This is a genomic window from Butyrivibrio sp. AE2005, assembly GCF_000686965.1.
GTDB classification, from domain to species: domain Bacteria; phylum Bacillota; class Clostridia; order Lachnospirales; family Lachnospiraceae; genus Butyrivibrio; species Butyrivibrio hungatei_A.
The window spans coordinates 1-54826 of the sequence record NZ_JMMD01000007.1; the positions used below are offsets into that span (position 1 = coordinate 1).

Genomic DNA, 54826 nt, shown 5'->3' on the forward strand with positions numbered 1-54826 from the left:
GGTAATGGTTACCTCTTTCAAGGCATATCGCAACAGATCTCCCTAGGTACCACACGTTTCTTCCTCTCCATCTATCTGCCTCATTTATCATGCATGATTCCGTGTAGTTATTGGGCTTCGACTTGTGGAGCAGCCTCACCCTCATGCATAACCTTATATGAGATTTCTGTTCGTCAGACCAGAGATTTGCCCATGAGTTAGTATGTTCCTCATATCCAGCTTCCTTCAGATTCCATCTCACGATGGACACCCTTGCCTTCGGCTATATCCTTCCCACTACCAGGTGGATTCGGGACTTTAACCCGTTAGAAACGTGCGCCGCTAGGCGCACTTCAATAAAAAACACCCCAGGACAATTGCCCTGAGGTGTAATAAGTCGTATTTGATTGTACAAAGACGTAATACGTTGTGAAACGATTATCTCTTTGAGAACTTTTTCAATGTCCTAAGTGCTGTGTTTGTGGCATTTCTAGGACGAGTTGCTGTTTACCTGCTGCGTACGGTAGAAAGCTCAGGGCTACTGTATGCGGCTGGTGGCAACTTTAATAACCACGATCAAAAATAATACTCTGATTTTACTTTCTGCTCATTAAATCTTTATCTGTTGTAAGATTATCTTCCGATATATCTTTCTTAGCGGAGCACACGGGACTTAAACCAAAGGTTCACAATGTACCCACAGCTCTAATTAATCCGTTATTTCTCCTCCAGCCTCTCTAAGATCAAACAATGAAACGATCTTAAACTCTTTCTTTTCAGTATCCACATCCCTAAACCAGATGCTTCCACTATTGATACATGCGCCCTGCCAGTTCGCCCATAGATCTGATATGTCCCATGATGCAAGTGCGGTCATCTCTTCCTCATTAAATGCTTTTTTAAGAATAGGTATGCTTATCGTTATTCATTTTACTAAAATGTTTATGCCACCGGTAGGATTTCCTCACATATTGCACGGATCTCTTCACTGAAAACAGTATCTTTTGGCCAGATGAAGGTAAAATCATGTTTTACCCTAAAGTCGTCAAGGGGGATTGTTTTCAGATATCCGGACTGCAGTCCGGATGCAACCGCTGCTTTATATAAAAAGGTGATGCCACAGTCTTTTTCAATAAGGCTTATTATGGCATGCATGTTCTCCACCTGGATAAAATTCCTAAAATCACTTGTAGAGTAATTGTTCAAGGCAAGAGCTCTTTCTAATATATTGCGCGTTCCTGAACCGGGTTCTCTTATAAGAATTCGCTCGGGAAAGAGATCTTTTATCACGCGCGGTTTCTGAGTGAAAGAGTGCTTTGCCGAACAGACAGAAACAAACTCTTCTTTGCTAAAAAGCAGCGTTTCATAATCATTTTCAGGAAAATATCCTTCTACAAGTGCAAAATCTATAACCCCCTCGGAGAGTTTTTTAAGAAGCTCCGATGTGTTGCCAAATGTAATCTTAAGATTAGTATCCGGGTGATTTTTTATGTAATCACTGATCGGATCAGCAATTATGTATTCTCCTATGGTCATGGTGACACCAAAAGAGATGTCTTTTAAGCCATGGTTATTCTGTGAAAGTATTTCTTTGAGACTTTCATCATCATTTTTTATCTGATTCATTTTTTTATACAGGAGTTTTCCGTTGTCAGTTAGAAAAAGTTTTTTTCCATCCTGAGTAAACAGCTTTGTCCCGTATTCATTTTCAAGATGATGTATGTGTTGAGAAACAGCGGGCTGAGTAATATTCAGCTCCTTAGCCGCCTTGGTGAAATTGAGGTGTCTGCAAACGCAGAGGAAAGTATCTATTCTGAAATCCAGCATAATCAGTCCTCCCTAACGATAAGAAATGTTTATGGATATATAATAATATATAATTTTATCTTTTTCAAAAGGCAGAATATAATAAGACCTACGAAAGAACAGATTAAAAAGAGAGAGGTCTTGAGATGGATTTTTTGAAAAAGAATTACATGGGAGTAATAGTATGCTTCACTATTGCAGTTCCTTCATGGCTCCTGGGAAAGCGCTTCCCTGTCGTTGGCGGAGCGGTGATTGCAATCATTCTGGGCATGATAATAGCCCTGTTCTGGAATGACAAGGGGAAGGCGGCTGATGGAATAAAGTTCACATCAAAGATAATTCTGCAGGAGGCTGTTGTCCTCCTTGGATTTGGTATGAATCTTTCGGTCGTTCTTCAGACCGGGAAACAGTCACTTCCTATAATTATCTGCACGATTTCAACATCGCTTATCCTATCATGGATTCTTCATAAGGTTATGAATATCAAAGGAAACACAGCTACTCTTATCGGAGTTGGCTCATCAATATGCGGCGGCTCAGCAATAGCAGCTACGGCTCCTGTCATTGATGCGGATGATGATGAAGTGGCACAGGCAATTTCTGTGATATTTTTCTTTAACGTGCTGGCAGCACTTCTTTTTCCTTCGCTGGGAAAGCTTATAGGTTTTGATATCACAACAGGAGAGACTTTCGGTATTTTTGCGGGAACTGCAGTTAATGATACTTCTTCCGTCACCGCAGCTGCATCAACCTGGGATAGTATGTGGAACCTAGGGAATCAGACTCTTGATAAGGCAGTTACGGTCAAGCTTACAAGAACACTGGCTATCATACCTATTACACTGGTACTTGCGTATCTGAGGGCAAGGGAAGCAAAAAAGGATGGAAGTTCGACAAATGGCTTTAGCTTTAGAAGAGCATTTCCGATGTTCATAGTCTTCTTTGTGATTGCTTCAATTATCACAACTATTTGCTTGAGAGCAGGTGTCCCTTCTTATGTTTTTAAGCCACTTAAGGAACTTAGCAAGTTCTTTATAATAATGGCCATGGCTGCTATTGGCTTGAACAGTAACATAATCAAACTAATTAAATCAGGTGGGAAGCCGATTTTGCTTGGCGGCTGTTGCTGGATCGGAATAACAGTTGTCTGCCTTTTGATGCAGCATGTAATGGGAATATGGTAAAGACCTGAGTCTGAATAAAGTTCCACATTACGGTTCTCCCTTACAGCACTTGCCGGTGGTTTCATTACAGAGAGTTTTTATAAAACCACAGAATTCCTTCATGATGTCCGTGTTTATTGAATAGTAGTGCCACTTACCTTCTTTCCTGTCTTTAACCAAGCCCGAATCCACAAGTATCTTCATGTGATGAGAGAGAGTCGGCTGTGTAATATCAAACTTTTCAAGAAGCTTACATCCGCATTTCTCCTGATCAGAAAGCATCTTAACTATTTCCATTCTGTTGGGATCTCCAAGAGCCTTACATATCAGCACTTCGTCTAATTTGGCCATAATCTTCTCCTTATATAGATGTTTATCTATGTGTTGATAAAGCATATACATAGATATTCGTCAATGTATTATTTCAAAAAGGAGACAGAGCTTTTAAAACTCTGTCTCCTCCGTGGCAATTTATCTTCCGATATAATAGACGATACGCTTTTTTCTGTGCCTCATAAAAAGAGCCTATTTTACCTGAAAAAGCGAATAAATATTCAACGTAGTTCCTTTTTCAGTTTTCGAATAACATACTTTTCGCCTGTTCTCGGATCAGTCTTTTCTTCCGTATCGAAATCATACTTGAATCCACATGATTCAAACATCTTGGCTGACGCAATGTTTTTCATCCTATGACCGCCTCTAAACTCTTTTGCTCCACATCTGGAAGCTTCGTCACATAAAGCATTTAGAATCTGCTTCCCAATCACCATATTCAGCTTTCTTTAAGATAAGATCATGTGTTTCCAATCTCACTTTTTTCACGTTAAAGGCTCCTTCAAAGCGATTTAATAAACTCCAAATCCTTTTTGAGAACCGCCTCAACTGGCATATCAAGCCAGTTCTTACCAGATTTTGAAACAGAATCTACATAAGCCTTATTGCTAAAAACTCTTTCCACACGCTTAACAACATCGTCCATTGTTGCTACGTTTCTAAGTGTTTCATCAGAAAAGATATACTTATCAATACAATCTCTAAGTTGCGCCTTGTCCACCTCATCGCTTAGATAGCAGATATCAAATACATCCTTATATCTCGTTGATCTACTTGCAAATCGCACAAGTGATTTCAGTTTTTCTGTAATCATCTGCGCTTTGGAATTAATCAAAAGACTAACTGCATCTTCCTGAAATCCTATATCAAAAGCATAATCTTCCTGCTCCAATGATAAATCAGCATGAACACCTATATCCATTTTTAGTGATAAAACTGTATCATTTGAATCCGTTATAGTTATAGTAATCCTTTTTCCTTTGTAGTCTTGATGGTTAAGTTCAGTTATCTTACCATCTATAGCAATAGACAGTCCATCAATACAATCAAGACGTTTAACAAACTGCCTTATGGATTCATCAGATATCGAATATCTGATAAAATCAAGATCTATATCCTGCGTAGCGCGTCTGGCATTCTTAGAAAGACTTCTCATTACAACTCCGCCCTTGATGGTTGCATTCCTCGCCATTCCGCTTTCTGCAATTGCCTTGAGTACTATATCCTGACAGAGCTTAGATTCTGCATTTGCTTCGCTATACCCCTCTGTTTTTATCTTTTCTACTTCATCCCTTAAATTCATGAAATCAAAGAACCTCCATCTGTATCTGATTCATAAGTGTATTACCATTTCGGAACATGTAGGCATAATCCTCAACAAGTCCAAAATCCATTTCCTCTACTATGCGCCTATAGTTTTGTATTATCTCCTTGTACAAATCAAATGGTATGCCTTTTCTAAAGCGCATAAGTTCTATGAGCATCCTCTCCCTGTCATATATCCTAATACTCGAATTATTATACTTCATCTCAATTATGCCCGGCTCAAAAATATCATCTTTGAGAAAAGACTGTATTACTCTTTGATCCTTAATCCTTGAATCCTCTCGCCGAGTTGCAAGATGAAAATGATCTGGTATCACATCAGTAAGAGAATGGTAATAAAACGCACTTTTTCCGGTAAACACTGCCCTCGGAAATTTGCTAGTTATTATATCAAGATCCGAAACATTTCTTACAGTAGAATATACTCCCTTTTCTTTCATAAAGAGCTCTCCCTTGCTCAGCTCTTTCTTGATCTTATAATCCGATCCATATTTTTCAATACATTCGTTATAGGTTAGAACCATGTTGTGCCTCCTTTGCTGAAGGTTTAGCATTTTAAAGCAATCATACACATGTAATCATACAAGTGTGTATTTTTACTTTAATAGTACAACATCACACAGGATAAATCAATTACATATTCAAGTATATATACACGCTTTTACTCTTTGTGTGTATTTTTACTGTAATATTTTATTAAAAAATAATGGAAATGCCATTGCTTCAGCCCAAGCATTCCCATTTTATGCAAGAAATATACAGATTGTTAAAGAATTTGTAAGCACGTTTTAACTGAAAGTTAATCTATTCAGAAATACTTAAATTTTTTCTTTGTAGCAACTGTTTATAATTATACCTATATCTACCATCCTGTTCAATATTATGTGCATAAAACAAGAGCGTTTTCACGCCCCTGCCTATTGCACTATCAGTTATTCATCTCTCAGGTCTTAGATTATTCCTATTAAGATTTGGACTTTGCTGCTCCTTCCTCTGATCAACTATCATCTGGCTTTCTCTTAGCTTTTGCAAAATGCTTGTTTTAGCCTTTTCAGCTACCTCAGGCTTCTTGGTCTTATCCCACCATTCCTTGAATGTTCTGAAGGCTTTCGAGACTAGTTTTCCCAGTGTGGTCTTAGGATTTTCGAGTGTTGCGTATCTCATGAATTCCTTTTTCATTTCTGTATTTACCACTGAGTCCACATATTGGTTAACTGTGCTTTCAATGTCCTCCTTCATTTCTTTAGCCGTTCCGTCCAGAGCTTCAATCTGTGTCTCCTTCTCCTGGCACTTATCTTCCAGCTTTTCATATTCTTGCTGCTTTAGCCTTAAGTAGAATTCTTTTGAGAAGTCGCTATTCCTTCCTTTTTCCTTTGGCTTTAAGGTTTCATCTCCAAAGATCTCCGGGTGGTCTATCATCTGATGCTCTACAAAATCGTGCATTAGATCTTGTATTTTTTCTAGTCTCTCCTGATCAAACACTTTTGTTTTTGCCACCTGTTTGCTTAGTCCTCGTTTGTATCCTGTTGCTACCGGAACTCCTACTACGTGCATATGAGGTGAATCCTCATCCAAGTGTGTTACCGCCGATGCGATTTTGAATTCCGGAACTATCTCTTTTACATATTCAAGCTGATCTCTCAAGAGTGGCTTCATTGCATTCCACTGCTCTCTCGTCTTATCTGCCCAGAATTCCTTATCCCCTACTTGGAGAATTACCTCCGTAGCCACATCATTCTTTTTACTTTCGGATACATACTCCAGATAGTCAGGAATCTGTCTGTCACTTCTTTTACCTTTGTTGTATTCCGCAAGTGCCTCAGAGAATTCCCTTTCATAAATCTCTTTTACATCATCGAGAACATTTACTTCACTCCCGACTTCCACTTCGATCATTTCTTCGTTATACTCTTCGCTTTGAAATAATCGAAGATTGTGTTTGCTCACCGAAACCACATCTCGCGTTTTAGTGAGCGAATGCTTCTTACATGAAATGTGAAATGTCACTGTTATCATAAACAAACTCCTTTCGTAATATTTTTTTGCCGCCGGCAGGCCCCTCGGAGAGCCCCCGGATAATGATGTGTAATGTCATTATCCATAGGGGGTTACCCATAACGACACGTTATGGGGAAGCTCGCTCCGCTCGCCTGCCAAGCCATTCATTCCTTGGCTGATTATTACCGGAGCGTGTCACGCTCCCGTTCAATCCATCAAGGGAAATCACCATCTAAAATCCCTGTGCATTCCCACCATATCGAGGTAGTCCTGACGAGCTTTTTTCTTCTCCTCTTCTGTGGGTGCTGTCTTGAACTTTGAATAGATTTCATGCCTCACTAGTTTTTCCATCTTGTCTTCAAGTTCTTTTTTGATCAGATCAGTATCTTCATCAAACTCAAAGACCAGTAATCGTACCAGCCTTATAAATAATTCCTGTGATATCTGTACGTTTTTCATTCGTCCCTTTCTTCTAGTCCGCAACAATGCAGTGTCTTTATCTTTTTACAACCTTGCAATCTTAAGAGTGTAACTTCAGATACCTTACATTGTTGCGGTCTTGATTATCATTCGTTCTCTTTCAATATCCAGTACCAGGTATTGTTGATTCTCCTGGCTTTTATCCCAAGTTCATTTTTGGCTATCTCCAGAGTTCTTTTTGATATATCCTCTTCTTTAGCCAGTTCTACTGCCTCGTTACTTGGGAGCATATTATGGTCTTCAGCCAATTCTCTCAGAAGAGCTATCGCCTTTTCCTGCTTATTCGCTTTCGGTGCAATTCCTCCGAGAACTTCGTCTGCGGTTATTTCATAATCTCCAATCCACTCGAATCCCTTTTCTGATAATCTGAAGGCCTTTGAATGTCCAAATGCTGCTAAGTTGTTCTTTATTTGGACTATTGCCCTTAGTTCCGGTTCTCCTTCTATCCTTCCTACCAGCAGGACACTTCTTGCTACTGCGTAGAAGTCAATTGATCCCATCCCTCTATAGGCTGCCTTGTTTCCGGAAGCCTTGTTCATGTGTCCGATTAGGATGATTGCACATTTGTACTTCTCCGCCAGAGCTCCCAGCTTCTTAGTCATATCTCTTGCTTCGTTAGCTCTATTCATATCCATTCCGCCTCCGAGATATGCCTGTAGTGGATCCAGAATCAAGAGTTTTGCTCCAGTCCTTATGATTGCCTGTTCAACTCTCTCATCTACCATTGATAGCGATTTATCACTCTCATCTATCACATGGATTTTGGAGCAGTCAGCCCCGGCACCTTCAAGTCTTGGCTTTACTGTATCAGCCAGTCCGTCTTCTGCTGTCTGATATATGATGTTTATTGGTTCCTCACTCTGCAGACCTGTATCTAACGAAATTCCTTTTGATAACTTCGCTGCTGCATTTAGTACAAAAGTTGTTTTTCCATCTCCGGGATCTCCCTGAATGATGGTAAGCTTTCCATATGGTATAAACGGATACCATAGCCAGGAAACTTCTTCAGCTTCTACATCTGACATCTGGATAAGCTTTAATTCTGGTTTGCTTGTTTCCATTTTGATTCCTCCAATCTTACTTTTTTGTTGAACTTGGCCGGAACCCTTGCTATACTTTATTTAATCGAATTTACAAAAGCTCCGGCTTTTCATTCACTCTCTTGTTACCAGCAAGAGAGTTTTTTCATTTTAGACTGCTTCTGGACTAAAGTATCCAATCTCTTCCCATACCTTTCTGTCTGGACAATAGTAGTTGTATTCACTGGAATTCTCTTTCTTCATGGCATATCCAAATTTGAATATCCCCTGCTGGATTCCAATTCTTACGAACTGTGCATCCTTGTGCATTGCCTCGGCAACCTCAGTTATAGGAACATTTCTACCGGTAAATCTTGGTAGTTCTACATATAACTTTTTGTCTTCCATACTTTTCACCTCCCTTCTTTCAAAATACGAATTATCAGTTCGTATTTTGATAATACGTCTTAGTAATTCATTTGTCAACACAAAATATGTATTTATAATTCGTATTACGTTCTTGCAATTCGTATTTCTACATGTTACAATTCACACAAGGAGGTCAGTATGATGAATAATAGATCTGATATTGGAAATAGAATTAAGCAGGCCCGCAAAGCTCAGCACCTCAGTCAGACTGAACTGGCTAACAGGCTAGGCAAAACTATGCGTACCGTACAGAAATATGAAAGCGGTGAAATAGAACCTTCAATAGGTATACTGAATGAGATCGCAAATATTCTTAATATCTCCCCAGCAGAACTAATTGGATATCAGAAGAAGAACATCACTTTAGATACTCTCTCAGATGTCCTCTATGTTCTAAACGAATTAAATAAAAAAGCAGGTCTTCACTTCAATATAGACGTAAATCGCCCACCAAAAACTGAAGAGTGGAGCTGTAGCCTTAAATTCATGGGAAACGATGAGATAGCAGAAAACAACGCAGATCTCTGCCTTTTTCTGGAAAGATACGCAGATGAACGAGAAAGCCTTGAACAAGGCCTATCAAATGAAGATAGATTTAATCACTGGTTTGAAACAGAACTTGCATACTACGCAAATGTAGCATTGCCCGATAAGAAAGGTGATTAAGGGACTATCCCCTTTTTCATAAATTACCTGAGCATCAAAGGAGGTCGATAATACTTGAAATTACCAAACGGATATGGAAGTGTTATGAAAATGTCCGGGAAACGCAGAAAGCCCTATATGGTAAGAGTAACCACCGGATGGACCATTGATCCGGAAAAAGGTACCAAAAAGCAGACGTACAATGTCATAGGATATGCTGAAACCAAGCAGGAAGGATTGCAAATGCTATCAGATTATCATCAGAATCCATTTGATACAAAAGCAGCCAAAATGACATTCACAGACGTATATAATGCCTGGTCTGAAGCAAAGTATCCTACCATCTCTAAATCCAATGTGCATGGGTATACAGCCTCATATAACGTATGTGGCACCCTTTACAACAAAACTTTTAGAGATATAAGGCTGGCAGAGCTTCAGAATGTCATTGATACCTGCGGAAAAAATTATCCTACACTCCGTAAGATCAAAGTCCTTTTCAATCAGCTTTACGATTACGCTCTTAAGAACGATATCTGTAACAAGGACTATTCCGAATTTGTAGATATCCTCAAGTATAAGGATAAAAATCCAAACAAGGTTGAGAGAGATATCTTTTCAAAAGCTGAGATTGACAGGTTATGGGAACTCAAGGATGATCCGTTCTACCAGACAGTACTGATGCTGATTTACAACGGCTGTAGAATATCTGAACTACTGGATTTGGAAAAGAAAAATGTTCATCTTGAAGAACAGTATTTCGATGTGATACTAAGTAAGACTGAAAATGGTATCAGAAAGGTTCCTATAGCAGATAAGGTTCTACCATTCTACAAAGCCTGGTATGAATCCTCTGACTGTGAATACCTTCTTCACACAGATGACAACAAAAAATTCACCTACAGGAACTATAAAGACAGCTACTGGACACCGCTAATAGAAAACCTTGGTATGGAGCACAATCCTCATGATACTAGACACACCTGCATATCAATGCTGGCGGAAGCTCATGTGGATCCTACAATGATCAAGAAAATCGTAGGACACTCCGGAGCAATGTCTCTGACAGAGAAAGTGTACACACACCTTGATATCCAGTCTCTGGTAGAAGCAATAAATAAAATCTAAGGCTTGAGAATTTTGCTGTCTGCCTGCTGTTTACTCGCTGTTTACGGTACAAAATTTTCTGCGTTTCACCACAACTGAATACAATTATAGATAAAAGAAAAACCCCAGAAACACTGAGTTCCTGAGGTTTGTAAATTCTTTTTGAATCTCGAAATCTTATCTCTTTGAGAACTGAGGAGCACGACGAGCTTTCTTCAAACCGTACTTCTTTCTTTCCTTCATACGAGGGTCTCTTGTAAGGTATCCGGCCTTCTTAAGTACAGGTCTGTACTCATCTGAGTCAGCCTGAAGAAGTGCTCTTGCGATACCGTGTCTGATAGCACCGGCCTGGCCTGTTGTGCCGCCGCCTCTAACTGTTACTACAACGTCGAACTTCTCAGTTGTCTCTGTAGCAACAAGGGGCTGTCTAACGATAACCTTGAGTGTCTCAAGTCCGAAATACTCATCGATAGGTCTCTTGTTGATTGTTATATTTCCATTTCCGGATACAAGGTATACTCTAGCGATTGATTTCTTTCTTCTACCTGTTCCGTAATAATTAGATGACTTTGCCATTTTTACTATTCTCCTCTCCGATTAAAATGTTAATACTTCAGGCTTCTGAGCTGCGTGTGGATGCTCTGCACCTGCGTATACATGGAGCTTTGTGTACATTTCTCTTCCAAGAGATCCCTTAGGAAGCATTCCCTTAACGGCATGCTCGATAACTCTTTCAGGCTTGTCCTGGATCATCTGACGGAGTGAGAACTCCTTGTGGTGTCCAACATACTCTGTGTGATGCCAATACATCTTCTGATCAAGCTTCTTACCTGAAACCTTGATCTTCTCAGCATTGATTACGATCACATAATCGCCTGTATCAATGTTAGGAGTATAGATGGGCTTGTTCTTACCTCTAAGTACGTTTGCTACGTTTGAAGCAAGACGTCCAAGTGTCATATCGGTAGCATCAACTACATACCACTTCTTCTCAACTGTAGTTGCACTAGGCATATAAGTTTTCATTGTATTTCCTCCAGTAAATAATTACTTGATTGGTTACTTATGTGAAAACCCTTCACCTGATTCTCACATTATATATGATGTACATATTGAAGCTTACCGGGACAACAATATGACATTTTCACCTAATAGTGGACATGACGTCACACAGTAAGATATTATATATCGCATTTAGTCTTATTGTCAACACTATTTCCAACGATCGGAACGCCATCCGTGAACTTATATTTTATAAGGAATAACCCCTCCGGCGGTGCTGTCGGACCCGCTGCTTTGCGATCCTTGCTATCAAGCATTTTCTTAACTTCCGAAGGCTCTTTTTTCCCTCTTCCTACAAGTATGAGCGTACCCGCGATTATGCGGACCATATTATATAGAAAGCCGTTGCCCGTAACGCTGATTATCACTTCATCGCCGTGTCTTTCCACCGTAATGTCCCTGATTGTGCGCACATGACTTGCCGCCTGCGATTCAACATTGCAAAAGCTTGTAAAATCATGCTCTCCCACGAGATACTTCGCTGCTTCCTGCATCTTTTCCGCATCCAACGGCATGCTGAAATGATATGTATACAGTCGCCTTACGGGAACAGGCATCTTGGTGTTCAAAACCCTGTATTCATAGGTTTTCTCTGTATCACAATGACGCGGATGAAACTCCGGTGCGACTTCCATCGACTCAACAATTCGCACATCCTCAGGAAGTATATGATTCAGGGCAAAAGAGAATCTGTCTCCCGGAATCGTCGAGCAGGTATCAAAAACAGCGACATTTCCGTAGGCATGAACGCCTGCATCCGTCCTGCTTGCGCCTATTACCGCAACTTCCTCTCCGGTCAGACCATGAATTGCCCTGTTCAGCACACCTTCAACGGTATTAGGGGTTGAACTCTGAAGCGCCCATCCGCTGTAATTTGTGCCATCATATGAAACTATCAGCATTATTCTGCGCTTTTTTGCCATTTCTTTATTATCTCTCAGAATTTCATTCTTCCAATCACAACACATATTATAAGGAAAAGAACAAGCACAATATATGCAATCCTGTCTCTTTTCTGATAAATTAGCGGCTTCATCTTGGTCCTGCCCTCGCCGCCGCGGTAGCACCTTGCTTCCATTGCCATCGCAAGATCCATAGCTCTTCTAAATGCCGATATAAAAAGCGGCACTAAAAGCGGTACCATGTTTTTTGCCCTTTTAATGATCGAGCCGGTCTCAAAATCCGCGCATCTTGCCATCTGAGCCTTCATGATCTTATCGGTCTCCTCGAGCAAAATAGGGATAAATCTAAGCGCGATCGACATCATCATTGATATTTCATGCACCGGAACATGCACAAGCTTAAGCGGATTAAGTAAACTCTCAAGTCCGTCAGTCAAGTTGTTTGGCGTTGTCGTAAGCGTCATAAGCGATGAACCTGTAATAAGGAACACCAGTCTTATCGCCATCTTTACGGCAAGTTTAAGGCCCTCATCCGTGATCTTTATCTTCCAAATTGTAATTATCGGATCTCCGGGAGTCAGAAACAAATTAAACAGCACCGATATCATCAGCAGGAAAAAAATAGATTTCATTCCCCTGAAGATAAATTTAACCGGCACATTCGACAGCTTGATGTTCATAGCAAGAAAAAGTCCCGCGATAACATATCCCAATGCGTTATTTACCATAAAAATGGCAATAAGGAAAACAAACGTGCCGACTATCTTAACTCTTGGATCCAGTCTGTGTATTATCGATTCAGTTCTGTAATATTGTCCTAATGTAATATCTCTAAGCATCTTTTTGCCTTACATATCTTTTATTTTGAAAAAGCTCTCAATATCTCGTTTTTTGCTTCGTCAAGTGTTGTGACATCTATGTCAACATCAAATCCGGCCGTCTTAAGCTCCTGCATAACATACGTAACCTGCGGAGCCGCAAGACCTATAGCCTCAAGTTCCTGTCTGTGTCTGAAAACTTCCTTGGGAACATCGTCAAATGCTACTCTTCCCTTATTCATAACTATTATTCTGTCCACATAATCCGCAACATCGTCCATGCTGTGACTTACAAGTATGATAGTTATGCCGACTTCATCATGAAGCTTCTTCACAAGATTGAGGATATCCTCTCTTCCCTTGGGATCAAGTCCCGCAGTAGGCTCGTCAAGGATAAGGATCTCAGGCTTCATTGCAAGAACGCCGGCTATTGCGACTCTTCTCTTTTGTCCGCCCGAAAGGTCAAACGGTGACTGGTAAAAATAGTCATCGTCAAAGCCAACCTGTTTAAGTGCCTCATAAGCTCTAAGTTCCACTTCCTTCTGAGACAAACCAAGGTTCCTTGGTCCAAAACAAACATCCTTAAAGCAATCCGTTTCAAAAAGCTGGTGCTCGGGATACTGGAAAACAAGTCCCACCTTGGCTCTGAGCGCTTTCCTATCAAACTCGGGATCGCTGATATCTTTTCCGTCAAAATATACCGTACCGCTCGTAGGCTTAACAAGACCGTTCATATGCTGGATCAGCGTTGATTTGCCCGAACCCGTATGCCCTATAAGCCCGATAAATTCGCCCGCATCAATCTTTATATTCACGTCCGTCAGCGCCGCATGCGCCATCGCGGTATCTTCATCATATATATAATTTACATGGTCGAGAATTATAGACATTTCCTTCTCCGTATCATCTCTTTAATTTCTTAAGTTCCTCGACAAACTCCTCTTTTGTGAGAATTCCGTCAGGAAGCGGCAAACCGCTCTTTTTAAGTTCGTGTGCCAAAAGAGTAACCTGCGGAACGCCGAGCCTTAGCTCTTTGAGCTTTTCAACCTGAGAAAAAATCTCTTTAGGCGTGCCCTGCATCTCAACATGCCCTTTATCCATGACAAACACCTTATCGGCGTAAATAACTTCTTCCATATAATGTGTTATGAGAATGACAGTTATTCCTTCAACGCTGTTAAGCGCCCTCGCTGCCCTGATGACATCTTTTCTTCCGTTTGGGTCGAGCATCGCCGTGGGTTCGTCCATGATAATGCACTTTGGATGCATAGCGATAACTCCGGCAATTGAAACTCTCTGTTTCTGGCCACCCGAAAGATGATTGGGTGATGATTTCCTGAATTCAAGCATATTCACCGCTCTAAGGCTCTCATCAACACGCTCCCAGATTTCTTCCGTGGGGACGCCCATATTCTCAGGGCCAAATCCGACATCCTCTTCGACAACCTGTCCGATTATCTGATTGTCGGGATTCTGAAAGATCATTCCGGCTTCCTGCCTGATTTCCCACAGTTTCTCGCCATTTCTCGTGTTCATCCCGTCAACGATAACTTCGCCCTCTGTCGGATACAAAAGAGCGTTGAAATGTTTGGCAAGTGTCGACTTGCCTGATCCGTTGTGTCCGAGAACCGCTATAAACTGTCCGGGTCTGACGTCAATATTGACATCATCGACAGCCCTTGTAATGCCTTCGACATTTCCCTCTTCGTCTCTTCTGATATATTCAAATACAAGTTTATCTGTACGTATCATCTCTTTTTACCTACCATTCGAAATATTATAGCATAAATGTGGTAATATTGATTTATAAAATTAACATCGGAGATTTCCAAATGAACAGTAAATATGTAAAAGATCTTATTCTTCTTTTGGCAATAATCGTTTTTTGTGCCCTCGCCGCAAGACATCTTGCAGGTCACGAAACTCTCGAAGATTACGCCAATTCCCATCTTTCTGTAGAATCACAGGAAAATATCACAGCTTCGGCCACGTTTGATTCAAATCTTGAACAAAGCTCATCAGTTGCCTCTTCCGAAAATACCTCCGGAGCATCGATCAGTGCATCAGAATTATCGACTGAAACGGTCAATTCGAGTGTCATGTCGAGCTCAAACTTACCCGACGATTCAGACGTATATGACACAAGAGTCACATTCGAAGAAGGCTTCTACTACGAGGAAATTCCGGATTCAATTGTATCAAAGATAACAGACGTATCATATCCTCATGATTGCAAAATATCACTTGATGAACTCAGATATTGTGTTGTCAGCTATGTCAATTTTGACGGTGAAGAAAAGGTCGGTGAAATGATCTGCAACAAGGTGATTGCTGACGATGTCATGGAAATTTTCCACGAATTGTATGAGAACGATTATCAAATTGAGAGCATCAGGCTTATCGATGAATTTAACGCTGATGACGAGGCTTCTATGGAAGCAAACAACACATCCTGCTTCAATTATCGTCCCATCGCAAAAGGCCATAAGCTCTCCAAACACTCTCAGGGACTCGCGATTGACTTAAATCCTTTATATAATCCACAGGTAAAGTACAAGAACGGCACAACTACCATAGCTCCCGCTGCCGGCAAGGACTATGCCGACAGGTCTGCCTCTTTTCCATATAAGATCGACAAGGACGATCTTGCCTATAAACTCTTTAGAGAACACGGTTTTACATGGGGAGGAAACTGGAATTCATCTAAAGACTATCAACATTTCGAAAAGAAAATTCGCTAAAAAGTGAAATTGTTCATAATATTCCATATAAAAAACAATCCAAACAGTGTACAATAACTATTAAGCTTCTATAATTTTATCTATTTTTATATCTTAAGGAGACTTATCTAAAATGAAAAAAGGAAAGAGACATACAAAGATCAAAAACAAGCTTTTATTGTTCTTGGTCCCTGCTGTAGTTGCCACTATTCTTATTTTGGTGCTCATTTCAGGATACCTGTCAGGTAAGAGTATGACACAGATGGCAACATCGGCACTTAATTCTTCCATTTCCAATCAGGCAGACAACATTGAGGCATGGCTCGACGAAAATCTCCAGAATTTCTCTACCGTTAAGCAAATGGTCGAAAAAACAAAGCCAACAGATGCACAATTATCTGCTATGATGAACGCTTGCTACGGTTTAAATATCTATTGCAAAAACGGTCCGTATATCGCATCACAAAGCGGTAAAGTCTACAAAGCATCAGAATCCACGAAAGAAACGGGTAATGTCACAGAACAGGAATGGTTCAAACAAGGTATGACCCGCGTAAACATGGTCTATGGTAATACATATAAGGATGCAAACGGCACAAGTGTCATAAGTGCATCAGGTATCATCGATGACGGCTCTTCAGACCTTAAGATTATGGCCGCCGATCTGTCACTTGACCAGATCAGTATTATCGTCAACTCCAAGGTTAAGATGGACCAGGCTGCTTCTTTTCTTGTTGATATAACAGATAACACTATTCTTGCCCATCGTGACAAGAACCGTGTATCAACCAAACTTGACACAAATGACAACGACAGACTTATGGCTGCAATAGCAGGCAAGATTGCCGAGAGAGACTACTCCACCGTTACTCTTGCCAACAATGTAGTTGCATTTAAGCAGATTGCCGGAACCGACTGGGTTCTTATCTCATATATAAGCAAATCGATTGTCATGAAGGACGTGACAAGACTTGTTACCACTCTTATCGTGACAGGAATACTTGCAATTATAGTTATCGTTGTACTTATCAACCTCATGGTTACCAAAGTCATTGCTCCTCTCGGCGGAATCACCAAGAACATTACAGATATGTCAGCCGGTGACTTCACTATCAACGTTAAACACGGAAGAAGTAATGATGAGATTGGTCTCATGGGCGATGAAGTAAATGAATTTGTTCATTCCATGAGGAATATGCTCACTGCTATCAATGCCGAGTCAAAGAGACTCAGAGAGCAGTCCGACAATTCCGATATTGTATCAAAGAGCATGTACGAAGCATCTCAATCGCAGTCAGAAGCTATGAAGAACCTCAATTCAACTGTCGATCAGCTCGCTGTTGCAGTTAACGAGATTGCCCAGAATGCCACAACTCTTGCAATGGTAGTTGCTGACACAAGAGACAATTCAAATCAGGCTAATGAGAGCATGAAAGAAACTGTTGCGATCAGTAAGAAGGGCCGCGACAACATGGAACAGCTTGCCGATGCTATGCAGTACATTAAGAGCAGCAATGACGAGCTTGTTACTTCTATTGACGCTGTAGGAAAAGCTTCCGAAGAGATCACCAATATTGTCGGTCTTATCGCTGAAATTGCCGAGCAGACCAATCTCCTTTCACTTAATGCTTCTATTGAAGCCGCACGTGCCGGTGATTCCGGAAAGGGATTTGCCGTTGTTGCTACCGAGATTGGTAAACTTGCGAAGAACTCTGCAACAAGTGCCGATAACATTGCAAAACTTATCGATGAAGTCAGAAAAGCCATCGACAACGTTGTCGTTCAGGCTCAGACAAGTGCAAAGAATATTGAAAACAACAGCGATCTTATTGATACAGCAGTACAGACATTCGATCAGATCTATCAGAACATTGAAAAATCAAATTCTCTTATCGACCTCATGATCAAAGACGTGCAGAAGGTTGATGATGTTGCAAGCAATGTTGCTGCTATCTCCGAAGAACAGGCTGCAAGCACGGATGAAATCCTCGAAACCAGTCGTAAGATGGTTGAACAGGCTAATAGCATTACTAAGAACAGTCAGGACGTTGCCGACAACTCACACGAGTTGGCAAATACTTCAGAAACGCTTACATCCTATGTTCAGAAGTTCAAGATTTGATAAGGAGATACATATTATGAAAAATCGAATTAAAAGATCAATGGCTTATCTACTATGCGTGATACTGCTATCTCTTTCAATTACAGCTTGTGGCAAGGCAGGCTCCGGATCGGTTTCCGGTAACGGTATAAAAATACTTATGACGCTTCACGCTGACGATGACTCATTCCTAAATACACTTGCCGATTCAATAGTTGCAAAGGGCCAAGAACTTGGCGCAACAATTGATGTCGTATACAGCCAGAAAGATACAGAAACACAGATGCAACAGATAGCAAACGCCGCTTCTGAAGGATATGATGCCATCATATGCAGATTATGTGATACAAGCACCACACTTCAGATGGAGAATGCAGCAGGCAATCTTCCAATTGTATTCATCAACAATGAGCCTGAGATTGACTATCTCAAAAGTGACAAATATGTCTATGTTGGCTCATACGAGCAGGATGCCGGAGAATTCCAGGCAGATTATATCTGGAGCGGTCTCGGAAAACCACCTGCACTTAATGTCATCATCATGGTTGGTGAAAAGATGCATGCAGCTGCTCCAAAGCGTACAAATGCAGTAAAATACTTCTTCCTTGACAATAAGGTCGATGTAAACTATGTATGGGTCGACAACGGTGATTGGGTTGAAGACGTAACATATGCCAAGCTCAATATATTCAAAAAGACAGGACAGTCATTTGATTGTATCATCTGCAATAACGACACTATGGCGATGGGCGCTATCAAATGGATGAAAGAAAACGGATATGATACACACAAGATACTTGTAGCCGGAATCGACGCTACAGACGAGGGATGTGAAGCTGTAAGAAGCGGAGACCTTTATATGACGGTTCTTCAGGATACCGCAGGACAGGGTGCTGCAGCCGTACAAAGTGCTGTTACACTTGCAAAAGGCGGATCGGTTTCATCTGTTTCAGGTGCATCAGATGACCACAAGTATATATGGGTTCCATTTGTTCCCATAACCCCCCAGAATGTGGATCAGTATAAATAAATGACCAATTTACACATCATTTGTTTAAATCGCAAATAAAGGCAATCGAGTAGGAGGAATTTCTCATAAATGAGAAATTCCGACCTCTCACACCACCGTGCGTACCGTTCGGTACACGGCGGTTCAATCAACTTAACAAGTAACACACCTTTCGGTGTAGTAATCTAACATTGAGACTAATCCAAATGAGGTTAGTCTCTTTGTACTTATAGCCTTTTGTACCCATCCATTGTGAGCGAGTCTTGCATATATGTCTCCGCAGTAGGCGATATTATACGCCGCCCATCTTGGTACGTCCAGCTTCATCAAATTCTTAGCTCTATTCTGTGGAGTTTTCCAATGCTTCCAAATACACATACGCAATCTAAAACGAATTCTTGAGTCCATTTCCTTGCAAAGTGTTTTCATACTACCTATCTTGAAGTAGTTTATCCAACCTCTGATGAGCTGATTGAGCTTTTCCACCTTGTAACTGTTGCTAACGCCCCAACTACGGCTAGTAAGTTCTTTCATTCTCTTATTAAACTTTGCTACTGATTTTGCATGCGGCTTTGCCTTAAACTGATGTGCCCTTGAGTCAAAGTAAAATCCAAATCCAAGATATTTAAGTCCTTGTGGTTTGTCCACTTTACTCTTGGTCATGTTGACCTTGAGACCTAGTTTTTCCTCAATGAATCGCGAGATATTTCTCATGACTCTATTAGCAGACATTTCACTTCCGACCATGATGATACAATCGTCTGCGTATCTTACAAAGTTAAGCCCTCGCTTTTCCATCTCCTTATCTAGTTCATTCAACATGATATTCGCCAGTAATGGCGAGAGATTTCCTCCTTGTGGTGTTCCCACAATGGAGTCCTCGTACTCATCATCAATCATGATTCCGCTGACTAGGTACTTTCTAACGATAGAAATAACATCTCCATCTTTTATGGTTCTACCTATGATAGTCATAAGTTTATCGTGATTAACTGTGTCGAAGAACTTTTCCAAATCAATATCTACAATCCAGTCATTACCATTATTCATCATATCGAGCGCTGTTAGGATTGCTTGCTGTGCACATCTATTAGGTCTGAATCCATAACTGTGGTCATGGAATTGTTCCTCATAGATTGGTGTTAATACCTGTGCTATGGCTTGTTGTATGAATCTGTCTGTTACTGTTGGTACTCCTAGGTTTCTGACACCGCCATCAGGCTTTGGTATCTCCACTCTTCGTACTGGCTGAGGTTTATATTTTCTTGTCCTCAACTGTTCCTTGATGATTTCGCCGTTCTTTGCAAGATGTTCCTTGAGTTCTGTGTACTTCATTCCGTCCACTCCCTCTGCACCTTTGTTTCGTACGACTTGCAGATATGCTCTGTTGAGATTATCGCTAGAAAGTATCTGCTCCATTAGACTACTTGTGTCCATGCGTTCTTTCCTTTCCGTCTCGCTTGATTTGACCACCTTTACCCCGATTAATTCGGCAGATGTTGTCATTTCTGCAATACGAGACATACTCAAACTTGTTGATTGTTCACCCCTTCACTCCATCTCCATTACAGAGACTTCTTCGCTACTATGGGTTCGGCTGACTTCTTACAGTTCGTTGTTACTAGGCTAATGAAACCCCTGTGAGACCTCCACGCTTAAGGCGCGCGCTCTTTCTCTCCATATATCCGCCACATTTACTCTGCTACTACAAAAGTGATAGTTATTAGACTTTGTTGCTTTAAGCCAACTTATCTCTCGTAGCCTAGCCTTATATGTGATTCCTGTCCGTCGGACCAGAGATTTGCTTACAGCTTCCTTCAGATTCCACCTCACGATGGACACCCTTGCTGTTCGGCTATACACTTCCCACTATCTGGGCGTGTTTGGGACTTGCACCCGTTAGAGCGCGCCCATGGCGCGCAAACTTAAAAAGAGGTTTCAGAGCATTTGCTCTGAAACCTCTATATTTATGGTTTAAATAATCAAAAGCTATTAAACAAGCTCAAGAACAACCATCATAGCTGCATCGCCTTTTCTCTGACCGATCTTGATGATTCTTGTGTAACCACCCTTACGATCTGCGTACTTAGGTCCGTACTCATCGAAAAGCTTTGCTACAAGGTCAACTTCCTTAGTGTTCTTCTTTCTTCCCTTGTTCTCCTGAGGAACATCAACTACAGGGTAAAGAGTCTTAAGAAGCTGTCTTCTTGCATGCATACGTGTAGGAAGATCCTTCTTGATTTCCTTAGTAACAGTTGTGAACTTAGTAACCTTCTTACCGTCAACAACTTCCTTTACTCTCTTTCCGTCCTTATCCTTCTCAGGAATCTTAACTTCAACGGAAACAGTCTCAAAATTGTCCTTTTCCTTAGCAGCAAGAGTGATCATAGGCTCTACGATCTTCTTGATTTCCTTAGCTCTTGCCTCAGTAGTAACAATCTTTCCATTGTAAAGAAGTGCTGTTACCTGGTTACGAAGAAGTGCTCTTCTGGGCTTTGTTGCTTTTCCAAGCTTTCTGTACATTGCCATGTTATTTTACATCCTTTCTCATTTGCGGAGTTCCCTCCGCTGTAGGTACATCATAAGATGCGCATCGGTCTTACTCTCACAATGCAGTTTTTTGATCCTATGAGAATCCGCTTCAGTACGCATCGGATTTACCTTCCGCGGACATTCATAATTAATAGTTAGTGATATTACTGTTCGCCATCTGACTTAAGTGAAAGTCCAAGCTCATCAAGCTTAGCAAGGACCTCCTCAAGTGACTTACGTCCAAGATTACGAACCTTCATCATATCATCAGAAGTCTTGCTTGCAAGCTCCTGAACGGTATTGATGCCTGCTCTCTTAAGGCAGTTGAATGAACGAACTGAAAGTTCAAGCTCATCAATTGACATTTCGAGAACTTTGCCCTTCTCATCGTCTTCCTTCTCGATCATAACTTCTGCTGTCTTAGCATTCTCAGAAAGGTCGATGAAGAGGCTCAAATGCTCACTGAGTACCTTTGCTGCAAGGCTTACAGCCTCGTCGGGAGCAAGTGTTCCATCAGTGTGAACATCTAATGTAAGCTTATCGAAATCAGTTACCTGACCTACACGAGTGTTCTCGATGGTTATATTTACTCTCTCTACAGGTGTGTAGATAGAATCGATTGCGATAACTCCGATTGGAAGATCGCCTGTCTTATTCTTGTCAGAGCTTACATAACCTCTTCCCTTTGTGATGGTGAGCTCCATGTAGAGCTTAGCATCCTTTCCGGAAAGTGTAGCGATAACCTGATCAGGATTCATGATCTCAATATCCTGGTCCACCTGAATATCTGATGCTCTTACTACTCCTTCGCCGTTGAACTCGATATAAGCTGTCTTAGGTTCGTTAGTATCAGAGGAATTCTTTATAGAAAGATTCTTGATATTCATAATGATCTCAGTTACGTCTTCCTTTACTCCGGGAATAGAACTGAATTCATGCAGCACGCCTTCAATCTTGACCTGACTTACTGCTGCACCAGGTAATGATGAGAGCATAATCCTACGAAGGGAATTGCCCAGTGTAATACCGTAACCTCTTTCAAGAGGCTCTACTACGAATTTACCATATTTCTTATCATCTGAGATTTCAGCAACTTCAATATTTGGTCTTTCAAAATCAAACACTGATATACCCTCCTTATGTGACTAGTTAACAAGTTTCTATTTAATAGATTACTTAGAATACAACTCGACGATAAGCATCTCATCAACAGGAACGTCGATTACTTCTCTTGAAGGAAGTTCCTTTATTGTACCCTTAAGTCCTTCCTTGTTAACGTCAAGCCACTCAGGAACAAGTCTGCTTGCAGTGATTTCTGAAATATCCTTAAATCTCTGAATGTTCTTAGCTGCCTCTTTAACTTCGATGACATCACCGGCCTTAATGAGGTATGAAGGAATGTTGATTACCTTACCATTTACAGTGATGAACTTGTGAAGAACAACCTGTCTAGCTTCTCTTCTTGTTCTTGCAAAGCCCATTCTGAAGATAACGTTATCAAGTCTTGTCTCAAGAATAGTCATAAGGTTGGAACCTGTCTGACCCTTCATTCTGTCTGCTCTGTCGTAGTAATTTCTAAAAGGCTTCTCAAGGACGCCATATATGAATTTAGCCTTCTGCTTCTCGCGGAGCTGAAGTCCATACTCACTCATTTTCTTACCAGCGTTAGCTGATGTTCTCTTAGACTTTTTGTCATATCCAAGAAATGTAGGATCCAGATCAAGTGATCTGCATCTTTTTAATACGGGAACTCTGTTTACTGCCATTTTAGGCTCCTTTCTTTTACTCAGACAACATTCTGTTATCTGATGTTGTTTACAGTGTCATGCACCTTCATCCAACGCGTTAAATACATATATATTTGCACATGTATTCTGCAATGAGAGTAACGCGATATAAAATCGATTATACTCTACGACGCTTGGGAGGTCTGCATCCGTTGTGCGGTACAGGTGTTACATCTGTGATAGATGTAACTGTGAGTCCACTTGCAGCAAGAGCTCTGATAGCAGCTTCTCTTCCTGATCCTGGTCCCTTAACGAATACATCAACAGTCTTAAGGCCGTGAATAAGTGCAGCCTTTGTTGCTGTCTCTGCAGCTACCTGTGCAGCATAAGGAGTAGATTTCCTTGAACCTTTAAATCCGAGACCGCCGGCACTTGCCCAGCTAAGAGCGTTTCCTGCTGCATCTGTCAAAGTAACGATAGTGTTATTGAAAGATGACTGGATGTGCGCCTGTCCGTGTTCAACGTTTTTCTTGACACGTTTCTTTGCAGCTGACTTTTTAGCTGCAGTTGATTTCTGATTTGCCATTTTAAACTAACCTACTTTCTTCCTAATAATTACTGGTTATAATGTTACATCACTGATCTGCCATGCTCAGACATCAAGAAAAATTATTTCTTCTTGTTAGCGATTGTTCTCTTAGGTCCTTTTCTAGTTCTTGCATTTGTCTTAGTTCTCTGACCACGGCAAGGAAGTCCTCTTCTATGACGCATGCCTCTGAAACATCCGATCTCTGTGAGTCTCTTGATGTTCATAGCGATTTCTCTTCTGAGGTCACCTTCTACATCGTAGTCGTTACCGATAATCTCGGCAATTCTCTTTACTTCTTCGTCTGTAAGATCACGAACACGTGTGTCCGGGCTTACTTTTGCTGCTTCAAGAATCTTGTTTGAGCTTGTTCTACCGATTCCGTAGATATATGTCAAACCGATCTCTACTCGCTTATCTCTAGGTAAATCTACACCTGCAATACGAGCCATTTTTTATTCCTCCATAACTTATAAATAATATTACTTGTTTGATTGGGGCCATGATTCACAGCCCAACCGGACAAAGAATGATCCGATCTTTCCAATACACATTGGTATCAAAAAGTAATCCACCTAAACGGCTCGGATTATCCCTGTCTCTGTTTGTGCTTAGGGTTGTCACAGATAACTCTGATAACGCCCTTTCTCTTAATAACCTTGCACTTTTCGCACATAGGCTTAACAGAAGACCTTACTTTCATTGTTACTCCTTTCCTGCATGGTAAACAGATAATGCTTAAAGAAGGGCATAATAACCCCTCTACCTAAAAAGACCATTTGATATCATAACATATCCAAAGTCAATAATCAAGCAGTTTTTTCAGCTTTTTCATAAGATTGTTACGACAATTTTGAATTTCTTTCTTTTTCTTCCTCATGAAGATTAAATGTGGCTTTTCCGCTCTCTTTTGCCTCATAAAGAGCTTCATCCGCCTTCTTATAAAGCTCACTGAAGCTTGCGCAGTCGTTGTCACTGACAATACCGATACTGCATGTAAGACCTGATACCTGATTGATACGTGCAGTCTTAAACTCGTGAAGAATACTTCTGCATCTCTTTTCCGCAAACCCTTCAGGCATCTCGCCCATAACGAGCACCATGAACTCATCGCCACCTATCCTTCCCATGATATCGTAGGGATGGAAATAGCTCTGAAGTATCTCAGAGAACTTCTTAAGCACGTTATCACCCGTCTGATGGCCGTATGTATCATTTACTTCCTTGAAATTATCAAGGTCAAAGATAAACAGAATGCATCTTGCACCGGGTTTTCTTTTCTTAAGGTATTCATTACATTTCTCTTCAAAAGAAAGCTTGTTGTAAATACCCGTAAGAAGATCTGTAGTACTCTTTCTTTCGAGGATACGTCTGTCTTCACCTTTATTTATCGCTAGATCGACTATCTCAAAATAGCTGAACAGCGACGCGATGATGGCAACGCCCGCAACAAACAAATCTCTTTTTACACCATAATGGGGACGGATCATAGAATCCATTATGCAATATATGATGGTAAGTACGATCTTGTACACCGTAGTGGCCAAAAAAGTATCCATATATACCGCAGTTATCACGATAATGGCACAAGGGAACACAATACACCTTGATGTCATGTTCATAATAATATCAGCATAGGAGTAAGCAAGAATCATCACTCCATAAAAAAAGAAGGAATACATTCTAGATAATTTGAAGCTCTCAGATATATTACTAAGAAAAACTTTCTGTACTAAATGTATTCCAACAAGAACAAACAATATTGCAATTAGAAAAAAACAAAAATAATAACTTCCCGAAAACAGTAAAATAAGAAATAGCAGGAACGCGCTAACACCGGATAAAAACATCACAGTGTCAGCAGTGTTTCGGATATTATCCTCCGCTATCTTATTCTTGTTATAATGTATGAACGAAATACTATCGAAATGCCTATCCAGAATTTTTTGTATCATAAATCCCTCACACACGTACCGTTATTAGATTATTATATTACTTGTCTCTCCAAATAATTCTTCCTTTTGTAAGATCATATGGTGATAACTCAAGTGTTACCTTATCACCGGGTAAAATTCTGATAAAGTTCTGGCGAAGCTTACCGCTTATATGTGCCAACACAACGTGTCCGTTTTCAAGTTCAACCTGGAACATTGTATTGGGAAGCTTCTCAATTACCTTTCCTTCAATTTCAATTACATCAGCCTTTGACATCTACATCTCCTCTTAATTTACAACTATATTAAAGTTAATATCTCCGGTTCACCATCCGTGATGGCTATTGTATTCTCATAATGTGCTGCAAGTGACCCGTCAAGTGTGACAACAGTCCAGTCATCCTCAAGCCAGCCTATCTTGCGGCTTCCCATTGTTATCATGGGCTCGACGCATATGGTCATACCTTTTTGAAGTTTCACACCTCTTGTCAGTTTCCTGAAGTTAGGCACCATGGGATCTTCATGTAAACTTGTTCCGATCCCGTGACCTGTAAGTTCCCTTACAATGCCGTAACCGTGTGGTCTGATATATTTATCGATAGCAGCGGAAATATCGTGAAGTCTGTTTCCCGCTTTAGCTTTCTTAATTCCTTCAAAAAAGCTTTCTCTGGTGACATCGATAAGTTTCTGCGCTTCATCGCTTATCTTACCGACGCCCCATGTTCTCGCCGCATCAGAATGAAAACCTTTATATATGAGTCCTGTGTCGAAAGAAACAATGTCTCCTTCCTGCAGGATTCGCTCACTGCTAGGTATTCCGTGAACTACTTCATTGTTCACCGAAATGCACACAGAAGCAGGAAATCCTTCGTAATCTTTGCAATTCGGAATCCCGCCCAGAGCACGGATAGTTCTCTCACCAATCTCATCAAGCTCAAGAGTTGATATACCGGGTCTGAGAGCAGCATGCAGTTCTTCATGAACCTTTGCCAATAGATGCCCTGACTGTCGCATAAGATTGATTTCTTCATCTGTTTTGATACTTATAGCCATTTTAACACACCAGATTATGCATTCAATATGCTAACAATATCACTGAAGACTTCCTGCATATCCTTTGTTCCGTCTACAGTCTTCAAAATACTCTTTTTCTCATAGTAATCAATAAGCGGCTGAGTCTGCTCATGATAAACCTTAAGTCTGTTCTGAACTGTCTCAGGCTTGTCATCATCTCTCTGAACAAGCTCGCTACCGCACTTATCACAGATTCCGTCTTTCTGTGGTTTAATATGTTCAATATGATAGGTTGCGCCACACTTCAGACAAGCTCTTCTGCCTGACATTCTGCGAACGATATTCTCATCGGGAACGTCAACATTGATAGCGTAATCAACCTTATCACCAAGCTTTGTAAGTTCTGAATCAAGAACATCAGCCTGGGGAATTGTGCGAGGAAAACCATCAAGTACGTATCCGTTCTTGCAGTCATCATTTGCTACTCTGTCAAGAAGAAGCTCAACTGTAAGCTCATCGGGAACAAGCTGTCCCTTATCCATGAATTCCTTGGCTTTCTTACCAAGTTCTGTTCCGTTCTTGATGTTGGCTCTGAAAATATCTCCTGTTGAGATATGCGGAATGTTGAACTTTTCCGCGATCATCTGAGCCTGTGTGCCTTTTCCCGCACCGGGTGCACCCAACATAATAATCTTCATACTCTAATCCCTTCCATAAAGTAGAAACAAGAGGTTGCAGGGCCCACTGCGAGAGTAGGTCCCTGTACCTCTTTCATTAATTTTTTAATCAGTCTTCCAAAAATCCCTTGTAATTACGTACAAGCATCTGTGACTCAATCTGTTTTATAGTTTCAAGTATAACACTTACCACGATGATAAGGCTAGTACCACCGAATGAAACACTTGCCTTGAACATACCACTGAAGAAGTAAGGAATTATTGCAATAAGAATAAGTCCGCATGCTCCGATAAAGATGATATAGTTCAAAATGCTTGTAAGATAATCGCTTGTAGGCTTTCCGGGTCTGATTCCCGGTATGAAACCGCCCTGCTTCTTCATATTATCTGCAATCTCAATAGGATTGAAGGTAATTGATGTATAGAAATACGCGAAGAAGATAAGCAATAATATGTATACTACAAGACCAATGGAATACTCCCAATGGTTTGGATCAAACCAATTGTCCTGTCTTAAATATTCCAATATCGTTGCCCAAACGCCCGGTCCCTTATAACCTGTGAAATAAGTTATAACGCTGGGAAACTGGAACAATGACATTGCAAAAATGATAGGCATAACGCCCGCTGTGCTGACCTTAAGCGGAATCTCCGAACGATTTCCACCATAAGTTCTTCTACCCTGAATCTTCTTTGCATACTGAACAGGGATTCTGCGCTCTGCGCCGTTAAGAACTACGATCAGTACTACCAATGCAATAATAACCGCTATAATTATTACAGCTGATACTACTCCCCTTGCAATAGGCTTCCCACTCACAAAACGCTCGAAAAGCGAATGAAGATCTGACGGAATTCTTGAAAGAATGTTGATCGTCAGAACTATAGAAATACCATTCCCAACACCGTTTTCCGTGATTCGTTCACCAATCCACATGAGGAATGCACTACCTGCTGTAAATGCAACTACAACCTGAATTGCCAAGAAGATTGATTTATCTGCAAGGGAATCGCCTTTGTAGAAATTAACAGCCATTGCAATGGACTCGATAAGTGCCAAAACTACAGTAATGTATCTTGTCATTGCTGTAAGTTTCTTTCTTCCATCTTCTCCATCCTTCTGCCACTCCTCAAACTTGGGAATAGCAATTGTAAGAAGCTGAACAATAATGGAAGATGTGATATAAGGTGTGATATTGAGAGCCAGGATTGAAGCATGCTCAAACGATCCACCTGTAAATCGATCCACAAAGCCAAACGCATCGTTACCGCTCTTTAAACTTTCAAACCAGCTCTTAAAACGCTGGACATCGATTCCGGGAACCGGAATTGTTGTTCCAAATCTGATAACAGCAAGCATTGCAAGAGTAAAGAGAAGTTTCAATCTGATTTCTTTGACTTTTAATGCATTCATTAGGGACTTAAACATTAGATCACCTCTGTTGTTCCACCAAGTGCCTCGATTTTCTCTTTTGCTGCTGCGCTGAACGCATTTGCTTTAACCGTAAGCTTCTTGGTAAATTCTCCGTTTCCAAGAATCTTTACACCATCAAGCTCTTTCTTGATGATTCCCTGATCCTTGAGTGCCTGAACATCTACAACTGCTCCGTTATCAAATACTTCAAGAGCGCTTACGTTAATTCCTACGATGTTTTTATGATTGATATTCTTGAAGCCTCTCTTAGGAAGTCTTCTGAAAAGTGGCATCTGTCCACCTTCGAAGCCAAGTCTGGGAGCACCTGAACGAGCCTTCTGACCCTTGTGTCCCTTACCTGCGGTCTTGCCGTTTCCTGAAGCATGACCACGGCCTCTTCTAAAATTATCGCTCTGTACAGAACCTTCAGCAGGTCTTAAGTTTGATAATTCCATGATAATCCTCCTTTATTTAACTCCGGAGCTTATACCGCTACACGCAATAAGCATCGCTGCTTACCACTCGCGCATACATACTGCAGCTCCGGATACCATTTACTTTTGCTTTTGAGATTAGATCTCTTCTACCTTTACAAGGTGTCTGATCTGCTGAATCTGTCCTCTTGTTGCGGAATTATCAGGAAGTTCAACAGAGCTGTTAAGTTTCTTAAATCCCATTGATTTTACTGTTGCCACCTGCTTAGGAATAGCACCGATAGTGGACTTAACCAATGTGATCTTAAGCTTTTTCTCGTTTGCCATTGATTTATACTCCTTATTTACTAAACCTTAAGCTGTTACTTCAGCAACGGACTTACCGCGCTTAGCAGCAACTTCTTCAGGTGTCTTCAACTGAGCAAGACCGCTGATTGTTGCATAAACAACGTTCTGCTTGTTGTTTGAACCAAGTGACTTTGTTCTGATGTTTCTGATACCTGCATACTCACATACCAAACGAGCAGGACCTCCTGCGATGATACCGGTACCTTCAGGTGATCTCTTAAGTAATACTTCAGCAGAGCCGAACTTACCTACGAAATCGTGTGTAATACTGTTGTTCTCATCAAGAGGAACAGTAATGAGGTTCTTAGTAGCATCTTCCTTACCCTTACGGATTGCATCCGGGATTTCAGTAGACTTACCAAGACCTACGCCAACGTGTCCATTCTTATCACCAACTACTACAAGTGCTGTGAACTTCATGTTACGTCCACCCTTAACAACCTTAGTAACGCGCTTGATGGTAACAACTTTATCTGTCAATTCGAGCTGACTTGCATCAACTATTGTACGCTTCATTTGTGTTTTCTCCCTTCTTAGAATTCAAGGCCAGCTTCTCTGGCAGCATCAGCAAGAGCTTTAACTTTTCCGTGGTAGATATAACCACCTCTGTCAAATACAACAGCCTTGATGCCCTTTTCCAATGCTCTCTTTGCTACAATATCACCAACTTTTGTAGCAGCTTCAATATCGTCTGTATTCTTGAGTTCTGCCTTGATGTCTTTTTCAAGAGTAGAAGCAGATACAATTGTCTTGCCGGCTACATCATCAATAACCTGTGCATATACATGACTATTGCTTCTAAATACTGCTAAACGTGGTCTCTCAGCTGTACCGCTGAAACGATTACGAATCTTCATATGCTTCTTAGCACGAATTTTCTGTCTTGATTCTTTACTAACCATTTTGCACTCTCCTTATCTTATTACTTCTTACCTGTCTTACCAACCTTACGCTTGATAACTTCATCAACATACTTGATTCCCTTGCCCTTATAAGGTTCAGGAGCTCTCTTCTCTCTGATGATTGCAGCGTGCTGGCCAACAGCCTCTTTGTCGATTCCCTTAACAGTGATTATCTGTCCCTCAACTACTGTCTCTACTCCTTCAGGATCAGCAAGTTCTACGGGGTGAGAATAACCAAGTGTAAGAGAGAGTGTCTTGCCATTCTTAGCAGCTCTGTAACCTACACCGTTAACCTCGAGCTTCTTCTCGAAACCATCTGTAACACCAACTACCATGTTGTTAAGAAGGCTTCTTGAAAGACCGTGTAATGCTCTTGTCTTCTTCTGATCGTCAGGTCTCTTAACTTCGATCTGACCATCTGCCTGTGAGAAAGAAATCTCAGCAGGGAAAACTCTTGTAAGGGTTCCCTTAGGTCCCTTAACAGTCACCTTATTATTTTCTGCAACTTCTACTGTTACTCCAGCAGGAACTGCGATTGGCATTTTTCCAATTCGTGACATGCCCGTACCTCCAATTTACCAAATGAATGCAAGAACTTCGCCACCAACCTGCAGCTCTCTTGCTTTTTTGTCAGTTACAACTCCCTGGTTTGTTGAAATGATTGCGATACCAAGTCCGCCCAATACTCTGGGAAGCTCGTCCTTGCCTGCGTATACACGAAGACCGGGCTTTGAGATTCTCTTAAGACCTGTAATTACCTTGTCATTTCTATCAGCGCCATACTTAAGAGTGATGTGAAGATTCTTAAAAGCTCCGTCCTCAACAACATCAAGCTTCTTAATATAACCTTCGTCAAGAAGAATGTTTGCAATTGCAAGCTTCATCTTTGAAGAAGGAACGTCAACTGTGTCATGCTTTGCAGCGTTTGCGTTACGAATTCTTGTAAGCATATCTGCAATAGGATCGTTCATTGCCATTTTAAATTGCCTCCTTAATTATTTTTGCTTCGCCTTACTACTCCCCGAATTGAGCAGAGACACGAAGCCGCAATGCGCGCTTATGTGTTTCTCTATTTTTTAATTATACGAAGAATAATAACTTTGTAAATATGCGGTTTCCATCCTGAACCGCTTATATTACATCCCCCAAAAGGGGGAATTCTACAGAATTACCAAGATGCTTTACGTACTCCCGGAATTTCGCCCTTGTATGCAAGCTCACGGAAGCAAATTCTGCAGATTCCGTACTTTCTAAGATAAGCATGAGGACGACCACAGATCTTACAACGATTGTACTCACGTGTAGAGAACTTGGGCTTCATCTGCTGTTTCAACTTCATGGATAATTTAGCCATGTGTGCATTTCCCTCCTATTATTACTTTGCAAAAGGCATATTGAACAGTGTGAGAAGCTCACGAGCCTCTTCATCTGTCTTAGCTGTTGTTGTGAAAATGATATCCATACCTCTTGTCTTGTCAATCTTATCATACTCGATTTCAGGGAAGATAAGCTGCTCCTTGATACCAAGTGCATAGTTTCCTCTTCCGTCGAATGAGTTAGGGTTGATTCCTCTAAAGTCACGTACACGAGGAAGTGCGAGGTTTACAAGACGATCAAGGAAATCGTACATCTTGTCGCCACGAAGTGTAACCTTACATCCGATAGGCATACCCTCTCTCAATTTGAAGTTAGCGATTGACTTCTTAGCCTTTGTGTAAACAGGCTTCTGACCAGAAATAATAGCCATATCATTTGCAGCGTTCTCGAGAAGCTTAGCGTTTTCCTTAGCTTCACCAACTGCCATATTGATAACGATCTTGTCAAGCTTAGGCACCTGCATTACGTTCTTGTAACCGAACTTCTTTGTCATAGCATCAACGATCTCGTTTTTGTATAAATCCTTATATCTACTCAACGTTAAATACCTCCTTCCTTAATTAGTCGATAACCTCACCGGTCTTTTTTGCGATGCGGTTCTTCTTTACAACCTTACCATTCTCATCCTTCTCAACCTTGAATCCGATTCTGGTAGGTTTTCCTTTGTGAAGATACATAACGTTGGAGATATCAAGAGCTGCTTCGCTCTCTACAATTCCGCCATTGGGGTTCTTAGCAGAAGGCTTCTCATGCTTAGTTACCTTGTTGAGACCCTCTACAACAACCTTTCCGTTCTTTGTATCAACAGAAAGGACTTTTCCTTCCTTGTCGATTTCTCTTCCGGCGATAACCTTAACCATATCGCCCTTCTTAATCTTACTTGTTGACATCTGGGCGCCTCCTTATAATACTTCCGGAGCAAGAGAAAGAATCTTCATGAACTTTTTCTCACGAAGCTCTCTGGCTACGGGTCCAAAAATACGTGTTCCCTTAGGCGTACCATCTTCATTGATAACAACAGCAGCGTTTTCATCAAATCTGATGTAGGAACCGTCCTTACGACGTGTCTCTTTTACAGTACGAACGACAACAGCCTTAACAACATCACCCTTCTTTACAACTCCACCGGGTGTTGCTTCTTTTACAGATGCAACGATTGTGTCGCCGATTCTCGCATATCTTCTTGTAGATCCACCCATAACACGGATTGTAAGAAGCTCTTTTGCACCAGTGTTATCAGCGACTCTAAGTCTACTTTCCTGCTGAATCATGATATTTCTCCTTTTTTTGTATTACTTTGCACGTTCAATAATGGATACAAGTCTCCATCTCTTATCCTTGGAGATAGGCTTTGTCTCCATGACTTTAACTGTGTCACCAATACGGCACTCATTATTCTCGTCATGAGCCTTAAGCTTATATGTTCTCTTCACGATCTTCTTGTAAAGAGGATGCTTCACATGGTCCTCAATGGAAACTGTGATGGTCTTGTCCATCTTATCGCTTGTTACTTTTCCAACACGCGTTTTTCTTAAATTTCTTTCCACGATCATTTCTCCTTTTTAAACCAAGCAAAAGGCTTAGTTAGCAGCCTTAGCATTCTGTGTGATTACAGTCTGGATTCTTGCAATATTTCTTCTTACTTCTTTAATTCTTGCTGTATTATCCAGCTGGTTTGTAGCGTTCTGGAATTTTAAATTGAAAAGTTCCTTTTTAGCTGATACAAGCTCAGTCTGAAGTTCATCAGCAGTCTTAGCTTTCAGCTCGTCTACATACTTATTAGTTTTCATTAGATACACCGCCTTCCAAATCAGCCTTTGAAACGATCTTGCACTTGCAAGGAAGCTTATGTGTTGCAAGACGAAGAGCTTCTCTTGCGTCGGCCTCGGCAACTCCACCGATTTCGAACATTACACGACCGGGCTTAACAACAGCTACCCATCTATCAACAGCACCCTTACCGGATCCCATACGAGTTCCGAGAGGCTTTAATGTGATAGGCTTGTCAGGGAAAATCTTAATCCAAACCTGACCACCACGCTTGATGAAACGTGTCATAGCAACACGGGCTGCCTCAATCTGGTTTGAATTGATCCAGCAAGGCTCAAGCGCAACAATTCCAAATTCACCGTAAGTGATCTTTGTACCACGAGTAATTTTATGAGCCATTGAACCGCGGAACTGCTTGCGGTGCTTAACTCTCTTCGGCATTAACATTATTTATCGCTCCCTTCCTTATCTGAATTCTCACCTGCTTTGGTCGGAAGTACTTCACCCTTGTAGATCCATACCTTAACACCAACCTTACCGTAGGTTGTATCTGCTTCTGCAAATCCATAATCAATATCTGCTCTGAGTGTCTGAAGAGGAATAGTTCCCTCGCTGTAGAACTCTGAACGAGCGATATCTGCTCCACCAAGACGGCCTGAGCAGCAAGCCTTGATACCAAGAGCATCTGTCTTCATTGTTCTGCTCATGCAAGACTTCATAGCTCTTCTGAATGATACACGGTTCTCAAGCTGCTGAGCAATGTTCTCTGCAACAAGCTGTGCATCCTTATCGGGCTTCTTGATCTCTTTGATATCAACAAGAACCTTCTTATCTGTAAGCTTTGAAAGTTCCTTCTTAGTTACCTCGATCTCAGCACCACCCTTACCGATAACAACACCGGGCTTAGCTGTGTAAACGATAACTTTTACTCTATCTGATGCTCTCTCGATCTCGATCTTAGAAACACCAGCTGCATATAACTTCTTCTTCAGAAATTTTCTGATATTGTAATCTTCTACAAGATTATTGGCGAAATCGCCAGATTCAGCGTACCACTTGGAATCCCAATCAGCGATAACACCGACTCTGAGTCCATGAGGATTAACTTTCTGTCCCATTCTTCGCTTCTCCTTTCAATTATCTCTCGTCCAAAATAACAGTCAGATGACTCATTCTCTTGTTGATTCTGTATGCTCTGCCCTGTGCTCTAGGCTGAATTCTCTTCATGATAGGGCCATTGCTTGCAGTACATTCAGCAACGAAAAGATTTGCTCTGTTCATTCCCTTGTTGTTCTCAGCGTTTGCTACTGCGCTGCTAAGGAGCTTGTAGATTACGCTTGAAGCATATCTGGGATTATACTGAAGGATTGCGAGTGCTGACTCAACATCCTTACCTCTGATAGCATCCATGACAAAGCATGCCTTCTGAACAGGTATTCTTGCGTAAGATAACTTTGCAAAAGGTCTTGTTTCTTTATTGTCACGATTTCTTTCTCTTTTAATTTTAGATCTATGCTTGATTTCCATTTCCATGGATTTGACCTCCTTTCATTGGCACTTCTTAGTGAACGCTGCTCTTTCTCTCAACGGGAGAACTTCCAGCATGTCCTCTGAATGTTCTTGTGGGAACAAACTCACCAAGCTTGTGTCCAACCATATCTTCAGTAACATATACAGGAATATGCTTTCTTCCGTCATGAACAGCGATTGTGTGTCCAACAAAAGACGGGAAAATTGTAGAACGACGTGACCAAGTTTTAACTATCTGCTTCTGGCCCTCAGCGTTCATAGCATCTATCTTCTTGAGCAGGCTTGCGTCTGCAAAAGGTCCCTTTTTAAGTGATCTAGACATTTTATTCCTCCTTATTTGATGGCCTTACCGTTTCTTCTTCTTACGATCAGCTTGTTAGAAGCCTTCTTAGCTTTACGTGTCTTATAACCAAGAGCAGGCTTACCCCAAGGTGTGCAAGGGCCTGAACGTCCAATAGGTGCTCTACCTTCACCACCACCGTGAGGATGGTCGTTGGGGTTCATAACAGAACCACGAACTGTAGGGCGGATACCCATGTGACGAATTCTTCCGGCTTTACCATAGTTAATAAGGTTGTGATCGCCATTTCCTACAACACCGATTGTAGCTCTGCACTCAATGGGAACCATTCTCATCTCGCCTGAAGGAAGACGAAGTGTTGCATACTTTCCTTCCTTAGCCATGAGCTGTGCAGCGTTTCCGGCTGAACGAACCATCTGGCCGCCCTTTCCGGGATAAAGCTCAATGTTGTGTACGTTTTCACCGACAGGAATAGCTGAAAGAGGGAGGCAGTTACCAACACGGATTTCTGCGTTAGCACCGTTCATAACTGTCATACCGTCTGTCAATCCGTTAGGTGCAAGGATGTAAGCCTTTGTGCCATCCTCGTACTGGATAAGTGCGATATTTGCTGATCTGTTAGGATCATACTCAATTCCGATAACCTTTGCAGGCATATCGTCCTTATTTCTTCTGAAGTCTACGATTCTGTACTTAACTCTGCCGCCGCATCCGCGATGTCTTACTGTGATCTTACCCTGGTTGTTACGACCAGCCTTGCTGTTCTTAGAAACAACGAGTGACTTCTCGGGAGTCTTCTTTGTGATCTCTGAGAAATCTGATCCAGTCATGTTTCTTCTGGATGGGGTATATGGGCCGTACTTCTTAATTCCCATGATTATTTCTCCTTTTTTGTTTATCACGTGACTAGTGTAAAAAACACTTGAATCCCGGACTTTTTATTGGATTCAGCACGTATATTTTTAGTGGTAATGCAAACTTCACTAAACTCGAAAGAACCTCATTAAGTGAATTTGCATAGCTCACACTAAGCTCGGAACTACCTCGCTGAGTGTTCTGCTCAAAGTCCCTGGAAAATCTCAATATCTTTGCTGTCTTCTGTAAGCTGAACGATTGCTTTCTTAGTCTTAGCTGTGAAACCGATTGTCATTCCACGTCTCTTCTTTCTGCCGTTGGCATTAAGAGTGTTAACCTTAGCAACCTTAGCTCCTTCAAACATTTTCTCTACAGCTTCCTTGATCTGTGTCTTGTTAGCTTCAGGATTAACAAGGAAAGTGTACTTTTTCTCGCCCATGCCGGCCATGCTCTTCTCTGTAAGAACAGGCTTAAGGATTACGTCATAATACTGTAATGCTGCCATTAGCAATACACCTCCTCTATCTTTGTAACTGCGTCCTTTGTAAGAACGAGTGTCTTAGCGTTTACGATATCATACACGTTAAGTGTGTTTGTAAGTGTTGTGCTTGCTTCTGCAAGATTTCTTGCTGAAAGAACAACGTTCTTATCATTGTCTGCAAGAACAACAAGAGCCTTACGTGTAGCCTTGAGGTTGTTCATAACCTCTGCGAACTTCTTAGTCTTGATCTCATCAAACTTGAGCTCGTCAACAACGATGAGGTTGTTACTCTGAGCCTTGTCTGTAAGTGCAGACTTAAGAGCAGCTCTCTTCTCTTTCTTGTTCATCTTGAAAGAGTAATCTCTCGGAACGGGAGCAAATACAACTCCGCCGCCCTTCCACTGAGGAGCTCTGATAGAACCCTGTCTTGCATGACCTGTTCCCTTCTGTCTCCAAGGCTTTCTTCCGCCTCCTGAAACTTCAGAACGTGTCTTAGCTTTCTGTGTACCCTGACGTTTGTCAGCAAGCTGCTGAAGAACTGCCATGTGTACGAGATGTTCGTTTATTTCAACACCGAAGATAGCATCGCTTAAATCAAGCTTACCAACTTCTTTGCCTTCCATATTATAAACAGATACGTTTGCCATCTGTTTGGTCCTCCTTTCGCGTTCTATTAACCGATAACCTTAACGGTTTCCTTGATTGTAACAAGTCCCTTCTTAGGTCCCGGAATAGCGCCCTTTACAAGAATAAGATTCTTGTCTGCATCTACTCTTACAACCTCGAGATTCTGAACTGTTACTTTAACACTACCCATGTGTCCGGGCATTCCCTTACCTTTAAATACACGGCTGGGATCTGAACTTGAACCATTAGAACCCTGATGACGGTGGAACTTGGAACCGTGAGCCATAGGTCCTCTGTGCTGACCATTCTTCTTAATAGCGCCCTGGAATCCTTTTCCCTTTGAAATAGCTGTTGCGTCAATCTTGTCGCCTTCAGCGAAAACGTCAGCCTTGATCTCTGCACCAAGTGCATACTCAGAAGCATTCTCAAGCTTGAATTCTCTTACATATCTCTTGCAAGAAACTCCTGCCTTCTTGAAATGTCCCTGCTCAGCCTTTGTTGCTCCATGGCGATGAATAATTGTCTTGTTTCCGTTTTTGTCCTTGTTAACGATCTTTTCCTTCTTGTCAACAAAGCCAACCTGTACGGCACTGTATCCGTCGTTCTCAACAGTCTTGATCTGTGTTACTACACAAGGTCCTGCCTGAAGAACTGTTACAGGAATAAGTGATCCGTCCTCTTTGAAGATCTGAGTCATTCCGACTTTAGTAGCTAAAATAGCCTTCTTCATGTTTCTACCTCCTTATTACATCTACAGCGGATGCGTACTACGATCGCAATGTCGTTTAATTACCTGCAACGTTTTGGTAATTCTCCAGTTATCACGGCATCATGCGCCTTGCATCATACTAGTAGAGGTGTGAATAGTTACCTGTTTTATATTTGATAAATTGATACGGATTGCTCTATGTCTTATGACACCTTGTATCACTTCATCTTGATATTGATATTTACACCTGCAGGCATCTCGAGTCTCTGAAGAGCCTCAACTGTCTTTGATGTAGGTGTGATGATATCGATAAGTCTCTTGTGTGTTCTCTGCTCGAACTGTTCTCTGGAATCTTTGTATTTGTGAACCGCTCTTAAGATAGTAACAACTTCCTTCTTAGTAGGAAGGGGTACCGGTCCGCTTACCTGAGATCCGTTCTTCTTGACTGTCTCGATAATCTTCTTGGCTGATGCATCAACAAGCTGGTGATCATAAGCCTTAAGTGTAATTCTCATTACCTGATTTGCCATAAAAAAAGTCGCCTCCTTTTCGCACTTTTATATACAAGTACGACAAGCGGTGACTGTACACTCTCCCGTGTGTGTCCTACGACTTAACACAAATTAAGGCCATAGAATCCCTACACGTCGTTTCTGCCTTGGGTTAGTCGGCAGACTTAATTGTCTGTACAGTGACTTGTCGTCAGTTTGTTTGACCACATCAGTGGTCTCTAGACATTCGCTCCACGGAAAACCTGCTTAACTGGATGAAAGCAGCAACCTCACGCTTCATAGCTATCATGTCACAGCGTTTATGATTGTAAAACATTTTAAAAGTATATGCAACCACTTTTTATAAATTAATCACTTTTATGCAAAAATAGGTGTTTTTAGCCAGTCTTTCTTGATGTTTTTTAACATCATTTCCTATCTCTCGATTTCTGTATCATATAGAAGCTTCTTTATATTATAATAGGCAATGAAAATTTTAGTCAGAAGGAAAAAAATATGTGGATTGCAAACGGATGGAAAGATTATGAGGTAATTGATACCTCTTCAGGTGAAAAGCTTGAGCGCTGGGGCGACTACATGCTGGTAAGACCCGACCCTCAGGTAATATGGAAAACGGACAAAAAACATTTCGGCTGGAAGAAATGGAACGGCCACTACCACCGCAGCAACAAAGGCGGTGGCGAATGGGAATTCAGAAATCTTCCCGAAGAATGGACTATTAATTATAAGGAACTTACTTTTAATCTGAAGCCCTTCAGTTTCAAGCACACAGGGCTTTTCCCCGAGCAGGCTGCAAACTGGGACTGGTTCTCTTCATTAATAAAGGAAGCGAATCGTGAGATCAAAGTCTTAAACCTTTTTGCCTACACAGGCGGAGCCACTGTTTCTGCCGCTAAGGCCGGTGCTAAGGTTACACACGTAGACGCAGCCAAGGGTATGGTAGCTTGGGCAAAAGAAAATGCTGCATCTTCAGGCCTTGCAGATACACCTATAAGATATCTCGTAGACGACTGTGTAAAATTTGTCGAGCGCGAGATCAGACGAGGAAACAAGTACGACGGAATAATCATGGATCCGCCTTCCTACGGAAGAGGCCCCAAGGGTGAGATATGGAAGATTGAAGACTCGGTATTTCCGTTTATCGAACTGACATCGAAGCTTCTGTCGGATAAACCTCTTTTCTTCCTTATAAATTCTTACACAACAGGTCTTCAGCCTGCGGTGCTGTCATATATGCTGCACACGGTACTTGATCCGATTCATCCGGGTACCATAGAAGCCAATGAGATCGGACTTCCCGTAAAGTCAAACGGACTTGTCCTTCCCTGCGGCGCAAGCGGACGCTGGACAGCAAAAAACTAAGAATCTTACGCAAAGAGTCGCTAAAGTTTTCCGCAAAATACATATAAAAAGCCACAACCCCCGTAAATGCTCATTTTACAAGCGTTACGGGGGTTGCTATATAAATAAAATCTCCTACTAAATTATTCTTCTTCGCCGTCTATCTTCCGGCGAATCTGTTGCATCCTTAAATCAAGCTGATTTATCAGATCTGCGCTGAACTTAAGATCGTCGGAAATAACTTCCTGATTGATATTGTCTTTTTTATACTTCATCTTGTGTTCAAGGCTTGCCCAGAAATCCATGGCTATTGTCCTGAACTGTACCTCAACTTTCATGTACTCTTTTTCCTGAACAAGAAAGATCGGGACTTCTATTATAAGATGCAGGCTACGGTAGCCACTCTTCTTAGGCTTGTCGATATAGTCTTTTCTCTGGATCACCCTGATGTCATCCTGATTTGCAAGACAGTCCGCCAACATATAGATATCGTCCACAAACGAGCACACAACTCGTATTCCCGCAACATCAGATATGTACTTATCAATATTTTCAATCGAAAAATCCACGCCCTTGCTGATCAGTTTCTTATATATGCTAAGAGGTGTCTTGATCCTCATCTTTATCGCTTCAAACGGATTTCTGTTATTCCTCAGAGCCAATTCCTTATTTAATACATCAAGTTTAGTTCGAACTTCCAATAATGCGCTGTCATACTTCATCATAAGAATTCGAAATTCCTTGACCTGACCTTTCATCTGAAGAAGATTCTCAAGATCTATCAAGCTTACATCATCCCAATCATCGTTTTTATTGTAGCTGATCTTTGAATAGTCAAAATGCTCTGCTGCCATAAAAAAACTCACTTTCATGTAATTCTTATATTGTTAGTATATCAGCATCCGTTAAACGTTATATGAACGAATTATAAAAATTATCAAAATCTTGTACTTGATTTTTTTATTTGTATTCAAGCGTTTTTACAGGTTTTTTAGAAAAAAAAGAAAAAGTCCCTGCTCCACATTATATCATGAAGCAAAGACTCATAAATCAAAGAAGTTTGCTATTTACATGAGCTCCCGTATCACGCATTTATCCCAACATGCCATAAACATTGCAAATCCTACCATTAAAAACATGATCAATATGGCCGCCTTGTCATAAACCACTTTATTCTTCTCAAAGCTCGAGACAAGTATCTCAACACCTACCCCTATAAGTATGATAGGCCACAGCCTTATTATCGTCGTTATATCAAAAAAGCTCCAAAATACATTCAGTATAAAGGCGACTCCAAAAACTATAAGAGTAATACCTGCAGTTATAGTACCAACTCTATGCATGCTTGCTGTCTCCATCTTTTACCTCCCACTCAGAATAATCTCCATCTTCAAAATCAGGTCATTCCTGCTCTGCATCAGACGTAATTCCAAGTTCTTTCTTTTTTCCTTTGATAAGTTTAATTCCCGCATAAATGAATATCACCGCAATAGCCAATCTAGGTATGCTATTCATCACACTTCGAAAGCTAAACCAAAATTCCTCAGAGAAATAGCGAATGAAAATTTTCCGAAGAAGTTCTAACAAACTGTCCCATATTGTACATGCCCCTATCAATATAAGCGCTATTGCCGTAGCTCTGCGAAGTTTTTCTTCTTTGATCGTGAATTCTTTTGGAAGTCCAAATTCCGTCCAAATGTATTTGTCTTCCAACTTCATCAGTATATCCCCGTTTAATCTGTACAAGTTCCAAGCATGAAAAAAAGCATAAAACCAGATTACTACCAACAATCCATATGCAACTGCCGAAATGAATGAATAATCATATATTGAAACCAAACATACCATTACAAACGTTGCCAGTAAAGACACTCCGTTCTTCATAAATCCCATATACATCTCTACCGCCCCGGGTATAAACGAAAAGCAAAAAACAAAAAAGCCGTTTCTTTTCTTATATTCCATCATCTTCCTCCATATCACCAATAAAAATGTTGTTTATTTTTCTTTCTATCTTTTCTTTTTTCTGTATCAGATGTTCACGAAAACCTTTTTCGTTTAACTCCTCATCGCAGTTCTTGCTTTCTTTTCTCACAAAAAGCTCTTCTTTCAAAGATATATCTCTTTGAGAAACGATCTTTTCCATAAAAGGAACATATCTATTTGCAGCAGAAACGCAAGGAACTATGAACATTACCGCTATTGCTGCAGCAACGGCGAGAGCCACTTTCAGGCTGTATAATCTGTATTCGATTATCTTTTGTTTTTTGGTTTTCGCGATATTACCTGCTTTGTCTGCAGCATCAACTGCATCAAGCACTTTTTTCTGAAGACCCACGGGCGCTTCAGCCATGTCATTAAGCTCAACATCGGAAATAAGCTTTTGTAATTCTTCATCACTCAGATATTCATGACTCATGTCAGCAGTTCCTCCTTCCTGATTATTTTCTTTAGCATCTCGCGGGCTCTGTAGATGTGGGACTGTGTCGTCTTAAGAGGTATCCCTTTCTCAAGACTTATCTCTTTTGCAGTCTTTCCTTGAATAAAATGCCCGACTGCCGCAGATCTGTACGGCTCATCAAGTTCATTGCACCGTTCAAAAAATCTTTTCTCCACATCCCGTGCTATATACGTTTCAAGCGGCCCGTCCCTGCCGGCGTCCATGGAAGCTTCAAGCTCATCGTCGGTCGAAGCCACCTCGCGCATCTTGCTACTTCTTAGGTAGTCGATGCATTTGTTACTCGCGATCCTGCATATCCACGCTTTTTCATCGCATCCGTCAAAATCCTCAAGATGCCGATATGCGGAAATAAACGTTTCCTGCGTAATATCCTCCGCAGTAAAGTGGTCACCGGTAAGCTTAAGGCACACCGAAAAGACCAGATTCTTGTACCGGTCCATGAGCTGTATTAACTTTTCTCTCGAATCGATCTTCCCCAAACTTTTCTCCTGTTTTTCTCTCTTCATTTAATATAACGATACGCATGCAAAAAAGTCTGCAAAAAAATATAAAAATTTTGCAGACTTTTTTAAACTTCTAAATCAAGTTCTCAGATCAACTGTTTTCGGCAATATAATTGCTGATTCTGTTCTGTATGATATCTCCGACTTGTTCCGCCGTTTTCTTTCCCTTAAAGAATGCTGAAGCCTCTTCTAAAATTATATCCGAAACCTGCATATCATGTCCGACGTTTGTATTTATTGAAACAGCATAATCATAGAACTTCTTTATATCCTCCTCTGACAGCGGTTCTAATTTTACATCTTTGCCGCTCAAAGGATCGTACGTTTGCGCATTGGTGTTGCTATCGCTTATCTCACCTGTAGCTTCCCGTAACTCTTCTTCAAACTTGGGCTTTACCGTAGAGAAGCCTCCACTTGATTCTTTATCCGAAGTCATAAGTTCCCTGATAAGATCGTAGATAACATCCGCATGCTCCGTCTTGCTGTTTACGCCAAATGTAGTTGTGCTTACCGCAGCCATGTTTTTACCAAGGTTATTTGGACATCCGACCAATTCAACATCATCTCTGAATATATACTGCTTGAGCTTTGCATATTCCCATATATTTCTAAAATCTGTGGCGTAGAAAATCCCTTTTCCTTCGGCATATTCTGCCTCAAGCTCATCCTCCATTACAACATCAACCGGTTCATCATCGGGAAACTTATTGGCAAAATTCAAAAACTCTGCAAACTCAGGCGTATTGAAATTACACTTTTTATTCTTGAGGTCAAAAAACTCATCTCCGTAGAGCATCCAGAAATATGAGCAGACGTATGTTCTGTTTTGATATGAACCAAACGCTGTTTTATAATCCACGCCTTTACTATTTATCAGCTCGTCGCAGTCCTTGTATGTCAAAGATTTTTTTCCCTTCGCGTACTCGGATTTAACTGCATATGTACTAATTTTGAACGTTGGCATAAATGTATAGGTCTTGCCATTGAACTTCATCATCTCCGCTATGTTCGGAAGGATTTCTATATCGCTCAAAGGGCCTCCGTTTTCAAAAGCAGGAGTTAAATCAAGAAGTATTCCTTTATCGGCATATTTTCTGACAGATGCTTCGCTTCCCGAAAAGCAGATGATATCGGCCGCTTTGCCTGCTGTAATATCAAGATTAAACTGCTTTTCACATTGTTTATAGTCATCGTAAAACTCGCTGTAATCCAATATCTTTATCGCATACTTATCGCTTGATCTGTTAAATTTCATGATCTGGCTCGCAATATCACGATCTACATACATACCTGATAAGGTAATAACGGTCTTATCTGCAACATCTTCAGGATTTACTTTGGATAGTTTCACAAGAGTGTTTACCCCACTGTCACCTTCTACAGTATCAGCGATTATTTCTTTTTCATTTACTGCAACAAAACCCTCCTGTGACATCATATCGTCGCTATTGATTGATGAATCCCTGTAATCAAGAAGTTTTACAAGCTTGTCCGCCCCGGTATCACATTTATATACCCCATAGGAATCACCCGCATACAGATTACCGTTTTCATCATCAAAAAAGTTATAGTAACTGTGCTCCTGGAAATCTCCAAGCTTCTTTTCCACTTTCTTGCTGTCTACGTCAACTATCACAAATGACTGGGCGTAAAGCTTATTATAATAATTTATAAACAGCTTATTGTCCGCAAGTTCGACCATATTTAAGATTCCACCCATACCACTCATGACTTTTTTATCAACAAGCTCTTTCAGACCATTCTGCTCATCATAGGTCTTAACGCCGTCCTCTGTTCCGCATAAAAGTCCGTATTTGTCACTCCACTCAAGGCATCTAAAGTAGAACGGATCGTCCGCAAACTCTTCGGAAAGGTCGAAAGTGCCAATAGTTATGTAATCTTCCTTTTTGCCACCGAAATCGCAGGAATTAACCTCAGATCCGTCAGGGTTAAAAGAAAGATATTTAAACCCTCTGTCTCCGATTTCCGCTTCGCAGATAGCCACTACCTTGCCTCCGCTTCGGCCGAGAACACACACCTTTTCTCCTTCGCCAAGGATTCCCGGAAAATCTTCCTGCTTAAAGATGCAGTTCTTATCAATCTGTTTTACCTGCGCAAAATCCTCTTCCGTGATCTTCTTTTTGCCGCAACCGGTAAATGATGTTATGCAAAGAGTAAACGCAAGAATTATGCTTGTTGTTTTCCCTATAATATTTCTTTTTCTCATCTTTTCTCTCCATTCTGTCGACGATTCGCATCATCTTATATGTGCCCGCCGCAACCTATGGGCTGCGGTGTGTGGGCGGTTATTGTTCTATGTGGTTGTACGTTGTGGTGAAGTAGCACGTAGCGTGATGCAGTCCATTGTAGTGGTGTGCTTGCGATGTAGTCGCATGTAACGGTATGCTGCGTGTTGTTGCATCGCTATACGTGACATGATGTCACTCGCCGGTGCATAGCCGCATATAGCGTGATGTCGCACACTGTATTACTGTATTAGTCGCTTAGTACAATAATACAATAACTCCGGAGAGAGGGATTTGTCAATATGTGAATTGTGAAATTATGTGGAAAGGGGATTTGGGACGGGAAGCTATGGAGAGGTGTTGCCAGAGATGTATGGCCCAAATGCAATGTTTTACTTTATGGGACTATGATTGAGTGTTTTATCAGGATTGACTTTTCGAAGATGAATGGCCCAAAAGGGATATTTTATCTTGTAGGGCCATGCTAAAATGTTTTATTTTATTCAAATATTTTAAAAGACATGGTCCCAGTGGTTGATTCTATCTTGTAGGACCATGCTGATATATATTATTGGATTCAAATATTATAAAAAGCATAGTCCCAGTGGTTGATTCTATCCTGTAGGACCATGCTGATATATATTATTGGATTCAAATATTATAAAAAGCATGGTCCCAGTGGTTGATTCTATCTTGTAGGACCATGCAGGCAGATTTATTCTGCATTTAAAGCTTTAAAATGTTCAGGGCTCTTCTTACATCTTCATGTGTGAGCCCAACGTTTGGATCAGGCTTTATCTGATGCCTTGCTATCAAGCCGTTATGAAGTTCCAGGTCATCAAGAACAAGCCAATTTGCCGGAAAATCTGCATCTTTAGAAGTTTCATCGATTTTGAAAGTTTCATCATTTGATGAGAAGTCACTATTTGCGGAAGCTATGTTCTCTTTCAGCCATAGGAGGATTTCTTCAGCCTTAACAAGGCTGAACTTCTTGCTCTTTCTTATTTCTTCGGTGGTAAGATCGGGTGTTACGCCGTCAAGCCTGATGCCCTCTTGAGCCATCACTGTGATCAAGTGCTCTGCTTCAGGCCTTAGTGGTTTAAGATTCTCGTCGAACCAGAAACGCCATCCTGAGTGAAGGATCAGCTTTGCATCCGCCTTCTTTATAAGCTCCGCCAAGAGCCTCACCGCGCCTGCATCTACAAGCCTTCCGTCACTTATTTCGCGCTGATGCTCCTCATCCCAGAACTTTGAATTCAAGACTCCGTCTATATCAAGAAATATTATGTTTTGCATGATGTTCCTCCGTTATGTGGGTTGTGATTCTGTTATTTGTTTGGCAGGTTTTTGGGTCAATGAGCGCTCGCCATAACTTTCCTAATAGGAAACTTTTCTTTTCTCAACACATACAAACGGTGTATTATACTCTCCCGCGCATTCCCTTACACTGAAACTATAGATAAGGGCACATGTATGTTGCCTACTTGCTGATGTGCCAGGCAAAGAATTAAACAATAGAACCGAACTTGCAATCAATTCTATTTCAATCTACATCCGACCAACAGTAACAGTCAGCAAAACAATGCGTCACAAGGGAGAACCAATAATGAAAAGTAATAGCACCACCGACATCAGAAAAAAAGCCAAATACAATAACACCACCGGCAAAAAAACCGGAATAAAAAACAAAGCAAAAACCAATAACACCACTAATTATAAATCCATATTAAGCGAAAGCACATACAGAAAGCTTCTGTTCGCAAATCTGGTCAACAGATTCGGGGATTCGATAGAATCAATTGCCTTTACATGGATTGTATATCAGATTACAGGAAGTGCGGCGTGGTCTGCGATAATATTTGCATTTATCATGTTGCCAAACGTTGTTGTTCAGCCGCTTGCAGGAGTCATTGTTGAGAAGATGGATAAAAAAAATGTTGTCATCACAACTCATTTTCTCAGAGCACTTCTGATTGCACTCTTCATCTTTCTGTTTAAGCTTGAACTGGTAACTCCGGTGCTCCTTTCGGTATTTGCGCTGACAATAACGAGCTTAGAGTCTTTCTACCTTCCTGCGACGAGTGCCCTTAGTGCGCAGGTGTTTAAAAGAGATGACATAAGCGCCGGAGTGGGCCTTGATTCTGTTTTCAGCAACGCTGCCACCCTTGCAGGAAGCGGAATTGCAGGATTTATAATTGCAAAACTCGGCGTTGAAGCAGCAATGTTCACAGATCTCTCGACATTCATAGCAGCCGCAGTACTGATTGGCATGCTCAAAACTGCAGCAGGGTCCGCTTCTGAAGTCGGTAGCACCGGCATTGTCAACGAAGCTGAAAGCATACACTCATTTTACGAAGACAAAATTAAAGACTCACTACATGAAGCCGATAGCACCGACGCTACCTCCGAGCCCAGCTACATCTCCATGCTCAGAGACGGCATCTCATATGTATTTAGCACTCCGGTTGTACGAAACTTCTGCATCATCTGCATACTGCTCAACGGAATGCTGATTCCATTGAACGCTCTTCAAGTTCCTATAGTATCCGAAATTTACGGAATGGGCAGCGAGCTTATAAGCATCTCCGGCATATTCTCATCAATAGGCGGAATCTTGGGCGCGGTGGTATTGCCGAATTTGTCAAAGAAACTATCGCCCCTTAAGATCACTGTCCTTGGAACCGCCCTGTTAGCCGGCGCAATGGCCTGTATTCCTTACGGAAGATTTGTAAAAGAAAACACATTTCTCGCATACACGTTGCTGTGCGCATGCTACTTCGTCATAATGGCAGCCGTTTCGCTGGTAAGTGGAATTCTCCATATCCAGATCATGAAATGTGTTGACCATAAGTATATGGCCCGCGCATCAGCTGTATTTAATTCATCTGCGGCCGCCGTGACTCCCATCGGGTCACTTGCAATCGGTTTGCTGGTTTCCCACGTAAGCATTGCCCAAGTATTGAGCATCAACGCCGCTTTCGCTGCAATCGTGTTGCTATTGATCTTAATCAAGCGACCTGTACTTGAAAAAGTTCCCTATTGTTGGGATTCTCACTAAACTCGTAAATAAGGAGCCTCACCTCAAATCAAGGTGAAAGCTCCTTTCTGCATTAAAAAACTCTATTATTTCATTGTCACTGAATCCCATGTATCTGACGGAACAAGTGTGATATATGTCTTACCTGTGTTGATCTGAATCTCCTCACCCTTGTCATCATAAAATCTGGTCAGATGAGTTGCATCATCCTTAACCCATGTGATACTTTTGGCAACACCGTTTGTGATATACCATCCGGGCTGTCCTGCTGCGATACAGTTGTAAATAAGATAACCGTGATCATCAAGCTGATTGAAATCACATTTCTGGATAAGTACATTCTTAAAGCTAAGAGGCTCTCCGTCCTCTGCATCTTCATGACGTGATCCGTACTCGTAATACTCATACTGCTTAGTTTCGGCATTATACTTAAGTGTAGAAGTATTGTGCCAGAAAGGAAGTCCGATCTCCGTTACGGGATATGTCTTGTCATAAACCTTTGTAAGGTCAACTTCTTTGCCGTAAGGAGCAAAGTTGAAATGACTTCCCTCGTTTCTGTACTCGGTATAAGTTGTTGAATATGCGGGATCCTTCTTCATACTTGAGAAGTTACTCTCCATATCACCCGAACAGACATACTCTGTAAACTCTTTAGGTTTTCCGTTTTTAACTCTGGAAAAAGTTCCGGAGAAATGCTGTGCCCAAGGATTCTTAAAATATGCAGTAATATGAGCTATAGGTCCTCCGTCATGGCAGAGCACCGCATCCCACTCGGCTGCAAGAAGAATATTTGTCGGACGTGTACTTCTGATACTGCCCATCTGTTCAATCTTGCCCCAGTCTTTTACAATGCACATAAGTCTTGTTACTCTGTCATTCAATGTACTGTTCATAATTTCATAAACAACATCCGCTTCTGCTATTCCAAAGTGTGGAAGCGCAATTTTTTCATTGTCAACCATTACAGCGATAGGACGCTGATCTTTAATATCTTCGCTTATTGGCTCACCTGTGATCTCGCTAAGGTACATTCCTTCCGGAATCTCGAAATTCTTCACTCCATCCGATGAAGCTTCCGCAGCAGTATCACCGGTAACTACATCTTCGACAGAAATTGAAAGAGAAGAATCATCCGCTTCCTTTTTGCCACAGGCAACATCTGAAAGCACCATTAGCATGCACATTGCAAGCGCAACGATCTTTTTACTTTTTGTCATAGATAATTTCTCCCATTTTTTGTTTTATTAAAGCCTTTTTTTCTTCCTTCACCTCCTTACGTAGTCTGATGTCAAGCTCATAATTCAAAAGTTTCAGTTGAACTCCCGATTGAGCTTTAATGTCTACATGCTGTGAATAAGCATTCTTGTATTTATATATACTGAGAATTATCCCCAGGAAGACATACGATACTATAACATTGCTGTCTGATATAAAAGGAAAAAAAGTATCGCCTACATATGTCGTAGAAAATAATCCAAATCCCACAAGTAAATATGCAACAGCATTTGCCGTAAGCCAAATGAGACAACCGCTTCCCATTGCGATTCCCACTTGATTCTTTATCTTAGATAAAGCGATAAATCCAAAAACAATCAATCCGACAACGCTTAAAATAACTGTTAATCCTATAAGCCATCCCCAATCTGAACATATATACAGAAGGACATGCTCTCCTGTCTTTACACCAAAATAACTGCTTGCGGCCATAGTCACATTTTCGCCAAGATTAAGATATACTACCCCGCATCCAAGCGGCTTAAGTCTATCCATAACATGTCTTACATTTATTAATTTACTGCTGGGAAAACAATTCCTTAGTTCAATCATCAAATTTCCGGGAAAAATCGCAAACGCAGCCCACAAATATGCAATCACCTTCTTTTGTGGAATTTCAAACCAGCCCTTCTTTATTGCTATTGTAAGCTGAGCCAGCAAACTTAATGCGATCATCATAACATGCAAGGCCGCATGCCCCTCCAGTCGCGAACTCATATACATGCACGGAATAACAATCCAAAGAACCGCCTTGATCAGCCCTTTATACGCCTGCCCTCTATACCTATAGATTATTCCGGAATATAGAGGAATAAATAAGACAAACAACGTTGTAAAAACAGCCCTCGTAATGGAATATGGCTGCCAGAAAAAGTTTTCTTCCGGTCCATGTGAGTAAATAGCCTGATTAAGTACCATTCCCACTATCAATACAGCCGCCAGCAACTTAGAATATTTTAATATAGTCGTATAATCCACAAGAAATGCAAGCAGCATCAAGGAAATACCAAAAAAAGCATTAATAGCAATTACGAAGTCATCATACTCAGAATATGCTACCGTCATCCTGATCATCGCTCCGACAGCTCCAATGGTCATTGCCGCGATTATCAAGCCCCATGCAATTTGCGGCCTGTGAACCCTGTCAAGCGACATTCCAACTTCCATGGGATCCCCCATGTCCTCGACAGCTTTTTTCTCCGCGGTCACACGGTCCATTCCGTCTGAAACATTCGCTTCTATCTGCTCTTCTATATGCGCCCTGATCTCATCACCTATAGCCTTGTGCGCCTTCTCAAAACGCACCTGCTCCAGTAACATTTTGATATATTCTTCCATACTCATACCCCGTAGGCCAGAACGTTTGCTATCGCGCCGGAATAAACCTCCCACTCCTGTGTCTTTTCCTTTAATAGCTTTCTGCCCTCTTTCGTTATGCTGTAATATTTTCTTGTCTTGCCGAGATACTCCTGCTCGTAAACCTTGAGAACACCTTTCTCCTCCAGTCCGTGAAGAAGCGGATAAAGCGTTCCCGCCTTAAATTCAAAGACATTCTGTGATCTCTTTCTTAATGTGTCGATCATTTCATACCCATACATGTCTTTTTCCGAAAGTAACTTCAGAACCAACAATGTACTGCTGCCTGTTAAAAGAGATTTATCTACTGCCATTTTATCCTCCTTGAAGCGCGACAAAGGCGCTAATCTATCTATACTAAACCTTTCCCTAATTATCTTTTAAGGATTGCAATCTTTTTTCCTTATTGCTCCGAGCCTTAATATCAACATGCTGCGGATAGGCGTCCTTATATTTGTACACGCTTATCAGTATCCCCAAGAATACATACGAGATCACAATATTGTTATTAGATATGAATGGGAAAAAAGATGCATAAAACTCCGGAACAATTCCGAATCCCACAACGATATTGGCAATAGCATTTACCGCGATCCACATCATGCAACCGCATCCCATGATCTGTCCGAGCTGGTTCTTGGACTTTGCCATACTGACAAATCCAAAAACGATCAGCGCTGCCACTATCATAACAACCGCAAGTCCTATAACCAGCCCCCAGGTCGCCGAGATATAAGTCAAAACATAACTCCCCGCAGGAGAATTTACACATCCCCTTGACTGCATTGATGCTGCGCCGCCCCAAGTATATATTTTCCCTTCTCCGAATATCTTCATTGAATCCATGATTGTTTTTATATCATTACTGCCACTTATTATGAATCCGCCAACCTCAGTCCGGATAAAGTAGACCAAATAAAATACATAAGCCAGCCATATAGATATGATTGAAGGAATCTTTCGCACTTTTATCCAGCCTTTTCCTATTGCATACGTAAGCTGAATAAGCATACTGCCTACAACTATAAAGGCACGCATATTATAATATCTTGTTGATACAAACGGTATGAGCCTTGGCACAAAAACCCAAAGAAGAGCCTTTATAAGTCCCCCATACGATTGTCCTCTGTATTTGTAGAGAATTCCTGCATATAGAGGAATCAGCAAAAACATCAATGCAAAAGAAACGCTGACACAACCATTTATAACCCCCATCAGTGATTCCAGTTGGTCATAATTTAATGTTTCTCCGTTTAATTCACTCTTATCCGCTATCAGTCTATAAAACTTATAACTTCCGTAGTACGCAATCAGATATCCCGCCACCAATACAGTTGCAATCACTTTGGAATACTTGGCAACAGTTGTGTAATCCACAAGATACATGAAAAACATTGCGCCAATCCCCAAAACAGTAAAAAGAATATAATATCTGTCATCGGCTGAAAAAGGCGGCTCACTTATAGAATCGATCACTAGTTTGTCCTTCGCAATATAGGTATGGATTATTATTCCTATAACGCCGACAAGCACCGCCGCGATTATAACGCCCCACGCAATCTGAGGTCTGTGAACCCTGTCAAGTTCAATACCGGTGGCAACCGGATCTCCCATATCTTCTACAGCTCTTTTCTCCGCAGTATCTTCATCCATTCCACCTGAAATATTCGCTTCTATCTGATCTTCAATGTGAGCCTTAAGCTCATCGTGTATCCCCTGATGAGCCTCACGAAACCTCACTTGTTCCAATAGCTTTTTTATATATTCTTCCATTGTTACAACCTCTGTACCCCTGTAAATCCAACAATACTTATATCATACACCGTATGCCAATACACTTACGATAGCGCCCGAATACTCGTTCCACTCATCGGTCTTAGCCTTTAAGAGCTTTCGTCCCTCTTTTGTTATGCTGTAATATTCTGTCCTGTATTTCCTGATTCGAATTTTTTTGACTTACTGCAAAATTTTATATCTATGCGCTGTAGGTAAGCGTTTTTATATATGCCAAGCACCACAAACATCCTTTTACAGATTCAAATCTTTTAATAAATTTCTTATCCCAAAACGCTCAATTTCCACATCTTGTGAATATGCATCCTTATACTTATATATGCTGAGCAGTATTCCGAGCGCCGCATATGCATAAATAAGAGAATCAGAATTATCAGTTGATACAAACGGCAAAAAAGCACCAACGAAAAACCATTCCGGAAAAACTCCAAATGCAGTGAACACATTAACAATAGTATTTACTGCAAGCCACATCATACACCCCATACCCATAACATGTCCCAACTGATTCTTTGACTTAAATAAATTCATAAATCCCAATACGATTATTCCAACTACAATGGCAATAATCACTATTCCCCAAAACGCTCCGTAAGTCGATGAAATATATGTCAAAAAATATGTTCCAAATGGCCGATCTATAAAGCAACTTGAAGGTTTTTGAAAACCATCGTGTCCGTAATATATTCCTGAGCCAAACAAATATATTGAATCAACAACTTTTTTTAATATCTCCTCTTGCACACTATCTCCATAGCATTTAAACATACGTCCGTAAGACAATGATGTGATTATTATAAATCCCCCATATAGGTGTACCAGTACCTTCTTTTGTAACTTTATCCATCCTTTCATTATTGCAACTGTAAGCTCTGCAAGCATACATATCGCGATTATTGTAGCATCACCCCTTATCAGGTAATCTCCAAAATATATGTAAAAAACAGGAATAAAAATCCACAAAAGCGCCTTCGAAAAAGTCTTTTTTCGTTCCTTATACTCATAAAGAATTCCGGCGTAGAGAGGCACCAATATGAGCATCTTGTCAGAAAGCCTCCATGCAATCTCATTTAAAATACCAATTCCAAATGGCGTTTGCTTAAACGTCAATACTCCTGTATTGATCAATAAAGCATCCGGCAACGATGTAATCAAATAACCTGATGCCCATACAATCCCTATAATTCGTGAATACTTTGCAATAACCGTAAAATCCAAAAAATAAAAAAGGAGCATCAAACATATCCCCATAATGGTATATGAAAAAAAGTTATTAACAATATAATTTCTATCTGGGTTATAATACTGCCCATCTTTTATCAAAACCTGATCATTCCGCAAAAGAAACTGGAATATTGCGCCAACAATCGCAACAGCTAATACTGCTACGATTACCCCCCACGCCATCTGAGGTCTGTGAACCTTATCAAGTGCAATTCCCGTCTCAACGGGATCACCCATATCTTCGACAGCTCTTTTCTCAGCTGTCTCTTTATCCATTCCCTCGGAAATATTTGCTTCCGCCTGGTCTTCTATATGTGCTCTGATTTCATCCCCGATAGCTTTATGCGCTTTTTCAAAACGCACCTGCTCAAGTAATTTTTTAATGTACTCTTCCATTTTGTAAAACCTATCTGTCATTTTTATTTAATGTATTGCTTAGTCTGTCATACACCGTATGCCAATACGCTTACGATAGCGCCCGAATACTCGTTCCACTCATCGGTCTTAGCCTTTAAGAGCTTTCGTCCCTCTTTTGTTATGCTGTAATATTTTCTGGTCTTACCGAGGTATTCCTGCTCGTATGATTTGAGCATTCCTTTTTCTTCAAGTCCATGTAAAAGAGGGTAAAGAGTCCCTGCCTTGAATTCGAAGACGTTCTGCGACTTCTTCCTCAAGGTGTCTATCATCTCATATCCATACATATCTTTTTCCGAAAGTAATTTTAGAACCAGCATTGTACTGCTGCCGGTTAAAAGAGATTTATCTACTGCCATTTCTTTATACCCCCATATCCTTGGATCTTGCGCGGAGACTTATGTCTACGTGTTCTGCATATGCATTCTTATATTTATATATACTCAATATTATTCCAAACATGGCGTATGACGCTAACAATCCATCAAATCGTAGTCCCCCTGAAATAAACGGTAGAAAGGATGCACTACTATAGTCAAAGAATAATC

Annotated in this window: 72 protein-coding genes (1 of these 72 cut by a window edge); 8 read left to right on the forward strand and 64 right to left on the reverse strand. The window is 41.0% G+C overall.

Translation table 11 applies throughout. From position 1 onward, the window contains the following. The 3 genes from DL92_RS21360 to DL92_RS0107665 form a co-directional block, all read right to left on the reverse strand. Window positions 1–241: hypothetical protein (locus DL92_RS21360; protein WP_207640536.1), on the reverse strand; the 241-nt coding region annotated here is incomplete at its 3' end. 447 nt (window positions 242–688) lie between these two features. Beyond that, a complete protein-coding gene (locus DL92_RS21005; protein WP_015550812.1) occupies window positions 689–856 on the reverse strand; it encodes a hypothetical protein in 168 nt (55 codons plus the stop codon). A 65-nt stretch (window positions 857–921) separates the two neighbouring features. Next, complete coding sequence (locus DL92_RS0107665) at window positions 922–1806, reverse strand: LysR family transcriptional regulator (RefSeq protein WP_022780006.1); 885 nt, start codon at window positions 1804–1806, stop codon at window positions 922–924. 125 nt (window positions 1807–1931) lie between these two features. Between DL92_RS0107665 and DL92_RS0107670 the strand changes: the two genes are divergently transcribed. Continuing rightward, window positions 1932–2969, forward strand: a complete 1038-nt coding sequence (locus tag DL92_RS0107670) for a YeiH family protein (RefSeq protein ID WP_026515575.1) — start codon at window positions 1932–1934, stop codon at window positions 2967–2969. Window positions 2970–2996: 27 nt separating this feature from the next. Here the strand turns inward: DL92_RS0107670 and DL92_RS0107675 are convergent, their stop codons facing one another. The 8 genes from DL92_RS0107675 to DL92_RS0107710 all read right to left on the reverse strand — a co-directional run bounded on the left by DL92_RS0107675 (window position 2997) and on the right by DL92_RS0107710 (window position 8512). Beyond that, window positions 2997–3299: an ArsR/SmtB family transcription factor gene (locus DL92_RS0107675; RefSeq protein WP_022780004.1), complete on the reverse strand. Its 303-nt coding sequence runs from the start codon at window positions 3297–3299 to the stop codon at window positions 2997–2999. A gap of 203 nt (window positions 3300–3502) precedes the next feature. After that, window positions 3503–3718, reverse strand: coding sequence for a GNAT family N-acetyltransferase (locus DL92_RS0107680; RefSeq protein WP_026667340.1), 216 nt, complete (start codon window positions 3716–3718; stop codon window positions 3503–3505). Between the two features lie 65 nt (window positions 3719–3783). Then, the gene (locus tag DL92_RS0107685) at window positions 3784–4584 is read right to left on the reverse strand and encodes a nucleotidyl transferase AbiEii/AbiGii toxin family protein (protein ID WP_034468743.1); all 801 of its coding nucleotides are present in this window, start codon (window positions 4582–4584) and stop codon (window positions 3784–3786) included. Between the two features lie 4 nt (window positions 4585–4588). Next, a complete protein-coding gene (locus DL92_RS0107690) occupies window positions 4589–5131 on the reverse strand; it encodes a type IV toxin-antitoxin system AbiEi family antitoxin domain-containing protein (protein ID WP_026667342.1) in 543 nt (180 codons plus the stop codon). A 412-nt stretch (window positions 5132–5543) separates the two neighbouring features. Next, window positions 5544–6503 (reverse strand): plasmid recombination protein, encoded by a 960-nt coding sequence (locus DL92_RS0107695; RefSeq protein ID WP_242845840.1) that lies wholly within the window; start codon window positions 6501–6503, stop codon window positions 5544–5546. Between the two features lie 327 nt (window positions 6504–6830). After that, window positions 6831–7064 (reverse strand): hypothetical protein, encoded by a 234-nt coding sequence (locus tag DL92_RS0107700; RefSeq protein WP_026521217.1) that lies wholly within the window; start codon window positions 7062–7064, stop codon window positions 6831–6833. 107 nt (window positions 7065–7171) lie between these two features. Next, the gene (locus DL92_RS0107705) at window positions 7172–8146 is read right to left on the reverse strand and encodes an AAA family ATPase (protein ID WP_026667344.1); all 975 of its coding nucleotides are present in this window, start codon (window positions 8144–8146) and stop codon (window positions 7172–7174) included. A gap of 129 nt (window positions 8147–8275) precedes the next feature. Continuing rightward, the gene (locus DL92_RS0107710) at window positions 8276–8512 is read right to left on the reverse strand and encodes a hypothetical protein (protein WP_013280038.1); all 237 of its coding nucleotides are present in this window, start codon (window positions 8510–8512) and stop codon (window positions 8276–8278) included. Between the two features lie 159 nt (window positions 8513–8671). Here DL92_RS0107710 and DL92_RS18640 point away from each other — a divergent pair, with 159 nt between their 5' ends. Both DL92_RS18640 and DL92_RS0107720 read left to right on the forward strand, forming a co-directional pair. Next, on the forward strand, window positions 8672–9199 hold the full coding sequence (locus tag DL92_RS18640; protein WP_049973101.1) for a helix-turn-helix domain-containing protein: 528 nt from the start codon (window positions 8672–8674) through the stop codon (window positions 9197–9199). Between the two features lie 54 nt (window positions 9200–9253). Continuing rightward, window positions 9254–10306 carry a tyrosine-type recombinase/integrase gene (locus tag DL92_RS0107720; protein ID WP_024865247.1) on the forward strand — a complete coding sequence of 351 codons (1053 nt, stop codon included), beginning with the start codon at window positions 9254–9256 and terminating at the stop codon, window positions 10304–10306. A gap of 156 nt (window positions 10307–10462) precedes the next feature. On the opposite strand, the gene rpsI is transcribed toward DL92_RS0107720, so the two are convergent. From rpsI to DL92_RS0107750, 6 genes are all read right to left on the reverse strand, one after another. Next, window positions 10463–10861, reverse strand: a complete 399-nt coding sequence (rpsI, locus tag DL92_RS0107725) for a 30S ribosomal protein S9 (protein ID WP_026655595.1) — start codon at window positions 10859–10861, stop codon at window positions 10463–10465. A gap of 21 nt (window positions 10862–10882) precedes the next feature. Next, the gene (gene rplM / locus DL92_RS0107730; RefSeq protein WP_026655596.1) at window positions 10883–11311 is read right to left on the reverse strand and encodes a 50S ribosomal protein L13; all 429 of its coding nucleotides are present in this window, start codon (window positions 11309–11311) and stop codon (window positions 10883–10885) included. Window positions 11312–11466: 155 nt separating this feature from the next. Beyond that, window positions 11467–12270 (reverse strand): tRNA pseudouridine(38-40) synthase TruA, encoded by an 804-nt coding sequence (gene truA, locus DL92_RS0107735; RefSeq protein WP_026667345.1) that lies wholly within the window; start codon window positions 12268–12270, stop codon window positions 11467–11469. 14 nt (window positions 12271–12284) lie between these two features. After that, a complete protein-coding gene (locus DL92_RS0107740) occupies window positions 12285–13088 on the reverse strand; it encodes an energy-coupling factor transporter transmembrane component T family protein (protein ID WP_026667346.1) in 804 nt (267 codons plus the stop codon). A gap of 20 nt (window positions 13089–13108) precedes the next feature. Further along, window positions 13109–13957, reverse strand: a complete 849-nt coding sequence (locus DL92_RS0107745) for an energy-coupling factor transporter ATPase (protein WP_026667347.1) — start codon at window positions 13955–13957, stop codon at window positions 13109–13111. Between the two features lie 13 nt (window positions 13958–13970). Continuing rightward, window positions 13971–14819 (reverse strand): energy-coupling factor transporter ATPase, encoded by an 849-nt coding sequence (locus DL92_RS0107750; RefSeq protein WP_026655601.1) that lies wholly within the window; start codon window positions 14817–14819, stop codon window positions 13971–13973. Between the two features lie 80 nt (window positions 14820–14899). Here DL92_RS0107750 and DL92_RS0107755 point away from each other — a divergent pair, with 80 nt between their 5' ends. The 3 genes from DL92_RS0107755 to DL92_RS0107765 all read left to right on the forward strand — a co-directional run bounded on the left by DL92_RS0107755 (window position 14900) and on the right by DL92_RS0107765 (window position 18918). Beyond that, window positions 14900–15808 (forward strand): M15 family metallopeptidase, encoded by a 909-nt coding sequence (locus tag DL92_RS0107755; RefSeq protein ID WP_026667348.1) that lies wholly within the window; start codon window positions 14900–14902, stop codon window positions 15806–15808. A 112-nt stretch (window positions 15809–15920) separates the two neighbouring features. Beyond that, window positions 15921–17909, forward strand: a complete 1989-nt coding sequence (locus DL92_RS0107760; RefSeq protein ID WP_026667349.1) for a methyl-accepting chemotaxis protein — start codon at window positions 15921–15923, stop codon at window positions 17907–17909. Window positions 17910–17925: 16 nt separating this feature from the next. Beyond that, the gene (locus DL92_RS0107765) at window positions 17926–18918 is read left to right on the forward strand and encodes a substrate-binding domain-containing protein (RefSeq protein ID WP_026667350.1); all 993 of its coding nucleotides are present in this window, start codon (window positions 17926–17928) and stop codon (window positions 18916–18918) included. Window positions 18919–19050: 132 nt separating this feature from the next. Here the strand turns inward: DL92_RS0107765 and ltrA are convergent, their stop codons facing one another. The 33 genes from ltrA to rpsJ form a co-directional block, all read right to left on the reverse strand. Continuing rightward, window positions 19051–20334 carry a group II intron reverse transcriptase/maturase gene (gene ltrA, locus DL92_RS0107770; protein ID WP_026667351.1) on the reverse strand — a complete coding sequence of 428 codons (1284 nt, stop codon included), beginning with the start codon at window positions 20332–20334 and terminating at the stop codon, window positions 19051–19053. A gap of 555 nt (window positions 20335–20889) precedes the next feature. Further along, window positions 20890–21426, reverse strand: a complete 537-nt coding sequence (locus DL92_RS0107775; RefSeq protein ID WP_026655605.1) for a bL17 family ribosomal protein — start codon at window positions 21424–21426, stop codon at window positions 20890–20892. Window positions 21427–21593: 167 nt separating this feature from the next. Continuing rightward, window positions 21594–22553 carry a DNA-directed RNA polymerase subunit alpha gene (locus tag DL92_RS0107780; RefSeq protein WP_026655607.1) on the reverse strand — a complete coding sequence of 320 codons (960 nt, stop codon included), beginning with the start codon at window positions 22551–22553 and terminating at the stop codon, window positions 21594–21596. A gap of 48 nt (window positions 22554–22601) precedes the next feature. After that, on the reverse strand, window positions 22602–23195 hold the full coding sequence (rpsD, locus tag DL92_RS0107785; protein ID WP_026655608.1) for a 30S ribosomal protein S4: 594 nt from the start codon (window positions 23193–23195) through the stop codon (window positions 22602–22604). A 139-nt stretch (window positions 23196–23334) separates the two neighbouring features. After that, entirely contained in the window at window positions 23335–23742 is a 408-nt protein-coding gene (gene rpsK, locus DL92_RS0107790) for a 30S ribosomal protein S11 (protein WP_026655609.1), read from the reverse strand. 83 nt (window positions 23743–23825) lie between these two features. Beyond that, window positions 23826–24194, reverse strand: a complete 369-nt coding sequence (gene rpsM / locus DL92_RS0107795; RefSeq protein ID WP_026667352.1) for a 30S ribosomal protein S13 — start codon at window positions 24192–24194, stop codon at window positions 23826–23828. Window positions 24195–24331: 137 nt separating this feature from the next. Next, complete coding sequence (rpmJ, locus tag DL92_RS0107800) at window positions 24332–24445, reverse strand: 50S ribosomal protein L36 (RefSeq protein WP_013280022.1); 114 nt, start codon at window positions 24443–24445, stop codon at window positions 24332–24334. A gap of 139 nt (window positions 24446–24584) precedes the next feature. Further along, window positions 24585–25364 carry a GGDEF domain-containing protein gene (locus tag DL92_RS20180; protein ID WP_185750418.1) on the reverse strand — a complete coding sequence of 260 codons (780 nt, stop codon included), beginning with the start codon at window positions 25362–25364 and terminating at the stop codon, window positions 24585–24587. A gap of 370 nt (window positions 25365–25734) precedes the next feature. Then, window positions 25735–25953 carry a translation initiation factor IF-1 gene (gene infA, locus DL92_RS0107810; protein WP_013280019.1) on the reverse strand — a complete coding sequence of 73 codons (219 nt, stop codon included), beginning with the start codon at window positions 25951–25953 and terminating at the stop codon, window positions 25735–25737. A gap of 23 nt (window positions 25954–25976) precedes the next feature. After that, window positions 25977–26729 (reverse strand): type I methionyl aminopeptidase, encoded by a 753-nt coding sequence (map, locus tag DL92_RS0107815; protein WP_026655612.1) that lies wholly within the window; start codon window positions 26727–26729, stop codon window positions 25977–25979. A 14-nt stretch (window positions 26730–26743) separates the two neighbouring features. Further along, window positions 26744–27388: an adenylate kinase gene (locus DL92_RS0107820; RefSeq protein ID WP_026655614.1), complete on the reverse strand. Its 645-nt coding sequence runs from the start codon at window positions 27386–27388 to the stop codon at window positions 26744–26746. Between the two features lie 88 nt (window positions 27389–27476). Further along, window positions 27477–28796: a preprotein translocase subunit SecY gene (gene secY / locus DL92_RS0107825; RefSeq protein WP_026667353.1), complete on the reverse strand. Its 1320-nt coding sequence runs from the start codon at window positions 28794–28796 to the stop codon at window positions 27477–27479. Beyond that, entirely contained in the window at window positions 28796–29236 is a 441-nt protein-coding gene (rplO, locus tag DL92_RS0107830; protein WP_026655616.1) for a 50S ribosomal protein L15, read from the reverse strand. Before rplO ends, secY begins: the two co-directional genes overlap by 1 nt. A 117-nt stretch (window positions 29237–29353) precedes the next feature. Then, window positions 29354–29542 (reverse strand): 50S ribosomal protein L30, encoded by a 189-nt coding sequence (gene rpmD / locus DL92_RS0107835; RefSeq protein ID WP_026655617.1) that lies wholly within the window; start codon window positions 29540–29542, stop codon window positions 29354–29356. Between the two features lie 27 nt (window positions 29543–29569). Then, on the reverse strand, window positions 29570–30079 hold the full coding sequence (gene rpsE / locus DL92_RS0107840) for a 30S ribosomal protein S5 (protein ID WP_026655618.1): 510 nt from the start codon (window positions 30077–30079) through the stop codon (window positions 29570–29572). A gap of 17 nt (window positions 30080–30096) precedes the next feature. Then, complete coding sequence (rplR, locus tag DL92_RS0107845) at window positions 30097–30465, reverse strand: 50S ribosomal protein L18 (RefSeq protein ID WP_026515603.1); 369 nt, start codon at window positions 30463–30465, stop codon at window positions 30097–30099. Between the two features lie 20 nt (window positions 30466–30485). Continuing rightward, on the reverse strand, window positions 30486–31025 hold the full coding sequence (gene rplF / locus DL92_RS0107850; protein ID WP_026655620.1) for a 50S ribosomal protein L6: 540 nt from the start codon (window positions 31023–31025) through the stop codon (window positions 30486–30488). Between the two features lie 15 nt (window positions 31026–31040). Beyond that, window positions 31041–31442: a 30S ribosomal protein S8 gene (rpsH, locus tag DL92_RS0107855; protein ID WP_026655621.1), complete on the reverse strand. Its 402-nt coding sequence runs from the start codon at window positions 31440–31442 to the stop codon at window positions 31041–31043. A gap of 191 nt (window positions 31443–31633) precedes the next feature. Next, window positions 31634–31819: a type Z 30S ribosomal protein S14 gene (locus tag DL92_RS0107860; RefSeq protein ID WP_026515606.1), complete on the reverse strand. Its 186-nt coding sequence runs from the start codon at window positions 31817–31819 to the stop codon at window positions 31634–31636. 21 nt (window positions 31820–31840) lie between these two features. Further along, window positions 31841–32380, reverse strand: a complete 540-nt coding sequence (rplE, locus tag DL92_RS0107865) for a 50S ribosomal protein L5 (protein ID WP_026515607.1) — start codon at window positions 32378–32380, stop codon at window positions 31841–31843. Between the two features lie 22 nt (window positions 32381–32402). Further along, the gene (gene rplX / locus DL92_RS0107870; protein ID WP_026655622.1) at window positions 32403–32732 is read right to left on the reverse strand and encodes a 50S ribosomal protein L24; all 330 of its coding nucleotides are present in this window, start codon (window positions 32730–32732) and stop codon (window positions 32403–32405) included. Between the two features lie 12 nt (window positions 32733–32744). After that, window positions 32745–33113 carry a 50S ribosomal protein L14 gene (gene rplN, locus DL92_RS0107875; protein WP_022764361.1) on the reverse strand — a complete coding sequence of 123 codons (369 nt, stop codon included), beginning with the start codon at window positions 33111–33113 and terminating at the stop codon, window positions 32745–32747. Between the two features lie 21 nt (window positions 33114–33134). Next, a complete protein-coding gene (gene rpsQ, locus DL92_RS0107880) occupies window positions 33135–33389 on the reverse strand; it encodes a 30S ribosomal protein S17 (RefSeq protein WP_013280005.1) in 255 nt (84 codons plus the stop codon). Window positions 33390–33422: 33 nt separating this feature from the next. Beyond that, window positions 33423–33632: a 50S ribosomal protein L29 gene (gene rpmC, locus DL92_RS0107885; protein WP_026515609.1), complete on the reverse strand. Its 210-nt coding sequence runs from the start codon at window positions 33630–33632 to the stop codon at window positions 33423–33425. Then, window positions 33622–34059, reverse strand: coding sequence for a 50S ribosomal protein L16 (gene rplP, locus DL92_RS0107890; protein ID WP_026655623.1), 438 nt, complete (start codon window positions 34057–34059; stop codon window positions 33622–33624). The genes rpmC and rplP overlap by 11 nt, the downstream gene beginning before the upstream one ends. Beyond that, window positions 34059–34730, reverse strand: a complete 672-nt coding sequence (rpsC, locus tag DL92_RS0107895) for a 30S ribosomal protein S3 (protein WP_022778093.1) — start codon at window positions 34728–34730, stop codon at window positions 34059–34061. Before rpsC ends, rplP begins: the two co-directional genes overlap by 1 nt. Window positions 34731–34749: 19 nt before the next feature. Then, on the reverse strand, window positions 34750–35145 hold the full coding sequence (gene rplV, locus DL92_RS18650) for a 50S ribosomal protein L22 (protein ID WP_420314844.1): 396 nt from the start codon (window positions 35143–35145) through the stop codon (window positions 34750–34752). Window positions 35146–35173: 28 nt separating this feature from the next. Further along, window positions 35174–35464: a 30S ribosomal protein S19 gene (gene rpsS / locus DL92_RS0107905; protein WP_026515612.1), complete on the reverse strand. Its 291-nt coding sequence runs from the start codon at window positions 35462–35464 to the stop codon at window positions 35174–35176. Between the two features lie 11 nt (window positions 35465–35475). Then, the gene (gene rplB, locus DL92_RS0107910) at window positions 35476–36318 is read right to left on the reverse strand and encodes a 50S ribosomal protein L2 (RefSeq protein ID WP_026655625.1); all 843 of its coding nucleotides are present in this window, start codon (window positions 36316–36318) and stop codon (window positions 35476–35478) included. Window positions 36319–36503: 185 nt separating this feature from the next. Continuing rightward, entirely contained in the window at window positions 36504–36803 is a 300-nt protein-coding gene (gene rplW / locus DL92_RS0107915; protein WP_026515614.1) for a 50S ribosomal protein L23, read from the reverse strand. After that, window positions 36803–37426 (reverse strand): 50S ribosomal protein L4, encoded by a 624-nt coding sequence (rplD, locus tag DL92_RS0107920; protein WP_026655626.1) that lies wholly within the window; start codon window positions 37424–37426, stop codon window positions 36803–36805. Before rplD ends, rplW begins: the two co-directional genes overlap by 1 nt. Before the next feature lie 26 nt (window positions 37427–37452). Next, complete coding sequence (rplC, locus tag DL92_RS0107925) at window positions 37453–38136, reverse strand: 50S ribosomal protein L3 (RefSeq protein WP_026515616.1); 684 nt, start codon at window positions 38134–38136, stop codon at window positions 37453–37455. A 197-nt stretch (window positions 38137–38333) separates the two neighbouring features. Further along, entirely contained in the window at window positions 38334–38645 is a 312-nt protein-coding gene (rpsJ, locus tag DL92_RS0107930; RefSeq protein WP_013279995.1) for a 30S ribosomal protein S10, read from the reverse strand. Window positions 38646–39122: 477 nt separating this feature from the next. On the opposite strand from rpsJ, the gene DL92_RS0107935 reads away from it, so the two are divergent. Next, window positions 39123–39989, forward strand: a complete 867-nt coding sequence (locus tag DL92_RS0107935; RefSeq protein WP_026667354.1) for a class I SAM-dependent methyltransferase — start codon at window positions 39123–39125, stop codon at window positions 39987–39989. A gap of 122 nt (window positions 39990–40111) precedes the next feature. Here the strand turns inward: DL92_RS0107935 and DL92_RS0107940 are convergent, their stop codons facing one another. The 7 genes from DL92_RS0107940 to DL92_RS0107970 all read right to left on the reverse strand — a co-directional run bounded on the left by DL92_RS0107940 (window position 40112) and on the right by DL92_RS0107970 (window position 46474). After that, entirely contained in the window at window positions 40112–40822 is a 711-nt protein-coding gene (locus DL92_RS0107940) for a GTP pyrophosphokinase (RefSeq protein WP_081670761.1), read from the reverse strand. Between the two features lie 213 nt (window positions 40823–41035). After that, window positions 41036–41326, reverse strand: coding sequence for a LiaF transmembrane domain-containing protein (locus tag DL92_RS18655; protein WP_051594133.1), 291 nt, complete (start codon window positions 41324–41326; stop codon window positions 41036–41038). Window positions 41327–41369: 43 nt separating this feature from the next. Next, a complete protein-coding gene (locus tag DL92_RS0107950; protein WP_026667355.1) occupies window positions 41370–41933 on the reverse strand; it encodes a hypothetical protein in 564 nt (187 codons plus the stop codon). Next, the gene (locus DL92_RS0107955; protein WP_026667356.1) at window positions 41923–42387 is read right to left on the reverse strand and encodes a hypothetical protein; all 465 of its coding nucleotides are present in this window, start codon (window positions 42385–42387) and stop codon (window positions 41923–41925) included. Before DL92_RS0107955 ends, DL92_RS0107950 begins: the two co-directional genes overlap by 11 nt. Further along, window positions 42384–42908 carry an RNA polymerase sigma factor gene (locus DL92_RS0107960; RefSeq protein WP_051625264.1) on the reverse strand — a complete coding sequence of 175 codons (525 nt, stop codon included), beginning with the start codon at window positions 42906–42908 and terminating at the stop codon, window positions 42384–42386. Before DL92_RS0107960 ends, DL92_RS0107955 begins: the two co-directional genes overlap by 4 nt. Before the next feature lie 115 nt (window positions 42909–43023). Continuing rightward, window positions 43024–45159 carry an ABC transporter substrate-binding protein gene (locus DL92_RS0107965; RefSeq protein ID WP_026667358.1) on the reverse strand — a complete coding sequence of 712 codons (2136 nt, stop codon included), beginning with the start codon at window positions 45157–45159 and terminating at the stop codon, window positions 43024–43026. A 745-nt stretch (window positions 45160–45904) separates the two neighbouring features. Beyond that, on the reverse strand, window positions 45905–46474 hold the full coding sequence (locus tag DL92_RS0107970) for an HAD domain-containing protein (protein ID WP_026667359.1): 570 nt from the start codon (window positions 46472–46474) through the stop codon (window positions 45905–45907). Window positions 46475–46784: 310 nt separating this feature from the next. On the opposite strand from DL92_RS0107970, the gene DL92_RS0107975 reads away from it, so the two are divergent. Next, entirely contained in the window at window positions 46785–48236 is a 1452-nt protein-coding gene (locus DL92_RS0107975; RefSeq protein WP_026667360.1) for an MFS transporter, read from the forward strand. 65 nt (window positions 48237–48301) lie between these two features. On the opposite strand, the gene DL92_RS0107980 is transcribed toward DL92_RS0107975, so the two are convergent. The 7 genes from DL92_RS0107980 to DL92_RS0108010 all read right to left on the reverse strand — a co-directional run. Further along, window positions 48302–49432, reverse strand: a complete 1131-nt coding sequence (locus DL92_RS0107980) for a DUF3048 domain-containing protein (RefSeq protein ID WP_196803775.1) — start codon at window positions 49430–49432, stop codon at window positions 48302–48304. After that, entirely contained in the window at window positions 49419–50828 is a 1410-nt protein-coding gene (locus DL92_RS0107985; protein ID WP_026667362.1) for a permease prefix domain 1-containing protein, read from the reverse strand. Before DL92_RS0107985 ends, DL92_RS0107980 begins: the two co-directional genes overlap by 14 nt. 2 nt (window positions 50829–50830) lie before the next feature. Then, the gene (locus DL92_RS0107990) at window positions 50831–51160 is read right to left on the reverse strand and encodes a PadR family transcriptional regulator (RefSeq protein WP_026655641.1); all 330 of its coding nucleotides are present in this window, start codon (window positions 51158–51160) and stop codon (window positions 50831–50833) included. Between the two features lie 55 nt (window positions 51161–51215). Further along, window positions 51216–52619, reverse strand: coding sequence for a permease prefix domain 1-containing protein (locus DL92_RS0107995; protein ID WP_026667363.1), 1404 nt, complete (start codon window positions 52617–52619; stop codon window positions 51216–51218). 255 nt (window positions 52620–52874) lie between these two features. Beyond that, a complete protein-coding gene (locus DL92_RS0108000; RefSeq protein ID WP_026667364.1) occupies window positions 52875–54260 on the reverse strand; it encodes a permease prefix domain 1-containing protein in 1386 nt (461 codons plus the stop codon). Between the two features lie 47 nt (window positions 54261–54307). Next, complete coding sequence (locus DL92_RS0108005) at window positions 54308–54637, reverse strand: PadR family transcriptional regulator (RefSeq protein WP_026655646.1); 330 nt, start codon at window positions 54635–54637, stop codon at window positions 54308–54310. Window positions 54638–54641: 4 nt separating this feature from the next. After that, window positions 54642–54826, reverse strand: partial view of a permease prefix domain 1-containing protein gene (locus tag DL92_RS0108010; RefSeq protein WP_026667365.1) — the final stretch only. Its footprint extends 1156 nt past the window's final position; only the last 185 of its 1341 coding nucleotides appear in the window; its start codon lies off the right edge, out of view — the gene reads right to left on this strand; its stop codon occupies window positions 54642–54644.

Excerpts from the sequence above, each read along its gene's own strand:
- rplD (WP_026655626.1), bottom strand. The coding sequence starts at position 37,426 with ATGGCAAACGTATCTGTTTATAATATGGAAGGCAAAGAAGTTGGTAAG.
- DL92_RS0107745 (WP_026667347.1), bottom strand. The coding sequence starts at position 13,957 with ATGTCTATAATTCTCGACCATGTAAATTATATATATGATGAAGATACC.
- rpsS (WP_026515612.1), bottom strand. The coding sequence starts at position 35,464 with ATGTCTAGATCACTTAAAAAGGGACCTTTTGCAGACGCAAGCCTGCTC.
- rpmJ (WP_013280022.1), bottom strand. The coding sequence starts at position 24,445 with ATGAAAGTAAGGTCTTCTGTTAAGCCTATGTGCGAAAAGTGCAAGGTT.
- DL92_RS0107985 (WP_026667362.1), bottom strand. The coding sequence starts at position 50,828 with ATGGAAGAATATATCAAAATGTTACTGGAGCAGGTGCGTTTTGAGAAG.
- rplR (WP_026515603.1), bottom strand. The coding sequence starts at position 30,465 with ATGGTTAGTAAAGAATCAAGACAGAAAATTCGTGCTAAGAAGCATATG.
- DL92_RS0107950 (WP_026667355.1), bottom strand. The coding sequence starts at position 41,933 with ATGGAATATAAGAAAAGAAACGGCTTTTTTGTTTTTTGCTTTTCGTTT.
- rpsJ (WP_013279995.1), bottom strand. The coding sequence starts at position 38,645 with ATGGCAAATCAGGTAATGAGAATTACACTTAAGGCTTATGATCACCAG.
- map (WP_026655612.1), bottom strand. The coding sequence starts at position 26,729 with ATGGCTATAAGTATCAAAACAGATGAAGAAATCAATCTTATGCGACAG.
- rpmC (WP_026515609.1), bottom strand. The coding sequence starts at position 33,632 with ATGAAAACTAATAAGTATGTAGACGAGCTGAAAGCTAAGACTGCTGAT.
- rpsI (WP_026655595.1), bottom strand. The coding sequence starts at position 10,861 with ATGGCAAAGTCATCTAATTATTACGGAACAGGTAGAAGAAAGAAATCA.
- DL92_RS18655 (WP_051594133.1), bottom strand. The coding sequence starts at position 41,326 with ATGGAGACAGCAAGCATGCATAGAGTTGGTACTATAACTGCAGGTATT.
- rplF (WP_026655620.1), bottom strand. The coding sequence starts at position 31,025 with ATGTCACGAATTGGAAAAATGCCAATCGCAGTTCCTGCTGGAGTAACA.
- DL92_RS0107935 (WP_026667354.1), top strand. The coding sequence starts at position 39,123 with ATGTGGATTGCAAACGGATGGAAAGATTATGAGGTAATTGATACCTCT.
- DL92_RS0107955 (WP_026667356.1), bottom strand. The coding sequence starts at position 42,387 with ATGAGTCATGAATATCTGAGTGATGAAGAATTACAAAAGCTTATTTCC.
- DL92_RS0107975 (WP_026667360.1), top strand. The coding sequence starts at position 46,785 with ATGAAAAGTAATAGCACCACCGACATCAGAAAAAAAGCCAAATACAAT.
- DL92_RS0108005 (WP_026655646.1), bottom strand. The coding sequence starts at position 54,637 with ATGGCAGTAGATAAATCTCTTTTAACCGGCAGCAGTACAATGCTGGTT.
- DL92_RS0107995 (WP_026667363.1), bottom strand. The coding sequence starts at position 52,619 with ATGGAAGAATATATAAAAAAGCTATTGGAACAAGTGAGGTTTCGTGAG.
- DL92_RS21005 (WP_015550812.1), bottom strand. The coding sequence starts at position 856 with ATGACCGCACTTGCATCATGGGACATATCAGATCTATGGGCGAACTGG.
- DL92_RS20180 (WP_185750418.1), bottom strand. The coding sequence starts at position 25,364 with ATGAACATGACATCAAGGTGTATTGTGTTCCCTTGTGCCATTATCGTG.
- rpmD (WP_026655617.1), bottom strand. The coding sequence starts at position 29,542 with ATGGCAAACGAGAAAAAGCTTAAGATCACATTGGTTAAGTCCACTATC.
- DL92_RS0107980 (WP_196803775.1), bottom strand. The coding sequence starts at position 49,432 with ATGACAAAAAGTAAAAAGATCGTTGCGCTTGCAATGTGCATGCTAATG.
- rplP (WP_026655623.1), bottom strand. The coding sequence starts at position 34,059 with ATGTTAATGCCGAAGAGAGTTAAGCACCGCAAGCAGTTCCGCGGTTCA.
- DL92_RS0107940 (WP_081670761.1), bottom strand. The coding sequence starts at position 40,822 with ATGGCAGCAGAGCATTTTGACTATTCAAAGATCAGCTACAATAAAAAC.
- DL92_RS0107965 (WP_026667358.1), bottom strand. The coding sequence starts at position 45,159 with ATGAGAAAAAGAAATATTATAGGGAAAACAACAAGCATAATTCTTGCG.
- rplB (WP_026655625.1), bottom strand. The coding sequence starts at position 36,318 with ATGGGAATTAAGAAGTACGGCCCATATACCCCATCCAGAAGAAACATG.
- rplV (WP_420314844.1), bottom strand. The coding sequence starts at position 35,145 with ATGGAAATGGAAATCAAGCATAGATCTAAAATTAAAAGAGAAAGAAAT.
- DL92_RS0107765 (WP_026667350.1), top strand. The coding sequence starts at position 17,926 with ATGAAAAATCGAATTAAAAGATCAATGGCTTATCTACTATGCGTGATA.
- DL92_RS0107685 (WP_034468743.1), bottom strand. The coding sequence starts at position 4,584 with ATGAATTTAAGGGATGAAGTAGAAAAGATAAAAACAGAGGGGTATAGC.
- DL92_RS0107755 (WP_026667348.1), top strand. The coding sequence starts at position 14,900 with ATGAACAGTAAATATGTAAAAGATCTTATTCTTCTTTTGGCAATAATC.
- rpsC (WP_022778093.1), bottom strand. The coding sequence starts at position 34,730 with ATGGGACAGAAAGTTAATCCTCATGGACTCAGAGTCGGTGTTATCGCT.
- infA (WP_013280019.1), bottom strand. The coding sequence starts at position 25,953 with ATGTCAAAGGCTGATGTAATTGAAATTGAAGGAAAGGTAATTGAGAAG.
- rpsE (WP_026655618.1), bottom strand. The coding sequence starts at position 30,079 with ATGAAGCGTACAATAGTTGATGCAAGTCAGCTCGAATTGACAGATAAA.
- DL92_RS0107760 (WP_026667349.1), top strand. The coding sequence starts at position 15,921 with ATGAAAAAAGGAAAGAGACATACAAAGATCAAAAACAAGCTTTTATTG.
- DL92_RS0107775 (WP_026655605.1), bottom strand. The coding sequence starts at position 21,426 with ATGGCAATGTACAGAAAGCTTGGAAAAGCAACAAAGCCCAGAAGAGCA.
- DL92_RS0107670 (WP_026515575.1), top strand. The coding sequence starts at position 1,932 with ATGGATTTTTTGAAAAAGAATTACATGGGAGTAATAGTATGCTTCACT.
- DL92_RS0107750 (WP_026655601.1), bottom strand. The coding sequence starts at position 14,819 with ATGATACGTACAGATAAACTTGTATTTGAATATATCAGAAGAGACGAA.
- rplO (WP_026655616.1), bottom strand. The coding sequence starts at position 29,236 with ATGGAATTATCAAACTTAAGACCTGCTGAAGGTTCTGTACAGAGCGAT.
- ltrA (WP_026667351.1), bottom strand. The coding sequence starts at position 20,334 with ATGGACACAAGTAGTCTAATGGAGCAGATACTTTCTAGCGATAATCTC.
- DL92_RS0107680 (WP_026667340.1), bottom strand. The coding sequence starts at position 3,718 with ATGGTGATTGGGAAGCAGATTCTAAATGCTTTATGTGACGAAGCTTCC.
- DL92_RS0107705 (WP_026667344.1), bottom strand. The coding sequence starts at position 8,146 with ATGGAAACAAGCAAACCAGAATTAAAGCTTATCCAGATGTCAGATGTA.
- DL92_RS0107675 (WP_022780004.1), bottom strand. The coding sequence starts at position 3,299 with ATGGCCAAATTAGACGAAGTGCTGATATGTAAGGCTCTTGGAGATCCC.
- DL92_RS0107665 (WP_022780006.1), bottom strand. The coding sequence starts at position 1,806 with ATGCTGGATTTCAGAATAGATACTTTCCTCTGCGTTTGCAGACACCTC.
- secY (WP_026667353.1), bottom strand. The coding sequence starts at position 28,796 with ATGTTTAAGTCCCTAATGAATGCATTAAAAGTCAAAGAAATCAGATTG.
- DL92_RS0107695 (WP_242845840.1), bottom strand. The coding sequence starts at position 6,503 with ATGATCGAAGTGGAAGTCGGGAGTGAAGTAAATGTTCTCGATGATGTA.
- DL92_RS0107700 (WP_026521217.1), bottom strand. The coding sequence starts at position 7,064 with ATGAAAAACGTACAGATATCACAGGAATTATTTATAAGGCTGGTACGA.
- rpsH (WP_026655621.1), bottom strand. The coding sequence starts at position 31,442 with ATGGCAATGAACGATCCTATTGCAGATATGCTTACAAGAATTCGTAAC.
- DL92_RS0107690 (WP_026667342.1), bottom strand. The coding sequence starts at position 5,131 with ATGGTTCTAACCTATAACGAATGTATTGAAAAATATGGATCGGATTAT.
- DL92_RS0107860 (WP_026515606.1), bottom strand. The coding sequence starts at position 31,819 with ATGGCTAAATTATCCATGAAGTTGAAACAGCAGATGAAGCCCAAGTTC.
- rpsD (WP_026655608.1), bottom strand. The coding sequence starts at position 23,195 with ATGGCAGTAAACAGAGTTCCCGTATTAAAAAGATGCAGATCACTTGAT.
- DL92_RS0107990 (WP_026655641.1), bottom strand. The coding sequence starts at position 51,160 with ATGGCAGTAGATAAATCTCTTTTAACAGGCAGCAGTACATTGTTGGTT.
- DL92_RS0108000 (WP_026667364.1), bottom strand. The coding sequence starts at position 54,260 with ATGGAAGAGTACATTAAAAAATTACTTGAGCAGGTGCGTTTTGAAAAA.
- truA (WP_026667345.1), bottom strand. The coding sequence starts at position 12,270 with ATGGCAAAAAAGCGCAGAATAATGCTGATAGTTTCATATGATGGCACA.
- DL92_RS0107710 (WP_013280038.1), bottom strand. The coding sequence starts at position 8,512 with ATGGAAGACAAAAAGTTATATGTAGAACTACCAAGATTTACCGGTAGA.
- rpsK (WP_026655609.1), bottom strand. The coding sequence starts at position 23,742 with ATGGCAAATCAGAAATCAACTGCAGCTAAAAAGTCAGCTGCAAAGAAA.
- rpsM (WP_026667352.1), bottom strand. The coding sequence starts at position 24,194 with ATGGCTCGTATTGCAGGTGTAGATTTACCTAGAGATAAGCGAGTAGAG.
- DL92_RS0107740 (WP_026667346.1), bottom strand. The coding sequence starts at position 13,088 with ATGCTTAGAGATATTACATTAGGACAATATTACAGAACTGAATCGATA.
- rplC (WP_026515616.1), bottom strand. The coding sequence starts at position 38,136 with ATGAAGAAGGCTATTTTAGCTACTAAAGTCGGAATGACTCAGATCTTC.
- rplX (WP_026655622.1), bottom strand. The coding sequence starts at position 32,732 with ATGTCAACAAGTAAGATTAAGAAGGGCGATATGGTTAAGGTTATCGCC.
- DL92_RS0107970 (WP_026667359.1), bottom strand. The coding sequence starts at position 46,474 with ATGCAAAACATAATATTTCTTGATATAGACGGAGTCTTGAATTCAAAG.
- rplW (WP_026515614.1), bottom strand. The coding sequence starts at position 36,803 with ATGGCAGCATTACAGTATTATGACGTAATCCTTAAGCCTGTTCTTACA.
- DL92_RS0107820 (WP_026655614.1), bottom strand. The coding sequence starts at position 27,388 with ATGAAGATTATTATGTTGGGTGCACCCGGTGCGGGAAAAGGCACACAG.
- rplM (WP_026655596.1), bottom strand. The coding sequence starts at position 11,311 with ATGAAAACTTATATGCCTAGTGCAACTACAGTTGAGAAGAAGTGGTAT.
- DL92_RS18640 (WP_049973101.1), top strand. The coding sequence starts at position 8,672 with ATGATGAATAATAGATCTGATATTGGAAATAGAATTAAGCAGGCCCGC.
- rplN (WP_022764361.1), bottom strand. The coding sequence starts at position 33,113 with ATGATTCAGCAGGAAAGTAGACTTAGAGTCGCTGATAACACTGGTGCA.